A 55,741-nucleotide genomic window follows, 5' to 3' on the forward strand; every position below is an offset into this window, starting at 1 on the left:
ACGGGCTCCCGACACGACCGCGATCAACCCGCACAGAGTGACGCGGTCGGCCACCCCGAACAGCCCATTACGCCAGGCGCGGCATGTCACACATGGTCAGAACATATGACTCTCCGTATCGTTGTGCACCACATCTCTCCCGAAGCCTCACAGGAGCAGAAGATCGGAGCCGGTGTCCGTGAGGAGCCGTGCGGTCTGCCGGGACGGGTGGTGCAGCCGCAGGGATGCGTGGGTCTCGGCGGCGTGTCGCGACGCGTCGAGGAAGATGCGCAGGCCGCTGCCGTCGCAGAGGCCGACGGTGGTCAGGTCGACGTCGATGGTGGTGATGCCGTCATGCAGGCACCGCTCCAGAGCGGCGCGCACCTGGGGCGCGGTGGCCGGGCCGATCTCACCGGCCAGGGTGATCAGTGCTCGCCTGCCCCGGTCGTGCCGGTAGATGTTCAGCTGCGGACGAGTCATGACGCCTCGGTTCAGATGCCTCGGTTCATGAGTCCCGGCCGCTCCTCGCGCGGTCCATGGCCCGGGTGTATGTTCCCGGGCGCACGCGTCGGTACGGGCCGAGTCGATGGTCCGTGCGGGGAGCCGGTGGCGGAAACTGGCTGGTCACCTGTGGTGAGTGGTACGGCTGCGGCGGCGGCGCGGCGGGAAGCGGCCGCGGCCCCCGTCGCGGTGGTCCCGTCGTTCGCCGGTGGCCGGCGACTCGGACCGGTTCGGTCCCACCGGGGGCTGCGGTGTGCCGCGGCTGCGGCGGCCGGGGAGGGGAGCGCTGTACCGGTGCACGGCGATTCTGTCGGCGTGCTGGATGTTGAGCCGGTGGATCACGTATGCCGCCGCTGCGACGAGAACCACGAAGGCGGCGGCTGTCAGGAAAGCGTTCATGCGCTACCTCACATAACGATGAGCAGGTGGCTGGCCCGACCGGGCGGACCGGTCTGTTCCGGAACGGCTGCGGACACCGCGGAGGCGCCGCCCTCGTACTCCCATGACTCGTCCGGGTCCAGTGGCTCGTCGGTCGCGGAGACGCCGTGCCGGGCCTCGTCCGCGGCGATGAGCGCGCTCGCGGTCAGTGGCGGGCCGTCGTAGTCGGACGCGGCAGCCATCAGACGGGCCGCCGACTCCGCCCCGGTCTCGGGCGGGACGATCAGCAGGTCCCAGCGGCCGGTGCCGTAGGAGAGCAGCCGCAACTTGTGCGGGTCGATTTCCGGGGTGAACCAGCCGACCTTGACGATGTGGCCGTCCACGGAAACCTTGCGGGGGATGACCGGCCAGTACTTCGGGTTGACGGCGATGCGGGTGATGCGACCCCACAAGGGGTCCAACACGTCGGTCAGTGCCGGCAGTTCGCTCAGCAGATCCCGGGAGCGGGGCCACCAGGCACCGTCCAGGAGTCCGCGGGACGTGCCGTCGGTCTTCAGTGTGAGACGCGCGGCCGGGGCTGCGACGGACTCGTGGTGTGGCGGGGATGGGTGCAAGGTCGCCGACATGATGCGGACCCGTCTCCGGGCCGTCTCTGCGGCGGCCCGGGTTTCATCTTTCGCCGAGAACGACCCGGCGTGGAAGCCGGTGTGCGAAATGCCCTCGGTAACGTCCACACTACTCCGCGCTCCGCCGCAGCGCGGAGTAGTGGCCGCCTAGATGTGGAGCAGTCGTTGGGTGATCTCCCGGTACTGCCTCAGCGCGTGCCGGAGTTCGTCGGATTGTGTTCCGGGGGTCTGCTCCTGCCACCCGGCGCGGAGGAGACGCCGCCGTTCCGCGAGGGCGCTCACGAGCTGGGCGGTGGCTTCGTCGTAGGCGCTCTCGGCCTCTTCCAGCGCCTCGCGCGGAGTGTCGGCGAAGGCGTTGAGGGCGTGCCGGAGGCGCAGGACGATCTTGTCCCTTTCGGCCGACGGGAGCAGCGGCTCCGGGCCCGGGGTACGGCGTTCGGCGGGGCCCCGGGTTTGGCCCGCGGGCTGCTGGGCGCGTGACTGGTCGTACATCATCAAGTGCCGCTTCCGTTCCGCCCGAAGGCGTCCTTGGTCTTCTCGACTGCCTGTTTCAGGTTTCCGGCGACCCGGTCGATCCTGCCTCGGCACTGCAGTCGCCTGTTGCGGGTGACCCGGCCGAGACCTTCCGTGATCCTGCCCTTCAGCGTTTGCGCCTTGTTCCTGATGGTCCGTGCAATGGTCATGGCCGGCTCGCTGTTGTAGAGCACCTGCTGGTCGTGCCTCCGGATATGACCGCGGAGGCCGCCGAACCGCTCATGGCAGCCGCCGTGAGCGGTCACGTCCGAGTCCTGCCCTCCACGGACTGCCCAGCGAATCACCAGGGCACCGACGGCCAGGGCGACGAACGTCACATCCCTACCACCAGCCGGCCGGGCCGGCCGGCTGGTGGTCTCATACGACGAGGAAGTGTCGATGGCCTGTTCCGCCGTGATGAGCGCGGTCGCGGTCATCGGCGGGCCGGTGCTCGCGCTGGCGGCGGCCATCAGCCGGGCGGCCGAGGGGGCACTGGTCTCCGGGGGTATCACCAGGAGGTCCCAGCGGCCCGCCGTGTAGGACAGCAGCAGGGTTCTTGTGCGGATCCAGCTCCGAGGTGAACCAACCGACCTTCACCAGATGGCCGTTGACGAAGAACTTGCGCGGGAGGATCGGCCAGCAGCGGGGGTTGACGGCGATACGGGTGCCCACAGCGGGTCCAGTACGTCCGCCAGCGCGGCGAGTTCGTGTGTCAGGTCACGTGAGCGGGGCCACCACGCGCCGTCCAGCTCGACACGTCCTGGTAAAGGACTCACGGGTTTGAGGGCGAGGCGCGCGGTCGGGGCCCTGAAGGGCACGGCCCGTAGCGGAGGACGGTGGGTGGTCGCGGACATCGCGCGAACCTGTCTCCGGACCTCTGCGTGTGGGCAGTTGCCCGGTGTCGTTGCTCACCGGGAACGACACCGGCATCGGGGCCGGCGTGCGAAATGCTCCTGATGAGCTCACTCTACTCCCCGAAGAGGCCGAAGGGACCGCTCATGGACATCGGCTCGCTCCCGTCGGCGGCCGTCCCCCGAAGAGCGGCTGGTCTCCAGCCACGACCGCGCTTGTTCTGCCGCGCGGATGGTGTCCACGGTGAACTGGAGGCGCGTCCGTCCCCCGGCGCCCGCGGGATGATTGCGCTGCTCGGTCGCGGCGAAGCAGTGGCGGAGAACCTCCGCGACGCGACGGGCGACCTCGGGGAGGAGGCGACGATGCGCATTTCGGCGTGCCCGTCCGAGGGTGTTGCCGTTGCCTGCATGGCGACCTCGTTGTTTGTACTCCGGCGTGCCTCGTGATCCCCTCGTGTGACCACCGAGCTTCCCGGCCGCCGTGAGCCGCGGAGTACCGCGAAACGAGGAATCCACTCTGTGTTTCTCGCTGGCAGGCAGGCAGGCGAGTGCGATGCCCGACTCCGACTCCCCGCGGGTGATCCGGCTCCTCCCGGACGCCGTCACCAGGATGTGAAACCCGGGACGGCCGTCGTACGGCTGGAGACGGCACACAACCGGCAGGGAGTTCTCGACGGAGCACGGTGGCCCCGCTCCCGCAACATCGCCGCCGAGCTTCCCGCCCTGATCACCGCACTCACCGAGCATGTCGGGCCGGTCACCCGCGTCGGCCTGGACGTCGGCGCCTGGGAAGTACTGCCGACGCGGCTGGTCATCGACGACCGCGGCGTGCACCTCGACTCCCTCCCGGACGGCGACGACACCGTCCTGGTCACCCGGGGCGATCAGGACCACCTCCCTCCTCGTGGTCCCGCCGCACGCGACGCCCGACGCGGCACCCGCCGCGATGGCCGAGGCCGTCCGCACCGACAGCGTGACGCAGGCCGAACAGATCCTCGTCGACACCGGCACCGACCGGGCACACCCGACCGCCGGGAAAGACCGTTGCACGGCAGTGCATAGTCCGAGAGGGAGCGGCCGGTCGCCCGTCTCCAGGTAGCCATGGGGGCGGAGGCCAATGTTGCCCATCTGACGTTCACTCACCGAGACGAAAGCCGAACGCCCACGCGTGGGGAGCCCGGGAGCCGTTTTCCGAGTCCGGCTCCCAAAACGTCCCCACAACCACTCAGGGGCCCGACCCGCTAGCGGATCAGGCCCCTGACCTGGTACTTCTCTGTCGGGGTGGCGGGATTTGAACCCACGACCTCTTCGTCCCGAACGAAGCGCGCTGCCAAGCTGCGCCACACCCCGAAGCAACGAGGAATACTCTAGCCCACCGCTGGGCCCATGCGAAATCCGGTTATCGCTGGCCGGGACGGTCGGGCCGCTCGGTCAGGGTGAGCAGTGTGGCCTCGGGGGGGCAGGCGAAGCGGACGGGGGTGTAGCGGTTGGTGCCGCAGCCGGCGGAGACGTGTAGGTAGGAGCGGTGGCCGCTGGCCTGGTGGGTGGAGAGGCCCTTGACTCGGCGGGTGTCGAGGTCGCAGTTGGTGACCAGGGCGCCGTAGAAGGGGATGCAGAGCTGGCCGCCGTGGGTGTGACCGGCGAGGATCAGGGGGTAGCGGTCGGCGGTGAAGGCGTCCAGTACGCGGAGGTACGGGGCGTGGACGACGGCCAGGGTGAGGTCGGCGTCCGGGTTGGGGCCGCCCGCTACCTCGGCGTAGCGGTCGCGCTTGATGTGCGGGTCGTCCAGGCCGGTGAGGGCGATGTCGGCGCTCTCCAGTTTGAGGCGGCCCCGGGTGTTGCTCAGGCCGGCCCAGCCCGCCGCTTCGAAGGCGTCCCGCAGGGGCTCCCAGGGGTTGTGGACGGCGCCGACGACCGGGGGGTTGCCGTTGAGGCCGTGGCGGCCGCTCGCCTTTTCCAGGAGGTAGCGGGCGGGGTTGCGCAGCTTCGGACCGTAGTAGTCGTTGGAGCCGAAGACGTACGCGCCGGGGTACTCGAGCAGGGGGCCCAGGGCGTCGAGGACCTCGGGGACGGCTTCCGGGTCGGAGAGGTTGTCGCCGGTGTTGATGACGAAGTCGGGGCGCAGTCCGGCGAGGGACTGGAGCCAGCGCTGTTTCTTGCGCTGGCCGCTGACCATATGGATGTCGGAGATCTGGAGTACGCGGAGGGGGCGCATCCCGCGCGGCAGTACGGGGACGGCGATCCGGCGCAGGCGGAAGGAGCGGACTTCGATACCCGCCGCGTAGCCGACGCAGGCCGCGCCGAGTGCTGTGATGCCGAGGGGGACTCCATATCGCGCACGCATCGGTCCATCGTCGCAGATCTGCCGGGTCGGGGCGAAAGTCCCCCGGGGTGAGGACCGTTGGCGGGTGATGCCGGTACGGGTGATATAGGCGCGCGTTCCCCTGCGGGGGGTGGCAGACTGACGGGCATGACACCGCTCAAGTCCAGGCTGCAGGACGATCTGACCGCAGCGATCAAGGCGCGCGATGAGCTGCGCTCCAGCACCCTCCGGCTCACGCTGACCGCGATCCACAAGGAGGAGGTCGCGGGCACGGAGGCCCGTGAGCTCTCCGATGACGAGGTCGAGAAGATCATCGCGCGGGAGGCGAAGAAGCGCCGTGAGGCGGCCGACGCCTTCGAGAAGGGCGGCCGGACCGAGCAGGCCGAGCGGGAGCGTGCCGAGGGCGAGCTGCTGGGCGACTATCTGCCGAAGCAGCTCACGGATGAGGAGCTGGACGCGCTGGTCGCTGAGGCGGTGACGGAAGCCAGGGCCGCCGGGGCCGAGGGGCCCAGGGCGATGGGCGCCGTGATGAAGATCGTGAACCCGAAGGTGGCAGGCCGTGCCGAGGGCGGCCGGGTGGCCGCAGCGGTGAAGAAGGCGCTGGCGGGCTGAGCGTCCTGCGGTCGTAACGGGTTACGGGGATGGGCGTCCCATCCCCGTAACCCCAGGTCAGCGGGGCGGCGGCCAGCCGGGGCCACCGTTGCCGTTACCGCTGTTGCCCCCGCCGCCGTCCCAGCCGCCGTCCGAACCGCCCCAGTCACCACCACCGCCCGAGTCACCACCGGAGTCACCGCCCCAGTCACCGCCTCCGCCGTTGTCACCGCCACCGCCGGAGCCGCCGTTGTCACCGCCGCCCAGCACATCCGGCCAGGGGAAGTCCGGGGTGTCGGGCTGCTCCGGGGGCTTGGGGCGCTCGCCGGGCTTGTTGTCCCGGTCCTTCTTGTCGCCCTTGGTCTTGGCACGCGGGACATCGACCTTGTTGAAGGCCGTCGGCGGAACACCGTCGAGCGCTCCGGTCATCGCGATCCGCCAGATCGGGCCGGGCAGACAGCCACCGCAGACCTTGTCGTAGTACTGGCCGCCAATGGTGATCCCGGTCATGCTGATCTTCTCTCTGCCGTCCGAGCCGGTCCATACGGCGGTGGAGACATCCGGGGTGTAGCCCACGAACCAGGCGTCCTTGCGCCCGTCCGTCGTACCGGTCTTGCCCGCGTTGTCCCGGCCGGAGAGCCCCGCCTTCGTACCGGTGCCGTCCTCGATGACGCCCTTGAGCATCTGGTTGATCATGTCAGCGGTGCGCTGGGACATCGCCCGCTCGCATTCCGTCCGCGGGACGGGCAGCGCCTTGCCCTCGGAGTCGGTCACCGCCTCGATCGCGACCGGCGAGCAGTAAACACCACGGTTGGCGAAGGCGGCGTAGGCGTTGGCCATGGCGAGCGGGGTGCTCTCCATGCCGCCCAGGCCCATGGCGGGCATCACCGCCAGCGGCTTTCCGGTGCCGCTCTTGATCCCCAGCTTCGCGGCCATGGTCGCGGTCTCGCAGAGCCCGGCCTTCTGGAGCAGCCTGACGGAGTAGGTATTGATCGACTTGCCGAGGGCACTGGTCATGTCCCAGGTGCCCTTCTCGGAGCGCAGCTCGTTCTGTACGGACCAGGAGCCGACGCCGTAGGGCTTGTTGTCACAGGTACGGAAGTCGGACTTCTCAAACTCGGTCTTCCAGCCGCTGCTGAATGTCGTCGCCGGACTGATGCCCTTTTCGATAGCCGTGGCGGCGGTGACCGGCTTGAAGGTCGAGCCGACCTGGAAGCCCAGATAGGTGCCGCCCATGGGCTTGTCGACCGCGAGGTTGATGACGCTCTCGTGCCTGCTCAGGTCGGTGCCGTACGGCCGGGACTGGGCCATCGACAGAATCTTGCCGGTACCGGGCTGGACCGATACCACCGAGGCGGCGATCTTGTCGGTCTTGTCGACCTTGCTGGTCGCGGCCTGGGCCGCGGCCTCCTGCGCCTTCGGGGAGAGCGTGGTCTTGATCGTCAGACCGCCCTGCCGCCAGCGCGCGGCACGCTCCTTGTCGGTCTTGCCGAAGGCCTCGTTGGTCAGGAATTCCTGCCGTACGTAGTCACAGAAGAAGCCCGCTTCCGCGGTGGCCGTGATGCAGCCGTTCCGCGGTTTGCTGACGTTCAGCCCGAGCGGTGTCTTCTTGGCCTCAGCGGCTTCCGACTGGCTGATGTACTCCACCTGGGCCATCCGCTGCAGGACCACATTGCGCCGTTTGGTGGCCTCGTGCTCGTCGTTGATGGGGTCGTAGCGGCTCGGTGACTGGACGATCCCGGCGAGCAGCGCGGACTCCTGCAGGTTCAGTTCCTTGGCCGGTTTGGAGAAGTACCGCTGGGCGGCGGCCTCGACACCGTAGGTCTGCTGGCCGAAGAAGGTGATGTTGAGGTAGTTCTCCAGGATCTGTTTCTTGCTCAGCTCCTGTTCGAGCTGTATCGCGTACTTCAGCTCTTTGATCTTGCGGCCGACGGTCTGCTGGGTGGCCTGGGCGACCAAGGTGGCGTCGTCACCCGCCTCCTCGACAAAGACGTTCTTGACGTACTGCTGGGTGAGGGTCGAGGCGCCCTCGGAGACCTCGCCCTCCTGGGCGTTCCTGTTGAGCGCTCTGAGCACACTCTTGAGGTCGATCGCGCCATGCTGGTAGAAGCGCGAGTCCTCGATGGCGACGATCGCCTCCCGCATCCGCGGCGAGATGTCGTCCAGCGGGACGACCGTGCGGTTACGGGAGTAGACGTCGGCGATCAGGTCGCCCTCGGCGTCCAGGATTCTGGTCTTCTGGCTCAGCGGTGGCCGCTTGAGGTTGGTGGGAATGTGGTCGAATCCCTCGACGGTCCCCTTGGCGGCCAGGCCGAACACTCCGGCGGCGGGGAGTGCGAGACCCGCCATGACGGCTCCAGCGAGCACACTGACACCGATGAACCTGGCGGCCTGCTGGGTCGCGGACAGACCACCGCCCGAGCGCTTGTTTGCCATGCGGGCCAGCCTACGTTCTCAATCGCCGGACAGGGGTCCATCTGTTCGCTTACGATGTCTCTGCCTTCCTCGGTAGGACCCCTTCGTAGTACCTCTCCCCTCACTCCTGTGGGTGATGAGAGGCGCCCCGAATTGGTGTCATATGCCAGAAGAATCCTCTTGCGCCCCCTGCACATCCCGTCTGAACTGCCCCGATCCGTCTGGAAAGTGACACTTGTCGCGCGCTCACTCCGTTGGGTGATCTGCCGCGTACGCATAGTCCGATCGGGCCATTCAAGATTGGGCCCGACGGGGGTGTTGCCTCATGCCCGCCTTCCGTAACGTCCTCAACTGGCGACGGTGCATATGCCGTTTGTCGCCGTGGGGGAGCCTCGATTCGGGAGAGGACGGCACCAGCATGAGTAGCTGGGTAACCGACTGGAGTACGCAGGCTGCCTGTCGTACGACGGATCCGGATGAACTATTCGTACAAGGGGCGGCCCAGAACCGCGCCAAGGCGGTCTGCACCGGATGTCCGGTGCGCACGGAGTGCCTGGCCGACGCCCTCGACAACCGGGTGGAATTCGGTGTGTGGGGCGGGATGACCGAGCGGGAGCGGCGGGCGCTGCTGCGTCGGCGTCCCACGGTCACTTCCTGGCGCCGCCTACTGGAGACCGCGCGGGCGGAATACGAGAACTACGACAGCCTCGACGAAGTCTCAGTCGCGGCGAGCTGACCTCGCTGCGTTCCGAGCCGTTCGCCAATGGTGCGCAGACCCACCAGGTCGTGCACATCGCCGGGCAGGGCGGCCACTTCCGCCACGGGCACCTCGGGGTGCAGCGCGGCGAAGCGGTCGCGTGTGCGCCGCTCGCGGGCGAGCACCCTCATCCGCTCGGCGTGCAGCCGTAGCAGCCCCGCGGCAGACGCAGCCGAGTGCGTGTCCTCCCCTGGGCCCGACCCTGAGTCCGACCCTGGGTCCTCCCCCGGGCCTGCGGCGGCGTCCTCAAGGACCTCCGCGGCGGCCAGTGCCCGTTCCGCACTGAGCTGGTCCGCCTCGCTGCCGTGCACCCGGTTGAGGATCAGCCCGGCCAGCGGCATCCGGTCCGCTGCCAGCCGCTCGACGAAGTACGCCGCCTCGCGCAGCGCATCCCGCTCCGGGGCGGCGACCACGAGAAAGGCCGTGCCGGGTGCCTGGAGCAGCCGGTAGGTGGCGTCCGCGCGGGTGCGGAAGCCGCCGAACATGGTGTCCATCGCCGCCACAAAGGTCTGTACGTCCCGCAGCAGCCCGGTGCCCAGCACCTTCCCCAAGGTTCCGGTGACCATGGATAGCCCGGTCATACCCAGGCTGACGAACTTCATCCCCGCCCGGCCGCCCGCCTTCGCCGGGGCCATCAGCAGCCGGATGAACCGGCCGTCGAGGAACGAGCCGAGCCGTTTGGGCGCGTCCAGGAAGTCCAGCGCGGAACGGCTCGGCGGGGTGTCCACGATGATCAGGTCCCACTCATCGCGGGCGCGGAGCTGGCCGAGCTTCTCCATCGCCATGTACTCCTGGGTCCCCGCGAATCCCGCGGACAGCGACTCGTAGAAGGGGTTGTCCAGGATGGCGCGGGCCCGCTCGGGGTCTGCGTGCGCTTCGACGATCTCGTCGAAGGTCCGCTTCATATCGAGCATCATGGCGTGCAGTTCGCCGCCCTTGGACCCATCCACATCCGTCACTCTGCGCGGGGTGTTGTCCAGCTCGGTCAGCCCCATCGACTGGGCCAGCCGCCGGGCCGGGTCGATGGTCAGCACGACCACCTTCCGGCCGCGCTCGGCGGCCCGTACCCCCAGCGCCGCCGCGCTGGTCGTCTTGCCCACCCCGCCCGCCCCGCAGCAGACCACGATGCGGGTCTCCGGGTCGTCGATCAGCGCATCGGTCTCCAGTACAGGTGCGGCTTCCAGGCTCACTCGGCGACTCCTTGCTTCCGCAGTTCCCCGGCCAGGTCGTAGAGACCGGCCAAGTCCACCCCGTCCCAGAGCAGTTCCAGCTCGTATGTAGGCAGCTCCAGATCCGCGATCTCCGCCCGCCGGTCCCGCTCCATGGCGACCCGCTGTGCGTGCTCCCGTGCCTGGCTGAGCAGCGGTCCCACCAGCCGCTCCGCCCGGCCGCCGCGCCGCGCGCCCCCCAGCCCCGCGGCGGCGAACGCCTTGGCCAGCTCGGCGCGGGAGCCGTCGGCGGCCTCGAAGGCAGCCGGACCGAGCAGCGTGGGGCGCACCATGTTGACCACCACCCCGCCGACCGGCAGCCCGGCCGCCCGCAGTTCGGCGACACCGTCGACAGTCTCCTGGACCGGCATCTCCTCCAGCAGCGTCACCAAGTGCACCGCGGTCTCGCCGGACTTGAGCACCCGCATCACCGCCTGCGCCTGGTTGTACACCGGGCCGATCCGGGCCAGGCCCGCAACCTCGTCATTGACGTTGAGGAAGCGGGTGATACGGCCGGTGGGCGGGGCGTCCATGACGACCGCGTCGTAGACATACGCGCCGTCCTTGGCCCGGCGGCGCACCGCTTCACACGCCTTGCCGGTGAGCAGCACATCGCGCAGCCCGGGGGCGATGGTAGTGGCGAAGTCGATGGCACCGAGCCGTCTGAGGGCACGGCCCGCGCCACCCAGCTTGTAGAACATCTGGAGGTAGTCCAGCAGCGCGCGCTCGGCATCTATGGCGAGGGCGTAGACCTCACCCCGGCCCGGCGCGACGGCTATCTTGCGCTCCTCATAGGGCAGCGCCTCGGTTTCAAAGAGCTGGGCGATTCCCTGACGGCCCTCCACTTCGATAAGGAGCGTTCGCCGTCCGGCCTCAGCCAGGGCGAGCGCGAGTGCGGCGGCAACCGTCGTCTTACCGGTGCCACCCTTGCCGGTGACCACATGGAGCCTGCTCACCCTGCGAGCCTAACCAGCGGGGCACAACCATTACCCTCGGCACCATGACGAAGTGGGAATACGCGACCGTGCCGCTCCTCGTGCACGCGACAAAGCAGATTCTGGACACCTGGGGCGAGGACGGCTGGGAGCTCATCCAGGTCATCCCGGGCCCGAACAACCCTGAGCAGCTGGTGGCCTACCTCAAGCGGGAAAGGGAGTGAGCGCGGTGAGCGGGGTGGAGGCCAGGCTCGCCGAGCTCGGGCTGAAGCTTCCGGAGGTCGCCGCTCCGCTGGCCTCTTATGTCCCCGCGGTGCTGTCGGGCAGGTATGTCTACACCGCGGGGCAGCTGCCGCTGGTGGACGGCAAGCTGCCGGTGACCGGCAAGGTCGGCAGTGAGGTGTCGCCGGAGCGGGCGAAGGAGCTGGCGGCTACGTGTGCGCTGAACGCGCTGGCGGCTGTGAAGTCGGTCACCGGTGATCTGGACCGTATTGCCCGGGTCGTCAGGGTCGTCGGGTTTGTCGCCTCGGTCCCGCACTTCACTGGGCAGCCTGGGGTGGTCAACGGGGCGAGCGAGCTGCTGGGTGAGGTGTTCGGCGCGAAGGGTGTGCACGCGCGCAGTGCGGTTGGCGTGGCCGTGCTGCCGATTGACGCGCCGGTGGAGCTTGAGCTGCAGGTCGAGCTGGCCGACTGAGTTTTCCCCAGCCCCTCCCTCAGCTACCGCTGGGGGAGGGATTCGGGAAGCCCGACACAATGGGGCGTATGACTGAGCACATGCCGGAGTGGGAGAAGCGGTTCCGGGCGCCGCGCGTCGGGCTGCCGGAGTGGGCGGAGGACGCGCCCGCCCGGTCGCTGTTCGTATCGAACGCGACCGGGACCTTTGAGCTGTACGCCTGGGACCGGGAGACCGGGGAACAACGCCAGGCGACCGACCGGCCGAACGGCACCACCGATGGGGTGCTGACGCCGGACGGCGAATGGATCTGGTGGTTTTCGGACACCGACGGGGACGAGTTCGGAATCTGGATGCGGCAGCCCTTCGGCGGTGGGCCGGACGAGCCCGCCGTGCCAGGGCTCGCCGCGTCGTATCCGGGCGGGCTGGCACTTGGCCGGGACGGTACCGCGGTGGTCGGGCGGTCCACCGATGAGGACGGCTCGACGATTCATGTCGTACGGCCCGGCCGGGAGCCGGTGGAGATCTACCGGCACCGGGAGTCGGCCGGGGTCGGTGATCTCTCGTACGACGGTCGGCTGATCGTGATCGAGCACACCGAGCACGGCGACGCCATGCACTCCGCGCTGCGTGTCGTACGCCCGGACAGCGGGACCGTCGCGGAGCTGGATGACACCAGGGGCGGCACCGAGGAGCTGGGCCTGTCCGTGCTGGGCTTCGCACCCGTCGCGGGCGACACCCGGCTGTTGATCGGGCACCAGCGGCGCGGGCGCTGGGAGCCGATGGTGTGGGACCCCGTCAGCGGGGAGATGACCGAGCTGGCGATCGAGCTGCCGGGCGATGTCAGCGCCGAGTGGTATCCGGACGGCAGCGCGCTGCTGGTGGCGCACAGCTACCAGGCACGCAGTGAGCTGTGGCGCTATGAGCTGGGCACGGGTGAGCTCGTACGGGTGGAGACCCCGGCCGGGACGGTGTCGGGGGCGACGGCACGCCCGGACGGGACGATTGAGTATCTGTGGTCATCGGCCGCCCAGCCGCCCGCCGTACGGTCGACGACCGGTGCGGTGGTGCTGGATCCACCGGGTATGAAGGCACCGGGCTCGGTGCCCGTCACGGACGCCTGGGTGGACGGTCCGGGCGGGAGGGTGCACGCGCTGGTGCAGAAGCCCGCGGGGGAGGGCCCGTTCCCCACCGTCTTCGATATCCATGGCGGGCCCACCTGGCATGACAGCGACGCCTTCGCCGCTCAGCCCGCCGCCTGGGTGGATCACGGCTTCGCCGTCGTACGGGTCAACTACCGGGGCTCCACGGGTTACGGGCGAGCGTGGACGGACGCCCTCAAGCACCGGGTCGGCCTGATCGAGCTGGAGGACATCGCGGCGGTCCGGGAGTGGGCGGTGTCCTCGGGGCTCGCGGACCCGGAGCGGCTTGTGCTGACCGGTGGCTCCTGGGGCGGCTATCTGACACTGCTGGGTCTGGGCGTCCAGCCCGGGGCGTGGGCACTGGGGATCGCGGCGGTGCCGGTCGCCGACTATGTCACGGCGTACCACGATGAGATGGAAGCGCTGAAGTCCATGGACCGCACCCTGCTGGGCGGCACCCCGGAAGAGGTTCCGGAACGCTTTGAGGCGTCGTCCCCCATCACCTATGTGGAACAGGTGCGGGCGCCGGTCTATATCTCGGCGGGGGTGAACGATCCGCGATGCCCGATCCGGCAGGTGGAGAACTATGTCGACCGGCTGAAGGGCCGCGGCCACCCGCACGAGGTGTACCGCTATGACGCGGGCCACGGCTCGCTGGTGATGGAGGAGCGGATCAAGCAGGTGGGGCTGGAGCTGGAGTTCGCCCTGCGGTGGCTGGCCCCCCTGAGTCCTCCGGAGTGAGGCCCAGTTCCGCGTCTTTCACCAGCTCCACCTCCCGACGGAAGAGCCGGAACCACATAAAGAGCACAAAGCCCGCAAAGACAAACCACTCGGCCGTGTAGCCAAGGTTCTGGAAGGCCTTCATATCCAGCCCGCTGCCCTTCGGGGCGGCGGGCGGGACGGGCTTCAGCGGGGCGGTGGTGTCCTGCACGGTGATCCAGGCGTCGTAGACGTCGTACGGAACCAGGTTCACCAGCGCCGCCGCGCTGATCGTGCCGAGCTGGCCGGTGGGCAGCCCGGTGGTGCCGCCGGACTCGGAGGCCTGAAGGGCGCCGGTCACCGTGACCTCGCCGGTGGGCGGGGGCGGGACGGCGGCGGGGTCGGGGGTGCCGGGCAGCCAGCCGCGTACGACGGGCAGGGCGTCGGAGGGGCCCGCGGTCCGCAGCGGGGTCAGCACATAGAAGCCGCGCTTGCCGTCGAGTTCCCGGTCGGGCACCAGCAGCTGGTTCCCGGGGTCGTAGCGGCCGGTCGCGGAGGCCATCCGGCCGGAGGTCTCCTTGTCAACGGGCAGCAAACCGGCCAGCGGTACGGCGTCCTCATACGCGGCCTGATCCGCCAGGTCCTGCTGTGCCGTGTGGGAGTCCACCCGGTCTTCAAAGCGGCTGAGCTGCCAGCTGCCCATGAAGAGGCAGACGGGAACCGCCAGGGCGACAAAGACATTGATCGCCCACCAGCGCGGAGTCAGCAGAAACCGGTACACGCGTCAACGGTACGGGGGTGGACCCAGCACGCTGGATCCACCCCCGTCCATCTCCTCCCCCACCGAGGTCACGGGGCCGGCAGCGCTCCGGTGCGGTAGATCGTTCCGGCACAGACCCCGTTCAGGAAGGCGCGGGGCGCCCGAGGCTCACCAGCGGCGGGCGTGTAGCGCAGCACCACAGCGGTCCCGGCGCTGTCGCCGCTGTCCCCGTCGTCGCCGCCGCTGCCCGTACCGGTGTCCGCGAGGGTGCTCATTCCGCTCCCGCTCTCCTCGCTGCTCTGGGCTGTGGTGCCCTGGGTCTCGTTCTCCGCTTCGCTGCCGCTCACACCGGTGCCGTCCGGTTCGTCGCCGCCGCCACCGTCGCCACCATCGCCGCCATCAGAGCCGTTGCCGCCGTCAGATCCGTCGCCGCTACCGTCGGGCTCATCGCTGGGGCCGGGGTCCGGGCTCGGGTCGGGGCGGCAGCCGCCGGGCCCCCGGTTCTTGTCCGGGAGCCAGGCGAAGCGCACCTGGTAGGCCTCGCCCGGCCGCAGGATGAGGTCGTCGCGGGCCTCGCCCGGGCTCGGCAGCCGCTCGGCCTTGCCGCCCTCGGTGTGGTCGAGGATCTGGATGGCCGTGGCATCCGCCTCGCCCCGTGCCGTGGCGGTGAGCTCATCAGTGCCCTTGATCCGGCAGGGGTCCGCGTAGACATTGACGAACCGGAAGGAGCCGTAGATATGGCCCCGGTCATCGGGGTCATCGACCTGGACGGTGGCCTGCCCCAGCTGGTCGCGCTCACAACGCGGTGAGGTGACGGCGAGATCGTCGTTGGCCCCCGGTGACTCGGCGCTGCCCTGGGACGGGGCGGTGGAGGCCTCGCCCTGGCGTCTGCCGTCGGGGCTGGCGCCCGTTCGGGGGTCCTTACCCATGGGATCGCCGATGCCCGCGTTCCCCTGGTCCCCGCCGCCGTTCTCCTGGGCCTGCTGCCCGTTGGCCGTATTGGCCCGCCGGTCATCGCCCAGCGGTCCCGGCACCACCCCCGTGTGCATCAGCGTGGGGACGGTGACGCCGACCAGCAGTACGGCGGTGGCGACGCCGATCAGCGCCTGCCTGCGGCGGGCGCGGCGCGCGGGCACGGCACGGCGAATGTGCTCAAGCGAGTCGGGCGCGGGCTCGATATCGCTCACCACATCGCGCATCAGGCGCCGCAGCGCCTCATCCGCCGACGCTGTGTGCGCTGGATCCGTGTGCGCTGGCCCTGCGTTCTCCGGCCTTGCGTTCTCCGGCTCTTCACCGGGTCCGGGACGGTCGTCTTTGCCCGTGGTCATGCCGGTGTCTCCATAGCCGCCCGCAAGGCGGCTATACCGCGGGACCCGTACGCCTTGACCGAGCCTCGCGCTATGCCCAGCGTGTCGGCGATCTGCTCTTCGGTCATATCCGCGAAGTATCGCAGAACCAGCACCTCACGCTGACGGCGCTGCAGTCCGCGCAGGGCCTGTTTGAGTTCATCGCGCTCCATCCGCTCATAGGCGCCCTCCTCCGCACTCGCCATGTCCGGCATCGGCTTGGAGAGCAGCTTCAGGCTGAGGATGCGGCGACGGAGCGTGGAGCGGGAGAGGTTGACCACGGTCTGCCGGAGGTACGCGAGTGTCTTCTCCGGATCCTTGACACGTCTACGCGCAGAGTGGACACGGATGAACGCCTCCTGCACGACGTCCTCGCAGGAGGCGGTGTCGTCCAGCAGGAGCGCCGCCAGGCCGAGCAGAGAGCGGTAGTGGGCGCGATAGGTCTCGGTGAGGTGATCGACAGTGGTTCCCGCTGCCATCGCGTCGTCAGAGTCCTTGCGGTGCACGGGAAACGTCGTGGAACGGGACGGGGACGAGGACGGGGAGGACGGGGAGGCGGACCAAGGCGCGATCACGGGCATACCCCCGGCCGCCGCCACACCACCGTGCACGGCCAGTAGGGGCGCTGCTGCGATTTCGAGTACCTCTGCCACGCCTGTTGGACACATGTCCCCCCGTCAGGGTTGTACGCGAAAGGCATCGTTTTTGACGATGCACTAAATGCCCCCATGCGTACCACCTAATTCCCCAATGCCCCGTCTTCACCGACGCCTTCGGCTATGAAGCGGCGGCAAAGACGCGCTCCGCCCGGCTGCCGGTTGCAGCCAGGCGGAACTAGCATCGTCGTTCAGACTGTTATTCCAGATCAAGCCGCAGTCTCACAACTCGATCACAACTACTGCATAACGTGCTCTAGATCGCTCCGGTCGCACTGAACGGGACGCCAGCCATGGGCGTCCCGTTCAGCTCACACGACTGGAGTCCGGTCAGCGACCGGTGCCACCGTAGACAACCGCCTCGTCGGAGTCGCTGTCCAGGCCGAAGGCGGTGTGCACGGCGCGGACCGCGTCGTTCACATCGTCCTGGCGGGTGACGACCGAGATCCGGATCTCCGAGGTGGAGATCAGCTCGATATTGACCCCACAGTCGGACAGCGCCTCGAAGAAGGTCGCGGTGACGCCCGGGTTGGTCTTCATGCCCGCGCCGACCAGGGAAATCTTGGCGACCCGGTCGTCGTAGCGCAGCGACTCGAAGCCAATCGTGCTCCGCTGCTTCTCCAGCGCCTCGATGGCCTTCTTGCCGTCGGTCTTCGGCAGCGTGAAGGAGATATCGGTGAGCCCGGTGGTCGCGGCGGAGACATTCTGCACGACCATGTCGATATTGAGCTCAGCGTCCGCGATCGTACGGAAGATCGCGGCGGCCTCGCCCGGCTTGTCCGGGACCCCGACAATTGTGACCTTGGCCTCGGATGTGTCGTGAGCGACCCCCGAGATGAGCGCCTGCTCCATCGGCTCGTCCCCTTGCGGTTCGTTGCTGACCCAGGTACCCGGAAGGCCGGAGAAGGACGACCGGACGTGGATCGGGATGTTGTAACGGCGTGCGTACTCGACGCAGCGGTGCAGCAGCACCTTGGAGCCGGAGCTGGCCAGCTCCAGCATGTCCCCGAAGGAGATCCAGTCGATCTTCTTCGCCTTCTTTACGACCCGGGGGTCGGCGGTGAAGACGCCATCGACATCGGTGTAGATCTCGCAGACCTCGGCGTCCAGCGCGGCGGCCAGCGCGACGGCTGTGGTGTCGGAGCCACCACGGCCCAGTGTGGTGATGTCCTTGCTGTCCTGGGACACGCCCTGGAACCCGGCGACGATGGCGATGTTGCCCTCGTCGACCGAGTCCTTGATCCGGCCCGGCGTGACATCGATGATCCGCGCCTTGTTGTGGACGGCGTCGGTGATGACACCCGCCTGGCTGCCGGTGAACGACTGTGCCTCATGGCCGAGGGATTTGATCGCCATCGCCAGCAGGGCCATGGAGATCCGCTCTCCAGCGGTCAGCAGCATGTCGAACTCGCGCCCCGAAGCGATCGGGGACACCTCACCCGCGAGATCGATCAGCTCGTCCGTCGTGTCACCCATCGCCGACACCACGACAACCACCTGGCTGCCATTCTTCTTGGCTTCGACGACTCGCTTGGCAACGCGCTTGATGCCCTCGGCATCGGCAACGGAGGAGCCGCCGTACTTCTGCACGACAAGGCTCACGTGCGCTCCTCGTATCTCTGTCTTACCGGACCCTTTGGCCGGGGCCCTCGGTCGGCTCAGTTTAGCGAGCGGGGCAGATTCGCCCCGTCGGTGCCGCATCCTGAGACACCGGGCTCGCTCAGCGAACACCCCTGCCCGCTTCCCGGCGAGGCACACGGGAACGTAAGACAGGTCACACCCAGGTTACGAGCCTGTCTCCCCCTGCGGTACCCGGCTGCGACGAAGAGGAGCCGGACGGTTACTGACATGCGACACCCGATCCGGGAGCGTAACCGGGTCACTACCGAACGTATACGGACCTTTTCCACCATCACCGTGCGTGCACGGTGGTCATCTGCGGCTCTTTTCAGGTACGCGGGCGGCGGCGCGGAGGCGTTCGACGCGTTCGTGGATGTCGGCGGCCGTGGGGCCTTGTGGTGAGCAGGGTGGGGTGTCGCCTCGGCAGGGTCCGCAGATGCCGCCGGGTAGGGCTTCAGGGCGGCCGGGGGTCTGGCAGACGGTGCATTCCAGGATGCGCAGGGGCGTGGGGGCGGGGCTGGGGCTGGGGCGGGGGCGGGCTCCGGTGGCATTTTGGTGGTGAGGCGGGTGCGGGCGAGGGCGGCTGGGTGGTGGATGTGGGGCGGCAGGCCACTGGTGAGGGCGTTGGTGAGCTGGGCCGGGGTCGCGTGCCGGGTGAGCCACTGGGTGGCCAGGGGTTCGAGGTCGGCGCAGTCGGCGGCCGACAGGGTCATGCGGGGCTCGGTGCGGCCGAGGGCGGCCAGGGTGTCGTACGCCCGGGAGCGGGGTGGGGGCGTCGGGTCCGGCTGCTGTCCGGCTTGGAAGGCCGCCCACCAGGCGTCATCCCGGGCGGTGCGGGTGAAGTAGGTGCGGGTCACCCAACGGAGGCTGCCCTCGTCGCTGGTGAGATGTTCCTTTACGCGGCGCAGGTGTCCGGCCTCGGAGAGCCGCCGTAGTGCGGTGCGCAGTGCGCACTGCCCGTACGGGAGGTGTTTGGCCAAGGTCTTGACGGAGATGTCCGCGCCTTCGGGGAGCTGGTCGAGGTAGGCGGCGATGGACGCCTCGCGGGCGGTCAGATGGGCGAAGTCACCCTTACGGGCGGGTGGTTGGTCGGACGCGTTCCGCTTGCCGTAGCCCGGATTGGCCATCGGGTGTGCATCGGCATGTGGGGCAGCGCTAAAGTCGTGCTCAGCCACGGATCGTGCTCCTGACGATCTTGTAGGTCAGACCCCGGCATGGTGCTCCTACACACCTGTCGGGGTCGTTCGTTATGCGGGCACGCTAGACCGCCACGACACCCCGTCGCAACCTGATCACCGAAAGTCACCCGCGCTCGTTTGCACGGGAGTTGGGGAGGGCGGGCGGGTTAAACCCCTCCGCCCATTCCTTGCATAAAGGGCTCGGATCTCGCGGCTTGAGCCCCGGGTGCGGAAAACAACGGCGCGAAGTCACCTGAAGGAGTGAGTCCGTTCCGAGGTGAGGGTGCCAAGGTAATAGGACCCTCTACCGTCTGGAGTTTCGGCGCACCAGCAGGGAGAACCATGAGGCAACGGGCCAACAATTACCCCAGCTGCCCGAGATGCCACATGGTCATGTGGAAGGACACAACCTGCTCTAACCAAAAGAACTCTGACGGCACAAGAAACCCCGACGCGTTTCAGTGGACCTGCGCGAGCTGCCGTATGACGTACCAGCCAACAGCACAGCAGGTTGCGGAGGTTCTGCATGCCGAGCATGCATATCGACGCGGTTCCGTGCCCTAACGAAGAGCCGCCCGGGGATTCATGGAGCGGTACCTCCGGACCTCCGAGCCTCCGGCCCCGGGTCACTCAAGGGCGGTGATGAGCCGCATCAGGTCCCCCGTGCTGACCCCGCAGTGCTTTGCGCGGTGAATGGCGGACAGCACCAGGTGCGCGGTCACCTGCTGGGCGTGCTCGTCGCCCAGCCACTCGTCCGGCTTCTCAATTCCTCCGTCATTGAACACGATGCCGTAGCGAGCTTTGACCTGCGCGGCGACTTCGGCGATGGCCGCGAACTTGGACTCGGCCTCCACCCAGCCGGTGAGCACGGGAACGCCGTACCTCACTTCGTACGTCAGCCCATGGGGCGGATCAGCGGCCAACGGCGCGAACCGCTCGGCCAGCTCCTCATCCGGGATGCTCGGAAAGTTGTCGTAGGCCAGCGTGACGCGCTGCTTGGGCACGCCTCTCTCCTTCTGTGGTGGACCCCGGGCTAACGACGGCGCTCGATGGCGGTCAGGTCGATCTCGACCGGGAATGGCACGGACGTCTTCAGCACGTCGTGGTGGACGCCGGTCACGGCGTACGTGCGGGTGGCGGGCTCCAACTCGAAGACGTAGAGCACCGGGCGCCCGTTGTCGTTCTCCACCCGCCAGAAGTGCGGGATACCCGCCGCCGCGTATTTGCTGGGCTTGGTGTCCCGGCCCCGAGCTTCGGAGTCCGGAGAGACGACCTCAATCGCGAGGATGACATCCGCTGGCTGGTAGCTCGTCTGGCCAAGGCCAGTGTCCGCTTCAGCCCGCGCCACCATGATGTCAGGCTCCGGGCGGTTGCGTAGCCCAAGCCTGACGGTCATCTCCCGGATGACCTCCAGCTCCGGCGGCGCTGCCTGGAGGAGACAGGTCTCCAGCACGCGCATGGCGCGCATGTGGAACTTGTCCTGCGGGCTTACGAAGACGAGGCTCCCGTCAAGCAGCTCCGTATGCGGGGGCAGATTGGGAAGCCGGTCCAGGTCATTGGCGGTGTACCCGCCGACCGGGGGGCGTGGCCGCCTCGGTGCGCTTGGGGTTGGATTCACCCCAGTCCCACCCCTTCCCGAAAACTGGGGGCTTCGCCCCCAAACCCCCGGGGTCCGGGGCAAAGCCCCGGAGTCTGGGGAAGGTAGCTGGGGGCGGGATTGAGGAAAGACCACCCGGAACGGGGATGACACCGGTGAAGTCATCGGCCGCCGCCGGGCGGCACTACTGGGGCTTCGCCCCCAAACCTCCGGGGTCCGGGGCGAAGCCCCGGTTTCGGGAAGGGGCGGGATTGGGGAAAGACCACCCAGGACAGGGATGACACCGGTGAAGTCATCGGCCGCCACCGGGCGCTCCGGTCAGGCTTCCCCGTCATATCCACCGCGCTTTACATCACTGATGAACGCCACCCACGCCTCGGCGGGGAAGGCGAGCGCCGGGCCATGGATGTTCTTGGAGTCCCGGACAGGGACTATGCCGGGGAAGTCCTCGGCCACCTCCAGGCAGTCGCCATTGCTGCCCCCGCTGTAGCTGGACTTACGCCAGAGCGCGGCGCCCGGGAAATCCTCGGCCACCTCCAGGCATTCGCCATTGCTGCCCCCGCTGTAGCTGGACTTACGCCACCGGGCGGCGCCGAACTCGTACTTAGGGTGCATCCTCGTATTCCTTCACCAACGACTTGACCATGGCCAGGGACGCCTCTGGTGACAGCGCGGCGGCCCGGACAAGATCGTAGGCCGCCTGACAGCGGGCCACGGTCGCTGGATCATCCTGCAACCGACCCGTCCACACACCCTCGGTGTAGGCCACAGGGGGCTCCTCCTCGAAGGTCATCAGGGTCACATGCCCCTCCATGAGCGCGTGTGCTCCGAAGGAGAAGGGCAGCACCTGGACCAGCACCCGGTGCTTCTCCGCCACCTCGGCGATGTGCCGCAGCTGCTTCGCCATCGCGGCGCTGGCGCCCACTTGGCGACGCAGCACGGCCTCATCCAGGATCGCCCACATCTGTGGGACCGTCGACCCCTCCAGGACCCCCTGCCCACGCTCGATCCGGTTCTGTACCAGCTCCTCGATTTCCTCATCGGACTCAAAGGGACGGCACGACCGGAAGATCTCCCGCGCGTACTCCTCGGTCTGGAGCGGGCCAGGGACGAGCTGAGGCGCGTACCAACTGAGGGTTTCCGCCCGCTTCGTCAGCTCCGCCGCCTCGCGGTAGTGCTCCGCAACAGGCTCCTTGTTGATCAGCTCACGCCACATCCGTTCGAAGAGGCCCCCCGCCCCCAGCACTTCGTCGAACCGCTGTGCCAAGTCGAGCTGCGGCTTGCGGATCGCTGACTCGAACTGGCCGATATACGAGCCCGAGCAGAAAGCTCGGTTACCCAGATCCTGCTGGGTCAGCCCGGCGTCCTCCCTGCGGCGCTTCAGCTCCGCGCCGAAGAACTCCCAGCCGAACTTGGAATGCCCCAGCCGCTTACCACCCTTGGTCATGGCTTAACTCTCCTTGTGTGCAAGCCCGTTGTAGTCGGCTTTCCCGTTGCCGAGCGTAGGGGCACAAGTTCACGATGTGACCGCATTCCGTGAAACACACAGGACAGTGAGGACCCATGGCGACCATGAAGCGCATCGCAAAGATCCGGAACGCCGAGGAGGTGGCGGATGAACTCCGCAACGCGCTCGCGAAGGTGGGGATCACGCTGCCGTCCCTGCGCATCGACCCCGTCACCTGCGCCCGGGAGGAGCCCATGCCGCTCGTGGATCTGGGCTGCTGCAACCTGGACACGGCCCGGCGCCTCACTGCCGCCATCCGGGCGGGCGAGCAGTGACACCCGGCTCCGGCAGGGCGCACACCGTGCCGGACGCGCACACGGGCCGTGCCTGGATGGGATGAACTACAGAAGGGCCCGGCTCAGTGAGCCGGGCGTATCTGCGGAACCGTTCCACCGTCCGCATGGGCTTGACCAGCCACTTGTCACCCTTGGCCATGAGCTAACTCCCCTGCTGTACATCTGGCTTGTCGCGGTCAACCCCTTGCCAAGCGTAGGGGACTCAGGGTCACCATGTGATTGCAATGAGTGAAATACGCAGACCAGGGAGCCCTCATGATGACTACTAAGCGTGCTGAGGCAGCTGAGCGAATCCGTTCTGCGGAGGACGCGACGAGCGAGCTGCGTGACGCGCTCGCCGGGGTCGGCATCACGTTGCCGTCGCTGCGAATCGACCCCGTGACCTGCGCACGGGAGGTGCCCGCCCCGCTGGTGGACCTGGGGTGCTGCAACATCGAAACGGCCCGCCGCCTGGCGGCCGTCATCAAGGGGTGTAAGCGGTGATCCCGAGTATCGGGGCGTACGCCGTGGACACCCGTACCGACCGGGTCGGCCAGGTCATGGGGCACGAAGGGCCGTATGTGCAGCTCCGTCCGCCGGGAGGTGGGCGGGAGTGGGACTGCCCACCCGACAGACTCCGGCGCGCCGCGCCCCGCGACGAGCTACGCGCCCGCGTGATGGAACTCAACCGCGTCAGCAGGCTCCCATGACCCCCCGCTCAGTGATTCGATTTGAGCGCTGGACCCTCCAGCCCGACCGCGAACCCGATGCCGAACCCATCACCTACGCCATACAGTGCGTCGTGTGCGGCGAACGATCCCTGGCCGCCGTCGACTTCGCCGATGTGCAGACGTGGACCTTCGACCATGTGGGGCACAACCCCTCCCACCACACCTACCGCGAGCTCATCACCCGCCCCTGGCGCGCCTGGATGCTGTGACGATTCGTCAATCACCATGGCGCCGCCCCAACCCGTAGCGAGAGGTCAACATTGAGACAGGCTCCCAGGTTCATATGGCCGCGCAGGGGCGCGTGAGAGAGCGCACGCATCGGCAGCCGGATTCCAGGCGTCACGCTTGAACGCCTCAGTCGCTCACGTAGCCACGCTGGACGCTTGGCCGGTAGCCGTCGACGGTGATGCTGAGCGGCAGTACGGCGCGTACGCGGAAGCCGCCGTCGGGCTCAGGGCCGCTGTGCAGGGCGCCGCCCAGTTCCGTAACGCGTTCGCGGAGGCCGTTCAGGCCGTGGCCACCGGAAGGCAGGGCTGTCGCGGGGGCGGTGGGCGGACCGCTGTGGACCGTCGTGTGGAGGGTTTCCGTATCGGGGCCGGGTGCCAGCGTTATCCGGACTTGCCCGCCTGGGGCGTGTTTCCGGGCGTTGGTCAGTGCCTCTTGGACCACTCGGTAGACCGTCTGCTGTACGGGGAGCGGACACTGACCGGCATCGGGCAGGTCCATGTGCAGGTGCGCCTGGGGGCCCGCCGTCTTGACGAGGGCGGGCAGCGCGGAGAGGCCGGGGGCGCGCAGGGCGCTGACCGTGCGGCGCAGCTCGGTGAGGGCGTCCTCGGCATGCTGGCGCGCTGGGTCGCCGGTGGTGCCCTTGAGGGCGATCAGGCTGAGGTGATGGGCGACGCTGTCGTGCATCTCGCGGGCGATACGGGCCCGTTCCGCCGTGGTCGCCCGTTCGGCGGCCAGGGCGCGTTCCCGCTCCCGGCTGAGCGCCAGCTCCGCCGCCTTGGCGGCCAGTTCCCGGCGGGACGCGGACAGCAGGCCCAGCCCAAGGGGTGCCAGGGCGAGCATCGCGGCGAGGAGGAAGGCCAGGGTGACATCTTCCCAGGCCCAGCTCAGCGGGCCCAGATGCGGCCACGGGTAGAAGCCGACGCCGCACACCACGGCCGCCCAGGCCCAGGGCTCCGCCCGGTGCCGGGGTGTGGCGGCCACCGTGTAGAGGGCAAAAATCGTGGGCAGCCAGATATAGCTGGTGGCCAGTCCGGGGAGGCTGAGGACCAGGACCGTACGGGGGAAGCGGCGTCGCAGCACAAGTGCGGTGGCGGCCAGCAGCGCTACGGCGAACATCCAGCCGGGGCCCCAGTCACGGGTGGCGACGGCCTCCAGCAGACCGAGTCCGATGACGCTGGCGTCGGTCAGCAGTCTCCGAGGCGGGGTGTTCATGTCATCCCCGCTCGCTGCGCCAGTGTGGCCAGGGCGACGCGGTTCCGTGCGCGCAGCTTGCGCTTGAGTACGGCGATATGGGTCTTCACGGTGGTGACGCCGATCCTCAATTGGTCGGCTATGTCGGCGTTCGGCAATCCAATGGCAAGCAAGGTGAGCACTTCGCGTTCGCGCTGGGTGAGTCGGGCGAGGGACAGCTCGCCGGAGTCGAGATCAGGGTGGGTGTCGAGGCCGGGGGCGGGCTGGGTCGTGAGGTGGCGGCTGATGACGGCCTGGCTGCCGGGCGGGGTGCAGACGACGCCACCGGCGGCCAGAACCCGTACAGCCTGGCTGAGCAGCGCGGACGCGCTGTTCTTGAGCAGAAACCCGGACGCGCCGCCGCGCAGGGCGAGCTCCAGCTGGTCATGGACGTCAAAGGTGGTGAGCATGGCTACTGCGGGCGGCTCTGGGAGATCACGTATCGCGGCCAGCAGGGTGAGGCCGTCGGGCTCGGGCATCACGATGTCGAGGAGGACGACATCGGGTGCCGTGTGCCGTACGGCCGCCAGCGCCCCGGGGCTGTCGCAGACGGAGACGCTGATTCCGTCCTCAGCCGCCAGGATGTGCCGTAGGGCTTCCCGCACCAACTCCTCGTCATCCACGACGAGTACACGGATCACTCTGCCTCCTCCCCGATGAACAATCCGGCCTCGAGTAGGAGGGGAAAGTTCCTCCTCAGGTCCGATATCACGGCCCGTGTTGCCTGTGATGATGGCCCCTGATAGTAAGCGCGGCCGTAAGAAGTGCGTCCGCCTGGTGTCCCACATCTCAGGTCGTGGGCGGGGAACGGGCAGCGCGCGCAATTCATCGGGCCGATGCGATGAAGGACAAGTGACCTGGTGACCATGCGTATGCGCCGATTGCGCCGTCTGCGGCGTATGCACCATATGAGCCATATGAGCGAGCCCGGGTCCAAGCAGGTGCCGGGCGCGGATGCCCATCCCCCGCGGCCCGCGTCCGGCACCGCGGCCTCAAGTAGGAGCCGGGAACTCCTCCCCAGGCCCCATACGACGGCCCTCACCACCTGCGACGATGAGTTCGGCGACCGCAGGAGCTACCAGCTGTCCGGGGGGCAGCTGCGTCGCCTCGGGATCACGGATCCTCCTGCTTGACGGACACACCGCTGGCCTCGACCTGGCTCAGCGGCCGGTGTCGCGGCACTTCGTCGCCCGCTAGAAGCGCCAGCGGGTCTGGCTGTACGCGTCCCGCCCTTGCCGAAGCCGAAGGCTGTCATGGGCGGGACCTTGTACAGCAAGGCCCGGTGGCCCGCACCGTAGAAGGCGTAGAAGGCGTAGAAGGCGTAGAAGGCGCCGTCGCTCGCGAGCCCGCGTCCCTCATGAACGCGTCGGCTTGAGACCCAGCGGAGCGGCGATCTCGGCCGCCATCACGGCGCCCGCCTCGCGCTCCAGCTCCTTGTCGTCGTTCTCGGCGTTGCTGTCCGTGTCCAGCCCGTCCAGCTCATCGAGCGGGGTATCCAGCCGGACATGCGCGACCAGCGACTGCAGCGCGCGGAGCGCGGCGGAGGCGGTCGGGCCCCAGTTGGAGAGATACGAGAACTGCCACCACCACAGCGCCTCGGAGACCCGGCCCGCGCTGTAGTGCGCCATGCCGTGCCGCAGATCGGTCAGCACATCGGCGAGATCGTCCGAGATCCGGCACGCGACCGGCGCACTGCGCGGCACATAAGGGTCGAATACCTCGGAGTAGACATCAACCGGGTCCAGCAGCGTGGCCAGCTTCTCGCGGAGCTCGTCAACATCCGGCTCCGGGCCGGTGTCCGCCTCGTACCGCTCCTCCGGGACGATGTCCTCGTGCGCGCCCAGTCGGCCGCCCGCGAGGAGGAGTTGTGACACCTCCAGCAGGAGGTAGGGCACAGCGCTGTCGGGGTCATCGCCCTTGGCGACCTCGGTGACCGCGAGAATGAAGCTCTCGACCTGGTCGGAGATCTGCACGGCGAAGTCGTCTGGGTTGGACACGCTGGTGTGCTCCGGGGTGTCAGACATCGAACAACCTGCTCCCTTCGAAGGTCCGCCCGAGCGTTACCTCGTCGGCGTATTCCACGGCAGATCGGATGTGCCCTGGCGCGAGCTCAGACATCGAGCAGCCGCCTCCCTTCGAAGGCCCGCCCCAGGGTGACCTCGTCGGCGTACTCCAAGTCTCCCCCGACAGGGAGCCCGCTGGCCAGTCGTGTGACCTTCAGGCCCATGGACGACACCATGCGCGCGAGGTACGTGGCGGTGGCTTCCCCCTCAAGATTGGGGTCGGTGGCCAGGATCAGCTCGGTGACGGCGCCGTCGGCGAGCCGGGCCAGCAGCTCCCGTATCCGCAGGTCATCGGGGCCGACACCCTCGATCGGGCTGATGGCGCCGCCCAGGACGTGGTACCGGCCGCGGAACTCGCGGGTCCGCTCGATCGCGACAACGTCCTTCGGCTCCTCGACAACGCAGATCACCGAACGGTCGCGGCGTGGATCGAGGCAGACCCGGCACTGCTCGTCCTGTGCGATGTTGCCGCACACCGCGCAGAACCGGACCTTCGCCTTGACCTCGGTCAGCGCGTGTGCGAGTCGGCGCACATCGGCCGGCTCGGCCTGCAGGATGTGGAAGGCGATCCGCTGCGCGCTCTTGGGCCCGACGCCGGGCAGCCTGCCCAGTTCGTCGATGAGATCCTGAACCACGCCTTCGTACACGGTCGCTGACTCCTCCTCCTGCGTATGGCCGACAGCCTAGAAGGGCATACCGGGCATGCCGCCCAGCCCCTGGGCGAGCGGGCCGAGCTTGGACTGCTGGAGCTGCTGCGCGGCGCTGTTCGCGTCCCGGACGGCCGCGAGGACGAGATCGGCGAGCGTCTCGGTGTCCTCCGGGTCCACCGACTTGGGGTCGATGACCAGGCTCTGGAGCTCACCGGCCCCAGTCACCGTGGCCTTGACCAGACCACCGCCCGCAGACCCCTCTACGGGCGTCTCGGCCAGCTCCTGCTGGGCCGCGGCGAGGTCCTGCTGCATCTTCTGGGCCTGCTGCAGCAGCTGCTGCATATCGGGCTGGCCACCACCGGGAATCACGGCTTCGCTCCTGCACGTCGACTGTCTTGCTGTGTGCCGAGCCTACGTGGTCACCGGGCATCCCGTGGGGTCACTCGTGATGGAACTCTTCTACGACTGTCGCACCCAGCTGCTGAATGAACAGATCATGGCCGGACAGCGCCGACTCGTCGAGGTCCGGGTCGTCCTCTTCGGGGATGTCGTCCTCGGCCGATACGGGCGGCGGCGGTGGCGGCTCGGGTGCCGCCTGGGGCGGCGGAACCAGGGCGGGCCCTGGCCCCGGGGCCGCCGGTGCGGGGGCGGGGGCGGGCGTGGCTGCCGGTGGGGGCGGCGGGGCGGGTGCGGCGGACTGCGGCGGCCGGGGCGCCGGCGGAGTGGCGGGGCCTGCTCCGCCGACGCCGCCGTTTCCCTCGCTGCCGCCGCTTCCGCCGTTTCCGCCGCTGCCGCCCGAGGGGTCGACGATGGATTCGACCTTCCACTGCACGCCGAACTGCTCGCTCAGCACCGTGCGCAGCACGTCCTCGCTGCCACCCCCGACGAACCTGTCCCGGGCGCCCGTGCTGGAGAAGCCAAGCTGCAACGTCGTACCGTCAAAGCCGGTGACCTGCGCGTTCTGGCTGAGCAAGATCCAAGTGAACCGTCGACGGCTCTTCACGGCCTCCAGGATGTCCGGCCACATCTGCCGTACCTGAGCGGCGCCCTGTCCGGGCGGAGGACCAGCCGCCGGAGCGGCGGGCGCCACCGGCCCGGGCGCCTGGGGCTGAGCCTGGGGCTCCGCCGGACCGGGGGCTGCGGCTGCGCCACCGGACTGGCCGCCCGTACCGCCCGTACCGCCCGTCGGCCAGGCCCCGGGCCGCTGCCCGGCCCCCGCACCCGTCGGCCAGGCGCCCGGGCGCTTGCCCGGTGACTGCTGTACGGGCTCACCAGTGGCTTCCGGGACCGCCGGCTCCGTCGCAGGAGCAGCGGGAGCGGGGGCGGGAGCGGGCGGCTGAGCCGCAGCCGGGGCAGCCGGGGCCGGGGTAGCCGCAGCCGCCCCAGCCGCCGGGGCCGTCAGACCACCGGCCATCGCCCCCCGCTCCAGCCGGTCCATCCGCGCCTGAAGCGACCGCTCATCGGCGTACGCCGCGGGCAGCAGCACCCGGGCACAGATCAACTCCAGCTGCAACCGGGGCGAGGTCGCCCCGCGCATCTCCGTCAGCCCGGAGTTCACCAGATCCGCCGCACGACTCAGCTCAGCCGCACCGAGGACCGACGCCTGGGCCTGCATCCGCTCCACCACATCAACCGGGGCGTCGATCAGCGACTTCTCCGCCGCATCCGGCACCGCCGCCAAGATCACCAGATCTCGCAGCCGCTCCAGCAGATCGGTGACAAAGCGCCGCGGATCATGGCCGCCCTCGATTACCCGCTCAACGACCTCGAAGGCCGCCGCCCCGTCCCCCGCCGCGAAGGCGTCCACGATGGAGTCGAGCAGCGCACCATCCGTATAGCCGAGCAACGCCGTCGCCATCGCATACGTGACGCCGTCCTCCCCGGCCCCGGCCAGGAGCTGGTCCATGACCGACATCGAGTCCCGTACGGACCCCGCCCCGGCCCGTACGACCAACGGCAACACCGATTCCTCGACCGGGATCGCCTCGTGCTCACAGACCTCGGCCAGATAGTCACGCAACGTGCCCGGCGGCACCAGCCGGAACGGATAGTGATGTGTACGCGACCGGATCGTCCCGATGACCTTCTCCGGCTCGGTCGTCGCGAAGATGAACTTCAGATGCTCCGGGGGCTCTTCGACCACCTTCAGCAGGGCGTTGAAGCCCGCCGAGGTGACCATGTGCGCCTCGTCGATGATGTAGATCTTGTACCGGCTGGCGGCCGGGCCGAAGAACGCCTTCTCACGGAGCTCACGCGCGTCATCCACACCACCATGCGAAGCGGCGTCGATCTCGATCACATCGATCGACCCACTACCGTTCCGCGCGAGATCGCGGCACGACTGACACTGGCCGCACGGTGTGGGCGTGGGGCCCTGCTCACAGTTGAGACAGCGGGCGAGAATCCGCGCGCTGGTCGTCTTACCGCAGCCGCGCGGGCCACTGAAGAGATACGCGTGATTGACCCGGTTGTTCCGCAGCGCCTGCTGCAGCGGGTCGGTTACATGCTCCTGCCCGATGACCTCGGCGTAGGTCTCGGGGCGGTAGCGGCGGTACAGCGCGAGGGACGACACGGTTACGACGATATCGGCCGCCGCTGACAAGTGGCGCCGGTCTCACGCTGCGCGAACGACAACGCCCCTCACGCACCCGCCAGAGCCGACCTACCCTTGCTGCCTTCCGGCCCTGGGGGAGTTCAGTCAGATAGCGCCACGTGAGGGGCTGCGCCCACCCTACCCGATCCCCCGACCAGGGATCGAGTTCGCAACCACTCCCCTACGTCTTGTATTGTTTGCGGCGGAGGATTCGCCTAGTGGCCTAGGGCGCACGCTTGGAAAGCGTGTTGGGGGCAACCCCTCACGAGTTCGAATCTCGTATCCTCCGCCGTGCTCTCACCGGGCACAACGTCGAAGGGCCCCACCGTTCACGGTGGGGCCCTTCGACGTGCGTGGTCTCATTTTCGAATCAGCTGCTCTTCGGCGGCTCCCAGATCTTGGGACTAGGCCGTTTCCTTCGGATCATCTGATCGTTGGTTGATGTGTGTCGTTGACTGATGCCCAGTGGGCACGGATCGAGCCGTTGTTGCCGGACCGGACTCCGAAGCGGGGCGGACGGTGGCGTGATCACCGCCAGGTGATCGACGCGATCGCGTTCAAGTACCGCACCGGGACACCGTGGATGGACCTGCCCGAGCACTTCGGGTCGTGGAAGGGCGCCCACAACCGCCTGCGGAAGTGGGCCGCCGACGGCACCTGGGAGAAGGTCTTCACCGCCCTGCTCGCCCAGGCCGACGCCGAAGGCGACCTCGACTGGGTCGTCGCGGTCGACTCCACCATCGTCCGAGCCCACCAGCACGCCGCCGGGGCCCGTCAAAAGGGGCCCCGGCCGGCGAGCCGGACGACCATGCCCTCGGACGCTCCCGCGGCGGACTGACCACCAAGATCCACCTCGCCGCGGACAGCCACTGCCGGCCCCTGGCCTTCGTCATCACGCCTGGCCAGGCAGGTGACGCACCCGCATTCCCCGAGGTCATGGCCCGCTTACGGGTGCCCCGGCCAATCGGCCGGCCCAGGATCACGCCGGACGTGATCCTGGCCGACAAGGCCTACTCATCCCGCGCGATCCGGACCCATCTCCGTCGGCGCGGGATCCGGGCCGTGATCCCGCAGCCCGCCGACCAGGCCGCCAACCGCAAACGCCGCGGCAGCCGCGGCGGCAGACCACCAGCCTTCGACCGCGACGCCTACAAGCGGCGCAACACGGTCGAGCGCTGCATCAACAGACTCAAGCAATGGCGCGGCCTGGCCACCCGCTACGACAAGACCGCCACCATCTACCTCGCCGGACTCCACCTCGCCGCCATCTTCATCTGGTCAGCGAGATGATCCAAAAGAAACGGCCTAGCCCTTGGCCGCCACCCGGCGCAGTGCCGCGAGGGCCGTGGGCCAGGCGTGGGCGAAGTCCTGGCGGTAACCCGCCCCGAGGTCGCCGTGCCGTTCCCAGCCGTGATGGTGGACCTCCACCAGAGTGCCGACTGCCTGCGCCGTGAACGTCACGGCGACCTCAGTGGCCTGTTCCACGCGAGGGATGGGCACGCGGTCGGGGCCAATCTGCCAGCTGAAGACCAGACCGCTCGGCGGGCTCCAGTCCAATACGCGGCCCCAGTCCCAGCGCAGCCCATGGGGGCCGATCTCGTACAGAGCACCGTCGCTTCGGCCCTCGATGCCGATGCTGGTCAGACCGTCCGGCCCCGACCAGGAGAACTCTCTCGGCCACCAGCGGTCGAAGCCGGAGGTGAACAGTTCGAACGAGGCGGGCTGGTCCAGGAGGAGCTCAACCGCCGCGTGCACAGATTCGTGTCCCATGCGTGGACCGTAGGCCACGGCACTGACATGCGGCGGGGACCGGCTGATCAGCCGCTGCGGCCGGCGAAGGACACGCGGTACGCGCTGGGAGAGGTCCCCAGCACCCGGCGGAAGTGGAGGCGGAGGTTGGACGGGCTGCCGAGGCCGCACCGCTCGGCGATCCGGTCGACGCTCCAGTCGGTGTCCTCCAGCAGCTCCCGGGCCCGGTTGAGGCGGGCGGTGAGCAGCCACTGGAACGGCGTGACGCCGGTTTCGTCGACGAACCTGCGGGCGAACGTACGCGGCGACATGCACGCGTGCTCGGCCAGGAGCGCGACGGGCAACGGCCGGTGCAGGTGCTCCAGGGCCCAGGCCCGGGTGGCGGCGAGCGACCCGCCGCCGGTCCTCGCCGGAAGCGGGTGCTCCACATACTGTGCCTGGCCGCCCTCGCGATGGGGTGCGGCGACGAGGCCGCGCGCCACCCGGTTGGCCACCTTCACACCCAGGTCACGCCGCACCAAATGCAGGCACAGGTCGATGCCCGCCGCCACGCCCGCCGACGTGAGTACTTGGCCCTCGTCCACGTACAGCGCTTTCCGGTCCACCTGTACCTCCGGGTAACCGGCCGCGAGCTCCCCGGCGTGCCGCCAGTGCGTGGCCACCGTACGGCCGTCGAGCACCCCGGCCGCGGCCAGGGCGAAGGCGCCGGTGCAGATCGAGACCATCCGCGCGCCCCGGGCATGTGCGGTGGCCAGGGCATCGAGGATGGCCGGCTCCGACGTGCGCAGGTGCGGGGCGAAGCCGGGGACCACGACGGTGTCGGCGCTCCGCAGCGCCTCCAGCCCGGCATCGACGGTGACGGCGAACCCGTTGGTCGACGGGACGAGCCCCGGCACGCGGGCGCACAGCGTCGGGCGGTAGGGCGTGGGCACGTCGGGCGGGGCGAAGACCTGAGCCGGGATGCCCAGGTCCAGCGGTACGACCGCGTCGAGGACGAGGATCGCCACTCGGTGCGGTGCGGGCATGGCAGGATCCTCTCGGTACTCGGCATTGCTGCCACTGTAGCCTCGGGCCGCACGGAACGAGCATGGGCGCTATGAACACCGAAACGCCCGGCATCCCAGCCCCGCCGGACACCCCGCTCGCCCGCCGCACTCTCGACTTCGTCACCCGCGAGGAGTCGCCCGCCGTCGCGCACCACAGCATCCGCAGCGCGCTGTTCGCCCGGATGCTCGCCGACCACCGCGGCGCAGAGCCGGTCCGGGACTACGACCCGTTGCCGCTCTTCCTCGCGTGCGTGCTGCACGACATCGGGCTGAGCGACATCGGCAACCGGCACCAGCGGTTCGAGGTGGATGGCGCGGACACCGCCGCGGAGTTCCTGACCCGGCAGAATCTGCCCGGGGCGGAGGTGGACGCCGTGTGGGAGGCGATCGCGCTGCACACCTCACCGGGCGTCGCCGAACGCCGCGGCGCGCTGTGCGAGCTGGTCCGGGCGGGCGTGGGGGTGGATATCGGCATCGGCGGGGAGTTCGTCACCGAGGCGGCCGCCGCGGCCATGCACGCCGCGTATCCACGGCTGTCGATGGCCACAGCCCTGACCGACGAGATCGTCGCCCAGGCGCGTTCCTGTCCCGAGAAGGCCCCGCCCTACTCCCTCCCCGCCGAGCTGCTGCGCGAGCGTTCCACGCCACCGCACCGGTCGCTGCTGGAGGAGGCCGAGGCGGCCCGATGGGGACGCTGACTCGGCGGGTCCGGCACTTCGCTGTCACCGTCTCTGTCACAGTCGCCGACGCCGCTGTCTCTCAGCTGTGTGAGGCCGCCGACCGGGCCGCCTCGCACAGCTGAGACGGAAGGTGCAAACGCGAATCGCCTCTGCCGTCGGTGTCGGGCAGTGTCGGGCTCGCGTGTCCTGGCGTGTCACCGGTCATCCCACCCGCGCCTTTCGTACAAGACGAGACGCCCGTCCCGGGGTTGTCAGGCACTTCCATGTCTGGCAACCCCGGGACGGCACGGGTCAGCGGATCTGCCCGTCGAGGGTATCGAGCCAGCGGGACAGGGCGGCACCGATCTCGTCCGGTGAGTCTTCCTGGACGGAGTGCAGGCCGGACACGGTGACCTCGGACTGGTTCTTGAAGGTACGTGCGAACTCCCGATCGTCGCCGGTGAGCGCCATGCCGGGTTCGGCGTTGACGAAGAGCTTCGGGATGTCCGTACCGGGCAAGAACGCGCTGTACTCCTCGACGATGGCGTGCACATCGGCGGGTTCTCCGTCGATCGGCACCTCGCGGGGCCAGGTGAGGGTGGGGCGCCGGTCCTCGCCTGGAGTGCGGTAGGGCCGTTGGTACTCGGTGAGTTCGGTATCGGTCAGGGCGCGCAGAATGCCGGCGGGCAGGAAGCCCTCCACGAAGGCGTTCTGCTCGAGAACGAGTTCCTCGCCGGCGGCCGAGCGCCAAGCGCGGAAATACTCGCCTACCTCACCGAAGCCGGCCCAGGTGTACGGCCGGACGATGGCTTCCATGTAAGCGATACCGGCGACCGCGTCAGGGTGACGGCGGGCCCAGTCGAAGCCCAGCGCGGATCCCCAGTCATGCACCACGAACACGACGTTGTCGGCCACGCCGAGCTGGTCGAGCAGCGCGTCGAGGTGGCGGCGGTGCTCGACGAAGCGGTACCGGGCATCGCCGGTGCCAGGCAGCTTGGCCGAGTCGCCCATGCCGATGAGGTCCGGGGCGATGGCCCGCCGCACGCCGGCCACGTGCGGGATGATGTTGCGCCACACGTAGGACGAGGTCGGGTTGCCGTGCAGGAACACGATCGGGTCGCCTTCACCGGCCTCCAGGTAGGCCATGGTGGTTCCCAGTACCGTCGCGGTCTTCTTCTCGTACATTCTGGTCCTTTTCGGGTGGTGGGCAGGCGCGGAGGCGCCATGGGGACACGCGGGAGCGCGCCGTCCGGCAGGGGGATCGAGAACGTGCCGGACGAACCGGCGTGGGTGTGTCAGGCGGGGAACAGGCTGTCGACGAAGCCGCCCAGGTCGACGTGGGAGCGTGCCTCCGGGTGCGAGCGGTAGATCGCGCCGGCGCGTTCGGCGTGCTCCAGGCGGCGGATCTCAGTGAGTACTTCGGGAAACTCCCGGGCCTGCCGCGCCGAGGTGGCGAACACGAGGTCGTGGGGATCCACGCAGCCGCGGCCGACCGCTGTGGCCACCCACTTCCGGCAGCGGCAGGCGTTGGCCTTGTCGAACAGCCCGCACCGGGCGCGCATCAGGTTGGTGATCCGCTCCCGGGCACGCTGCAGACGCTTGCGGTACGCGGCCGAGGTGATGTCGAGAATCTCCGCCGCGGTCGCATGGTCCAGTTCCATGATCTCGCCGAGAATGTAGGTCATCCGGTGCTCACGGTCCAGACAGAGCAGCATCGCGAGCGTGCAGCCGACCTTGACCTCCTCGATCAGCAGCCGCTCCTCGACGTCAGGATGTGGTGTCGCCAGCGGGGACTGTGGCAGGCGGGACAGCTCGGCTTCGAAATCGGTGAAGCTCAGTGCCTGCCGCTCGCCCCGGGTGCGGGCGATGGACAGAAACTTGTTGGTCGCCACCCGGTACACCCAGGTGGCGAAGGCGCTTTCGGCCCGGAACCGGTCCAGCCGGGTGACCACCTGGATCAGCGCCTCCTGAGCCGCGTCCTCGGCATCACGGGGATCGCCGAAGAACCGCACGGCCAGCCGGAACACTTCCGGCTGCACCGCGCGCGCCACCCGCTCCAGAGCCGCCCGGTCTCCGCCCACAGCCGCCGCCACATCCTCGGCCGTCCCGCCCATTCTCGTGTGTTCCATGACCGGTCGTTCCCTTCCTCACCCGGGCCGGCGTCTGCCGTGCCCGATCCTTCCGTGGAATTAGACGCTCGTGAGCGGGAAGGTGTGACCGGCGCGCTGACGCCGGAGTGACGAGAGAACGCCGGGTGCATCGGATCCGTGATGCCGTTGTCGACAGGAAACGTGCTGCCCAGCCTGCGAGTGCCGGGACTGTGGGCCGGGTCGAGGGTGAGTTCGCGACCCGCACGTGATCGAGACTGGTCCCGCGATCCTGACACCCGGGAACCGCGGAAGCACGCCCAGGTCTGCCTGACCAGGCAGAACATGCTCCTCCGCGGTTGCAGTTTTGGTTGCGTTCATCGGCGTACAGCACCATTCAGAGGCGCCACCAGCCCCTGCATCACCGCAGGTCAGGACGGTCCCGTACGCCCCCGAGCCCCCAGACGAAGACTTGGAAAGCGCGTTGGGGGCAACCCCTCATGAGTTCGAATTCTCGTATCCTCCGCCCAGCCTCACCGGGCTGAACGAAGACCCCGACCGCTCAGCGGCCGGGGCCTTCGTCGTGTGACTCCCGGTCCGGAAACCAACGGTGCTCGTCCACGGTCCAGCGGGTCAACACTGGCCGTGTGGCTGAGCGGTGCCCTGTCCCTCATAGATGCCGTGCGAAGCGGTCGGCCTGGAGCTGGAGCCGGCGGAGACCGGACAGCTCTCGGCCGTGCGGAGGCAGCGGGATCCGCGGATGCGGGAGCAGGTGCTGACGGCCTACGAGTACCAGTGCGCTTTCTGCGGCTACGACGGCAGGATCGGCGCCGTGCCGGTCGGCCTGGAGGCCGCGCACGTGCGCTGGTGGGCGTTCGACGGCCCCGACGACGTCGACAACGGACTGTGCCTGTGCTCGCTGCACCACAAGCTCTTCGACAAGGGCGTCCTCGGCATCGGTGACAGCCACCGCATCCTGGTCTCGCAGCGCTTCATCGGCCGCAGCTCCGCCGCCCGCGAACACGTCATAGCGCTCGCCGGCCGCCCGCTCATCGGACCTCAACCGGGTGCCTGCCCCGTCGCGGCGACCCACCGCTCCTGGCACACAGACCAGGTCTTCCACGGCAGCCCACGCCCCGCCACGGCAGCATGATCGCCGAATCGTCGGCGACCGACTGGTAAGCAGCGCGACACCAAGAGTATGGTCTCTTGTATGGCGACCAAGAAGGTAACGGTGACGATTCCCGAGGATCTCCTGGACGAGATCCGTGCGGAGGCGGCAGAGCGGGGCCTGTCGGCGTACGTCGCCGAGGCGCTGCGCTTCAAGCGCGACCGGGACCGGCTGCGAGAACTGGTCGACTGGCTGCAGGAGGAACACGGCCCCGTCACCGAGGACGAGCGCGCGGCAGCGTTTGTGGAGCTGGAGGACCTCGACGCCGAGCACGAGCGCCGCCGTGCCACCGGAAAGCAGAACGCCGGAAAGGCCGCGTGAAGAAGCGGGCCGGTGAGCACGGGCAGAGGCCGCTCCGTATCTTCGTGCTCGATTGCGAAGCCCTGTCCCTGGCGGTGCGCGGCGACCGGAAGATGATCGCCTGGCTCGATCTCGCGGCCCGGGGCGAGGCCGAGGTGGTGACGTCTCCGATGACGCTGGTCGAGGCGTACGACGGCAGAACCACCGAGCGACGCTGGGACTGGGTGCTGTCCCGGCTCAAGGTCACTGACATTGGCAAGGACGAGGCACGCCAGGCCCGTCGGCTCCTGGCCGACACCAAGTTGCACGGCCACAAGTACGCGATCGACGCCGTGCTCGCCGTCATCGCGCGACAGCAGAAGGGACAGGTCACCGTCTTCACATCGGACGTGGACGACCTGGAGAAGCTGGTTCCGGACACCATCGTCGTCAAGAAGGTATGACCCGGCACTCTGGTCTCAGTTCTGGTTTCGTTCGGCCATGCTCATCGTGTCTCCATCTGTTGGGCGGGGCCGCACCGACCACCCAGACATCGATGTCGTGGGTGAGCCGATGCTCGGTGTCGCGACGCTGCGCGAGGGAGCGGGGTCTGTGCAGGTCATGGCTGTGATCGCCGGACGGCTCAGCGCAGCTCCTGGATGCGGATCAGGTTGCCCGCGGGATCGCGGACAGCGCAGTCGCGAATCCCGTACGGCTGCTCGGTCGGCTCCTGGACGACCTCGGCGTCGCTGGCCTGCAGCCGCTCGAAGGTGCCGTCGAGGTCCCTGGTGGCCAGCAGGATCCAGCCGTAGGTGCCCTTGGCCATCATCTCGACGATGGTGCGGCGCTCATCGTCGGTGATGCCGGGGTCGGCGGCCGGCGGCGCCAGGAGGATGGACGTGCCGGGCTGGTCGGCGGGGCCGACCGTGATCCAGCGCATCTTGCCGTTTCCGACGTCGTTGCGGACCTCGAAGCCGAGCGTGTCGCGGTAGAAGGCCAGGGATGCGTCCGGGTCGTCGTGCGGTAGGAAGCTCGCGTGAATGGTGATGTCCATGGTGGTCAGGCTAGTTACGGCGCCCTGACCCGCGCTTCTCGATTCCTGATCGGTCTGGTCACCTGTTTCGCCACGCACGACGGCATCCCCGCCGTCGCACGCGCCGCGTGGCGCCGGTAGGTGCTGGGCGGCACACCGACCAACTCGGTGAAGCGAGTGCTGAAGGTGCCCAGCGACGCGCAGCCGACCGCGAAACAGACCTCGGTGACGCTGAGGTCGCCACGACGCAGCAGTGCCATCGCGCGCTCGATGCGCCGCGTCATCAGATAGGCGTACGGCGACTCGCCGTAGGCGCGCCGGAACTCGCGGCTGAGGTGCCCGGCCGACATGTGCGCGCCCCGGGCGAGCGCCTCGACGTCCAGCGGCTGCGCGTACTCCCGGTCGATCCGGTCGCGGACGCGGCGCAGCCGCGCGAGGTCGCGCAAGTGCTGCGCTGCTGGGGGCACCTCCCGCGGCCGCGAGGCCGTGGGGGAGGGTCTGCTGCTCACCTGCGCAATCGTGCCACGTCGCACCGGGGTACGCAGCATTCAGCGTCCCGATATCGCCGTCGGGACAAGGTCTCCGCGCAGCCTCACCGGGCTGAACGAAGGCCCCGACCGCTGGAACCTGAGCTCAGCGGTCGGGGCCTTCGTCATTCCGTGGTTGCGGGCGTCAGGCCTGGCCGTCCAGGTAGGAGGCCACCCACGCCAGCGGGGCGTTCCAGTTGATGGTGATCTCGTTTGTGGACCAGGACTCGATGTCGTCCACGTAGCACTTCGCCGGGGCGCAGCCCTTGAGCTTGGTCTGGGCGACCGGGTCGTCGATCGACGAGTTCGGACCGCCCGCCACGGAGCCGGGGGCCGGCTGCGGCAGCTTGGCGTCCTCCTGCTTGGCCCAGAAGCGGTGGTGCTGGTTGTGCGCGTACCGCTCGCCGTGGCCGGTGACGTACGACAGGCCCATCGGGTTGCGGCCCAGGATGTAGTCCATGCCGCTCGTCACCGCGTCGCGGTACTTGGCGTCGCCGGTGATGTCGTGGGCGGTGCCGAGGACGACCATGTTGTTCAGCACCTGGCCGTTGGAGCCCCAGTCGTAGCCGCTTCCGCCGGGGGCGTACGGGACGCCGTACGCGGCCTTGCGGGCATCGGCGGCGTAGCGGTCGGCGGCCTGGGTGACGGTCTTCTGGACGGCCTTGACCTCGGCGTCGCCCAGCTTGTTCGGCACGGTGGCCAGGTTCAGGGCGCCGAGCCCGCCGACCGACTGCCAGGAGATGCCGCTGCTCGGGAAGAGCGCCTTGCTGTCGTTGTGCAGCGGGGACTTCAGCACCGCCTGGCGGTACTCCTTGTCACCGGTGGTGGTGAACAGCTCGGCCGCGGCCCAGTAGAACTCGTCCTTGACGTCGTAGTCGCTGTAGGCGCCGCCGCCGGTGGTGTCGCCGGGGTCGGCGTACATCTCCGGGTTCTTCTGCGCGGCGTCCCAGGCGGCGCGCGCGGCCTTCAGGGACTTGGCAGCGAACTCCGCGTCATACGGCTCGAAGAGGCGGGCGGCCTGGGCGGCGGTGGCGGCCAGGTTCAGGGTGGCGGCGGTGGACGGCGCGTGCAGCTCGCGCTTGCCCTCGCTCTCGTGGGCCATCAGCGGCAGGGCGGCCCACTCGCTGTCGTGGACCTTGTGGTGGGCCATGCCGGCGAGCTTCTCGCCCTGGGGCACCTGCATGCTCAGCAGGAAGTCCATCTCCCAGCGGGCCTCGTCCAGGATGTCGGGGGTGCCGTTGCCCTGCTCGGGCACGACGAGCCGGCCGTCGCCGAGCGCGTCGCCGTCGGCGCCCTCGGCGTGCTGGGTGCGCTCATAGCCGGACATCAGCTGGGCAACGGAGATACCGCCGTTGACCACGTACTTTCCGTAGTCACCCGCGTCGTACCAGCCACCGCTGACATCGAGGGTGTAGTCACACACCTTGGGCTGGCAGGGCACCTTCTCGTCGCTGGCCCCCTTGGCGCCGTCGACGTGGCCGGCGGGGCGGGCGTACTCCTCGCCGACGAGGTCGGCGTCGATCTCGATACCACTGCGGTTGTGGTAGAAGTACGCGAGGGAATCGGTGCGCAGCTGCGAGTAGAGGTCGTCGGCGATGGTGAACGGCTCGCTCTTCTGGCCGTCGACGGTGACGGTGTAGCCCTCACCGCTCTCGGTGACCTTGCTGAAGTCGAAGGTGTGGACCTTCTCGCCGGAGGACCGGTCCGCACCGGCGGGCGTGGTCATCCCCTCGGCCAGCTTCTTGCCGTCCGCGTCGTTGAGGGACCAGGCCAGCGGCTTCTTGGCCTTGGTCACGAACGTGCCCTTCTTGGGGCTCTCGGTCTGGTACCCAACCTGGTTCACCCGGACGGTCGGGGCGGGGCCGGTCTTGGAGGCGGCCGGCTTGGAGATCTGCGGCTTGGCCGCCGGTGCGGCGGGGCCGAGCTCGGGGCCGAACTCCGTAAAGGCGAGGGTGGGGACGGCGATACCGCCGGCCAGTACACCGGCCACGGTCGCGACAGCCAGCCTGCGGCGTCCGCTGCGGTTCAGCCGGTCAAGCACACGGGCCATACGGGGGAGCGGGCGAGGCACCAGGAGGGTCCTTCCGAGGTGGGGTGTGAGAGTTCCGCGGCTTTCCAACCGCCTCACCGACAGTAGGAGGGGGACCTGGTCACAATCGCCGTACGCGCGAGCGAAGTTGTGAACCTTCGATCGAACGAAAGGCGTGTACCTCAATTGAGGTACACGCCTTGCGGGCGCCCGGTGGGAAGGGTGCTGAGCGATCTTCAAAGAGCCGAAAAGTCACTCTTTGCAATCGCGTAATGACACAGGCCCATCGGATCTGGACACCGTCCGCGCCACCGTCGCTGTCATTGACGCGGCCTCGCACAGTGCGGCGACCGGAAGGGCGGCCACCGAGTGATCGCCAAGACCACCAGTGGCAAGGACACCGGCAAACTGATCGTTTATCTCTACGGCTGCGGCCGGGCCAACGAGCACACCGACCCGCACCTGGTCGCCTCCCGGGACGGCTTCGCCCGCGCGTCGCCGCCACCCGGCATCCCGCCCAACGGCAACCCGGACGGCTGCCGCTGGGTCGCCGTACGCGTCTGCTTCGCCACCAAGCCAGCGCCGACCAGCGCAATCGAGGCAAGGGCGCCGTTTTCGCTGGGTGACCGCGATGAGGTAGACGGCGGCGACCCCTCGCTGCGCGGCTGGCTCGCCGAGCCCGTGCTGCTGGCCAGGGATCTGGCCGAGCCCCACCGAGGGCCCCGACCGCTCAGGGCGGATTCAAGGGGCCCTCGTCGTGCCGCAGTCTCAGCTGTCTCGGCCGACCAGGCTCACATGGTCTCGCTGAGGTCTCTGGAGTACTGCTCGATGGGTCGCCGGTACTGCTGCACGTGAGGGTCCTGGCTGGTGGTGGCGAGCAGTCTCAGCAAGATCTGCATGGCTTCGTGATGGTCTTCGGTGTTGAACAGGGCCATGGCGAGGAATGTCTGAAGAGCCCCGTCGTCGGGGTACTGCGATACGCCGAGACGGAGAGTGTCGACGGCGTCCGTGTACCGACCGAGCACCCGGTAGGTACTTCCGAGGCCTAGTAATGCGCCACGGCGGACCTCGTCCGACAGCCCGGTCCCGCTCAGACAGCGTTCGTAATAGGGAACAGCCTCGGATTCCAGCCCCAGCCGGTCGTGGACCGCAGCTGTGTCATACGCCACTTCAGCATCTTCGGGGAATCTCGTAGCCAGAGCCAACAGGTGTTCTCTGGCTTCTTCAAGGCACCCCTGTTCGCGCAGCCGGACGGCTTCGGCCAGCAGTTCTTCCTTGCTCTGTGCACTCATGCGCACATCGTCGCAGGTCCGGTGGTTTTCGCCCTCTCCGGAAGGCGGGGGGAACGAAACGGGAAGCGGCGCCGCAACACTCCCCCAGTCGATGCAGTCGAGTGAGGAGAGCCCGTGACGGACACCCTGTCCGCAAACCGCGTCCTGATGGTGCTGCCCTCGCACCGGCTGGTCCGTAAGGCCGCCGAGGCCGGCTGCCGGGTCTGGTCGGTGTGGGATCCCGCGCTGCGGGACCGCACCTATCTGGACAAGGTGGCCCAGTACTCGGAGCAGCTGCTGCTGGCCGACATGGACGACGAGACGGCCCTGCGCGCCCTCATCGCCCGCACAGCCCGCGAGCACCAGGTCACCCAGGTGATGCACCTGGGCGGTGTGAGGGCGATGGGTCCCGTGCTCGCGGAGGCCGAAGCACTGGGGCTCGGAGCCAATCCCGCGCACGCCGTCCGGCTGCTCAGCGACCGGGGCGCGTTGCGCGAGCTGCTGCGCACCCACCCCCGTCTGCGAGTACATGCCAGGCGGGCCGCCGATGCCGCCGGGGTCCGGGAGGCGATGGCGCATTTCGCAGGCGCTCCCTTCGTCGTCAAGTCCGCAGTGGCCTCCGGCGGTTGCGATGCGGCGTTCATCCGGGACACGCATGAACTCGGCCGCTGGGAGCGGCGGGCGGCGGCGCTGGGCAGCTGTGGCCCCTTCGTCATCGAGGAGTACCTGACCGGCCCTCAGTACGCCGTAGAGACGCTCAGCGTCGACGGAATGCACCAGGTCGTCGGCATCACGGCCGCCCGGACCACCGGCCCGCCCCGCTTCGTGACGACCTCCCATGTCCACCCGGCGCCCCTCGGCGTACGCGACGAGGCAGCAATCCGCTCCGCGGTCTGCGCGCTGCTGGATCTGGTGGCTTTCGAGTGCGGCCCAGCGCATACCGAGGTGGTGCAGACCCCCGGCGGCCCCCGCATCCTGGCGTCGCGGGCCGGGCTCGGCGGGGGGCATATCCCGTTGCTGGTAGAGCTGGCCAGCGGGACCGACCTGGAGGAGGAGACCTTCCGGGCACTCACGGGACGTGTCCCGATGCTGGCCTCCGCCCGCCGGACCGCCATGATCGGCTTCTTCCCGTTCTCCGAGGACCGGTCAGCCCCTCTCTCTGACCTCGGCGGTTTGCGGGCCCTGCCCTATGTGCGCGCCGTGGAGTTCCCGACGCGGCCGGGCGGGCCCGTACCCCGTACCACCGGGCACACGTCTCACCGCGGCTTCGTCGTGGTCATCGGTGCCGGGCCGGAGGAGGCCGCCGAACACCTGGCGGCCGCCTGCAGCCTGCTGCGCGTCGAATCCGAGACGGAGGCCGAAAGCGAGCCATGGCCGTGAACCGAAACACATCCTTGAACCCGGACAACTTCGACCAGGGAAGACAGCCGAACGCCAAGACCCGGAGGACAGAGGACAGGTGGACATTCGCCAGCTCACGACGTTCCAGAAGGCCGCCACGCTGCTCAGCTTCAGCCGTGCGGCGGCCGAACTCAACTACGCGCAGTCCAGCGTCACCGGACAGATCAGAGGGCTGGAGAACTCGCTCGGGGTGCAGCTGTTCGAACGACTCTCCGGCAGGAAGGTCCGGCTCACGCCGGCGGGGCAGCGGTTACTGCCGTACGCCGAGCGTCTGCTGTCCCTGGCCGGGGAGGCACGCGGTGTGACAGCCGGTCTCCCGGAGCCCTCGGGGCAGTTGGTCATCGGCACCATGGAAACGCTCGCCACCTACCGCATGCCGCCCGTACTGGAGTACTTCCATCACCGCTACCCGCAACTCCAGTTGGTGCTCCGGCCCGGCTCCGGCGCCGAAACCCTGCATGCCCTGAGGCAGGGCACCGTCGACCTCGGGCTGATCATGTCAGCCGAGAACCGGCACAGCGGCGTGGAGAGCGAAGTGCTCAGTCCCGAGCCCCTGGTGGCTGTCGTCGGCCCTGATCATGAGCTGGCGACCCGGACGCGGGTAACCGCAGCGGATCTACGCAGCGTGCCCATCCTCGCGCCGGAGTCCGGGCGCGGCTACCGCCGACTGCTGGAGGCGGAGTTGCGCAGCGGCCCGGGCACGCCCGTACCGCTGCTGAAGTCCGGCACCGTGGAATCGACCAAGCGCTGGGCGGCATCAGGCCTCGGCATCGGGCTGCTGCCCATGGTGGCGGTTGAGGAGGACACCGCGACAGGGGCGCTGGCACCACTGGCCTGGCGTCCCCCCTTCGAGGTGTACACCCAGCTCATCCGGCGCCGCCGGACGCCGCTCAGCCGGGAAATGCAACTGTTCATCGACCGGGTCAGGGCCTTTATGGCCCAGGAGCACGGTGCGGTCGCCGCCTGATCCGCCAGGCACTCTTCAGAGCAGCGATTACCGAGCCTTCGGAATGTCCGAATGCAGTGATTCCCGTAAACCGATAAGCAGTTCATTGACCGACCACCTGCCGGATGCTGAAATTAAATCACCAACACGGGCCGCCCCGAAAAGCGGAAAACCGTGACCGTGCTCGGCGAAAAGGAGTCGACTATGAACAGCAACGTGACCACGACCACCGAGGCCCACCAGATGCTGGACAGTCTGTACGCCGTCGGCGCCCAGTTCGACGCCGACTGGAGCGGCGTGGGCGACGAGACCCTCGCGGGCCTGCGTGAGGCAGCCGCTTCCGGCGACGAGGCCCTGCAGAAACTCCTTACGAACCTGGCGTTCACCAAGTTCGAGGGCGCCGACCAGGCTGCTCGCCTCTCCGCCTCGCTGGCCGGCATCAAGCAGGCGGCCGTCGCGGAGATCTTCGAGGAGCTGCCGACCACCTCCATCGAGGACCTGCGCGTCGCCGCCGAGGCAGCCGGCTACGAGGTCGAGATTCTCGCCTGACGGGCAGGGGCGGTACGGCTCGGTCCCGGACCCCTGCGTCCGGGACCGAGCCGCCCCTGGGCCATATTCCGCCCCTCCCCCTCACCGGCCGACACCACGGAAGAAAGAGGACTGTTGTGAACGAGTCGTTCTCCATCGAGGGACTTTGTTGGCGGGAAAACTGGCGGATTGATAATGGGAACGATTCCTATGTCGTCCCCTTTCCAACTCTGCGACCCGCCACCCTGGTTTTCCACGGCGAGACAAAATTCAGCTACGGACATTACGGAATTCACCTGGGGCAGGCCGATGTACTGACCTTCCTCGGCCCCAGCACCGGTACGGTCACCGGCCACTTCATCGACTGCAGGCAGGGGTCGCCCACCGCGGGCGTCCGCGAGCAGCACACCTGGGCTCCGGGTTCAGCCCGGGCTCTCTACATCCCGCCAGGCGTGGCCCACACCTTCGACGGCCTGGAGTTCGTGAACACGATTAACTCCTACGAGCTTTTCCTTCCCGACCCCGGGGAGTGGGTGCACGGCACCCTCGACTGGCAGCCCGACGCGGACATCATCAACCTACCGCTCGATGTCGCCGATGGGGATCTGCCGCTCTACAAGCCCAACTCCCAACCGGCGAGCGAGCTCTGGTACGACATGGTGGCCGCCCAGCAGCGCGCCATGATCCCCAAGGTATCGTACGAATACCCCATCACCCGCGATGTACGGCTCGCAGACGGCACCGTCCGTCGGGTCGAGCTGCGCAGGCGGCTCCCGCAGAACCAGAACAAGAACTGGGAGCCCCTGGACATAGTTTTCGGCGTCGGCTGGGTGCGCCACCCGGTGATCTCCAGCGGCCCGGAGTCCGGCTTCTCGGCCCTCCTCGACCGGCACCCGCTGTACTTCATCGACCACGGTGAGACCGGTTACACCCACGATGCGTACGGCATCCACCTCGGCCAAGAGGATCGGCTGACCTTCGCCGGACCCCGCGATCAGGAGGTCACCCTCCACCTCATCGACACCCGGGTGGACTCGCCGACCTACGGCGCCGACGTCACCCTCACCTTCTTCCCCGACCCGGAGCGCTATCTACTGATTCCGCCGGGAGTCGGCCACGCCTTCGAGCACCTAGAGAACGTCTACACGGTCAACCGGCCCCGCACGCTTCTCCCAGAGGACGGCAGCGAATACCAGCCGGGCAACGACGTCATCGACTGGCAGGTCGCCAAGCGCCCGATCCCGTCGCTTCGGGCCAACGCCATCCCAGCGAGCCGCGATTACTACGAGGCCCGGGTCGCCGACCAGAAGCAGCTCCGGGACATGCCCGTCATGCACTCCACGCCGTCCGTAATGATGCTCAAGGGACAGGATGGCAAGGAGATTCGCGTCGCGCTCCGGAGGAAAGTGCCGACCGCCTCCTGACCCCAAGATTCTTCCGGAACTGAAGCGCCTTCACCCCGCTGTCTGTCCTCGGCCCCCGTGGGCGCGGCCGCCGCGACAAGTCGGCCGCGCCCACGGCATCCCCGCTGTCCGCACCATCCGTGCCGTCACTCGGAGTTGGGAATTTCGATGCTGTCGCTTTCTAAGTCACTGGCCCCTTTACGGCACAGGAATTACCGCCTGCTGTTCATCTCCTTCATCATCAGCATGCTGGGGGACGGTGTCTGGCTGGTCGCCCTGCCCTGGGTCGCCATGGAACTGGGAGGCAACAGCTCCGATCTGGCGATGGTGGTGGGCGCGGAGTCGGTGGGTCTGATCTCCTGTGTCCTGGTCGGCGGCGCTCTCGCCGACCGCTATCCGCGCAAGGCCGTCATCGGCTGGTCCCTCACGGCGGCTCTGGGCGCCCTTTCGGCGCTTACCATCATCCACATATCCGGTCACCTGGAGATATGGCACCTGGTCGGGGCGGCGCTTGTTCTAGGTGCCGCCGCGGCGATCAGCGGACCGGCAACCGACGCCTTCACCCCGGACCTAGTGCCGGAGGACGATCTGCACGCCGCCAACGCGCTGGAGTCCATCGTGCGATCGCTGGCCGTCAGGATGGTCGGCCCGGCCGTCGGCGGCCTGCTCATCTCGCTAGTCGACTCGCTCATCATCATCGTCATGAACGCGGTCAGCTTCGGCATCGCCGCCGTCTGCGTCGCCATGATCAAGCCACTGCCCTCCGCGGTCGGCCGGGCCGACGACGGTGCTGCGGACGCCGACGGAGCCCCGGTCCCATACCGGCAGGCGCTGCGCTATCTCTTCAGCGAGCGCTGGCTGTGGGTACTGATCGTCTGGTCCGGTCTGGTGCTGCTGCTCCAGTCGGGACCGCGGCAGGTCCTGCTGCCCTTCGTAATCCACAACGATCTGGGCGGCGATGCCCGCAACTACGGCACGCTCATCGCCGTCACGGGCATAGCGGCGGTGGTGGGATCGTTCGTGGTGGCCTCGCGCAAGCCACCACGGGACTACCCCCGCCTGATGCTGCTCGCCTGGACGGCAGGGGCTGCCCCGCTGGCACTGATGGTCTTCGTACCGTCCTTCTGGATGCTGCTGCCACTGGGCGTCATGTACGGGTTCTTCTCGACCGTGGGCAACGTGTACTGGTCCACCCTGGTGCAGACCTCGGTGCCGAGCGCGGTTAGGGGCCGGGTCATCAGCATCGACTGGCTGGGGTCGCTGGCCCTGGTGCCGCTGTCGGCGGCGCTGGCCGGCCTGAGTCCGAACCGCGGCTTCGTCATCTGGCTGTTCGTGCTCGGCGGCGCGCTCCCTGTCCTGCTGACGCTGTTCACCCTGAGATGGGTCGATCTGCAGGCTCTGCGCACCGCACCGGCCGACGAGTCGAAGGCGAGCACGGCGGAGGCAGACACGGCGAAGGGGTCGACGGGAACGGCCGACGTGCCCGGTCCGTCCTCGGCAGCTGACTCGGCCCCGGTTCCGCTGTCCTGACGGTGCATCTGCCTCCCCTGTAGCGTCCCCGGCAGGTTCGTGACGTGCGAAGTCCCGGGCCGAGGAAGGGAAGGGGAGCGGTTCGGGAACGGCCATGACCAGTATCAGGAATGTCGAAAGCGACCGGACAGACCGATACCAAGGGGTGGGAGATGCACAGCAAGGTGGCCATAGTTACCGGGGCGATCGCCATGGCGATCGCGCTCGCGACCGGGGGTGTTGTCCAGACGGTCCACGCCGGGAACACGGCATGGGTAGTGGCAGGCGACGAGGGGCCGTCGGTCGGCACTCCCGCGCCGCCGGGCCGGGACGGTGCCACAGCCCCTGGCTTCTGATCCAGACGACCCAGGCCTCTCAGAGCCCTCAGGCCCAGCTACGGTGGGATGCCGCCAGGCCCATGGCCTCGAAGAGGCCATGGGCCTGGCGGAAGTACTCCGCAGCCTCTTGGTGGTCACCCACGTCCTCGGCGGCGCGCGCCAGACCGACCAGTGCACAGGCTGTCTCAACGCGGTAGCCGAGGACAGTTGAGCGCTCGAAGGCGCTCTTGTGCAGCTGCAGGGCCCGGGCCGGGTCGCCGCTCCCGCGGTGGACCCGGCCCACGATGTTCTCAACCTCCGAGGACCGCAGCCTTGCTCCCGAGCGGCCGACCAGCTCCAGGGCACGATCGGCGTCGTGGAGGGCGTTCTCCCGCTCGCCGAGGAGCTGCCGGGCCTCCGCCATGAAGGCCAGGGCGAGGGCGTGGTTCTCCGACCTGCGGGTCTCGTCACCGAGCGCCAGGGCCTGTTCGAGGATGTCCAGCGCCTGGCGCACGTCCCCGGTGCCGAGCCGGGTCGCCGCGAGTTCGATCAGGGCCATTTTTTCATTGTCGTACGAGCCGATCCGCTGATTGATGCGCACGGCGCGCTCGACGGCCCCTGCGGCCTCCGGAAAGCGTCCCAGCCAGCGGTAAACAGTGCTGAGATTGGTCCAGCTCTCGGCCGCGCCGACCTCGTCCCCGCTCTCCCGCCGGAGGACCACCGCCTGTTCCAGAAACGAAAGTGCTTCGGCAATGTGGCCGAGCGCGCTGTGCAGCAGCCCGAGCCGACCGACGCTGATGGCCTCGTGCTGACGGTCGCCGGACCGGCGGCTGATCTCCAGCGCCTCCGAAGCTGCCTCGACACCCTCCGGGAAGTGACCCAGCCTCCAGTGCGACACCGCTAGGTTGTTCAGGCTCAGGCTCAGCAACCGGGGCTCGCCCAGCCGCCGGGCGGCCCGGACGGCGGCGACCCCCTGCGTTGCCTGTTCCTCCACCCGGCTGCGCGTGTAGAAGTAGAAGGCCAGGTTCCGGGACAGGTGGAGCACACACCGCTGATCCGCCGCATCGCCCTCGCGGTTCAGGGCGAGCTGGATTGCGTGGTGCTCCCGATCGAACCAGGCCAACGCGTCCTCTGGGGTAGGGAACGACGGCAGCCCCGCGTCAGGCACAGGGAAGCCAGTCTCAATGCGCAGCCTGTCGGGGAACAGCGCCGCACACGCGGCTTCCGTCGCCCCCAGGTAGTACGGAAGAAGCCGTCGGGCCACCACGCCGTCGGCCTCGTCCCCGTCGGCGGTGCCCGCCCATAGGGACCGGGCGAAGCTGCGCACCAGGTCGTGGAAGCTGTAGAGCGTCTCCGTATGCTGCTGCAGCAGATGTACGTCGAGCAGGTGCTCGAGCACGTCCTCGGCCTCGCGGGCCGACGTGCCCGCCAGCGCCGCAGCGGACCAGACGTCAATCTCCACACCCGGGTGCTGGCCAAGCAGGCAGAACACAGCCCGTTGCCGGGCTCCCAGTGCCTGGTACGACAGTTCCAGGGCCGCCGTGACACTGCGTTGTCCCACGCTGAGCTCATCGAGCCGCCGCGTCTCGTGGCTGAGCCGTTCGACAAGGTGGCGCACAGTCCATCGCGGCCGGTTGCGCAGCCGGGCAGCCACGATGCGCAGAGCGAGCGGCAGTCGGCCACACAGCTCGGCGAGCTCGGCCACCGCTTCCGGCTCGGCGGCCGCACGCTCGGCCCCGAGCATCTCCGCCAGCAGTGCGGTGCTGTCCTCGGGCACCAGCATGCCGATGGAGAACCACTCGGCACCGTCCAGATCCACCAGCCTGGCCCGGCTAGTGACCAGCACCAAGCAGCCGGGGGAGGCCGGCAGCAGTGGTAGCACCTGAGCCGTGTCGGCGGCATTGTCCAGCAGGATCAGCACTCTCTTGCGCGCCAGCGCGGCCCGCCACACACGAGCGCGCTCCTCCGCGCTGCCCGGGAGAGGCTGGTGCGGCATCCCCAGAGCCCGCAGCAAGCTCTCCAGCGCGGCACCCGGCCGGAACGGGCTCTCGCCCGGGGTAAATCCACGCAGGTCGATATGGAGCTGGCCGTCCGGGTAGTGGGGGGCGAGCCGGTGGGCGGCATGCACGGCCAAGGCCGTTTTCCCCGCGCCGCCCATGCCGTCAATGGCGATGACATGGGTTCCCTCACCCCCGGGTCTGCGGACATGGTCGAGCAGCAGTTCCAGTTCCTCGTTCCGTCCGGTGAAGTCAGGAGGGTCGTACGGCAGGGCGCGGATCCCCTGTGCCGGGCCGGGCGAACCGTCCGGCCCGGCGCTGGCGGGCCGGTGCGGCGGGGCGAGATCCGGGTCCTCCCGCAATATGGCCTCGTGCAACCCGGCAAGCCGGGCGCCCGGGTCGATACCCAGCTCCTCCGCGAGAAGAGCACGCACCGCACCGTACTCCTCCAGTGCCTCGACTCCTCGGCCCGCTCGATAGAGGGCCAGCATCAGGTGCCCGCGCGGGGCCTCCCGCAGCGGATGCTGCGACACAAGCGCTCGCAGATCACCTACTAGCTCACCTGCCTCTCCCAGCGCGAGGCGCAGCTCGAAGCACTGCTCGCTGGCGGCCAGTCGTCGCTCCTCCCATACGATCGCGGCCGCCTCGATCACCCTGCCGCCCCGGCCGACCATGACCGGGCCTCGCCACAGCGCCAGCGCTTCGCGCAACGCGACGACGGCGTCGGACCGGCGCTCCTCCGCGACGGCTTCCCGCGCCAAGCGCAGCCCCCGGGCGAACTCACTCAGATCCAGTCCGAATTCCGCCGACTCAGCGCGGTAGCCGGGGCCATCGGTGACGATGACCCCTGCGCCGCCCGGTATACGTCGGCGCAGGTCTGAAATCGCCTTGCGCACCTGGTGCTCGGCACTCAACGGCGGCAGCTCGTCCCAGGCCGCTTCGACGAGCCGCGCGACCGGGACTAACCTGCCGTACTCCAGCAGCAGGGTGACGAGTATGCGTTCCTGGATCACGCCGCCGAGGCGCAACCGCGCGTCCCCGGCCCAGCCCTCCACCGCCCCAAGGACGTGAAAACGAAGACCTTGCTCAGAACCCACCCGCGCATCCCCCCTCTTTGCTGCCTGGCCCCAGGCGAGGGCCCGTGGTCATCGGCCCCTGCCCCGTTCCGTCGGACACCGTGCGGGCGTCGGTGCGGACTTCCTTCCCCCTCGGTTCACAGATCCTAGCCCCGTGCCTCTCACGAGGCGATTACTCCGGCAGGTGATCGGCGAGACGGAAGGCACCTCTGAACAGCGAGACTAGAGCCGATGCCCTTCATCCTGCACCAGGTGGAGGCATGCCTGGACCGAGCGATAAGGCTGGGTCCGGCTGTTCGGGAAAGGCCGCGTGAAAAAGCGCGGCGGCAGTGCCAGGCCTCCGCACGTCTTCGTGCTCGACTGCGAGGCACTCGCTCTCGTGGTGCGCGGCGACCTACAAGATGATCCCCGGCTCGGCCTCGCACCCGCGGAGTAACCGAGGTAATGACCTCCCCTACGACATTCATCGAGGCATACGACAGCAGGACCACCGAACAGCGCGCTGGGGCTGGGTGATCTCCCGCGTCCGGGTTGCCGACATCGGCAAGGACGAGGCCCGCGCAGCCCTTCACCTGCTGACCGACGTCACACTGCACGGCCACAAGCACGCCATCGTCGTCAAGGGCGTATAAGCGAGCAGCAATCGACCACATGGTCTCAGTTCTTGTCTCATTCAGGCACGCCCAGCACCGTCCGGAAGCCAGGAGACCACCGACTCCGCCGCAGATCAGGACAACCTTGATCACCTCAGGACGCCCTGTCGAACAGTTGGAAAGTGTGGGGGGCAACCCCCCACGAGTTTCGAATTTCGCATCCTCCACCCAGCCTTACCGGGCTGAGCAAGAGCCCCGACAGCTCAGCGGCTGGGGACCTCGTCGTGCCGTGGTTGCAGTTGCCGCCCGGGGACCCGTGCGAACCTCAGCGAACTCGCTTCGCGAGCGGTGCTGCGGGTGCCCTGGGAATAATCGGCGCCTAGCTCGGCCTTCGTCGCCAGAAGATGTCCGATAAGTGGTCGGAAACGCGAGGAGTGACTCCTGACCTGCAACGATAGGGCCTGGGTGTCCGAGTATCGAGGGCGGTGGCCATTGGGAAGTCTCGGAGCGTGTTGCTGGTCGAAACGGTCCCCAAGTCCGGTGTCGATACGGCGATGTCGCGGGCGCTGGTGTGGTGGCGCAAGCCCCCGTGGCGCTTCGGTTGCCGGGTCCGGCTTGTCCCGCTCTGACCGGCGCCGCTGGGGGCTGGTGAGCAGTGACACTCCCCATGGACCGGCTGGGCTGGCTATGTTGTCCGTGCCGCGGTTACGGGAAACCGGTGTGGATCCGGTGCGGTCCCGCCACTGTGACCAGGGAGCTCCCCTGCATCTGTGCCACTGCGCCCGAGGGCGTGGGAAGGCGTGGGGGAGCGGTGAGCTGGAAGCCAGGAGACCGGCCGTGGTGCAAGCCCAGTGGTTCCACGAGGATGGAGACGGGTCCACCATGGTCGGTCCTGCCCGGGCGCGCCTTGCGCTGCCCAGTTCTGTACGTTCCCCCGCACATCAGGTCAACCGGCGCGCGTTTCTGCGTGGGCTGGCGGTCGCCTCGTCCGGTCTCGCCCTCGGCGGTGGCCTGACCGCGTGCGCCTCCGGGCAGACCTCGCCCACCGGCGCGGGGGAGCCCCGGCGCGGGGGCCGGCTGCGTGCGGTGGTCTCGGGGGCCAGCTCCAGCGATGACACGCTGCACCCCTTCGTCGCCGGATCGTGGGGCGCGGGCATCGTGATGAAGAACCTCTTCGACAAGCTGTGCGCGTACGACGACGATCTCACGGTCACCAACCGGCTTGCGGAGTCCATCGAACCGAACTCCGACGGCTCGCGGTGGACCATCAGGCTCCGGGACGGCGTCGAGTGGCACGACGGCAAGCCGCTGTCGGCCGACGACCTGATGTACTCCATCAGGTATCTGCTCGACCCCAAGTCCTCCTTCACGGGTGCCAAGGACCTCGCGATGGTGGATGCCGAGGGGCTGCGCAAGGTGGACCGGCGTACCGTGGCGGTCCCGATGCGCCAGCCCATCGCCGACCTGCCGTCGCTGCTCGCGGGCTGGTACGTCTACGTCATCCAGGACGGCACGACCGCGTTCGACAACGACCATCCGCCGGTCGGCACCGGGCCGTTCCGGTTCGGCCGGTGGAGCCCGGGGGACCGGGTGCGGCTGACCCGGAACGACTCCTACTGGGAGAGCGGTCGCCCCTACCTCGACGAGCTGGAGATCATCTTCATCACCAAGCCCGACACCCGGCTCAACGCGCTGCTCGGCGGCGACGCCGATGTCGCGCACGAGCTGGCCTGGGCGCAGGCCGCGGCGCAGGAGCGGGCGGGCCGGGTCCAGGTCGTGACGTCGCCGGTCGGCCGTATGCAGAGCTTCAACATGATGGTCGACCGGAAGCCGTTCAGCGATCCGGATGTGCGCGAGGCCCTGAAGCTGGCGGTGGACCGCCAGGAGATCGTGGACACGGTGTACTCCGGCTACGCCGAAGTGGGCAACGACCTGTACGGGTTGGGTGCTCCGCTGTACCACGACGACCTGCCGCAGCGCGGCTACGATCCGGACAAGGCGAAGTCGCTGCTGCGCAAGGCGGGTCAGGAGGGGCTGACCGTCACCCTCCACACCTCAGATGTCTCCCCCGGCATGCTGGAGGCCGCGACCCTCTACGCCGAGCAGGCCAGGCGTGCGGGGATCGCCATCAAGCTGGACAAGTCACCGGCCGACTCGTACTGGTCGCAGGTGTGGGCCAAGAAGCCCTTCGCGCAGGGCGGCTGGGGCAACTACGCGCTCGACTGGTTCTACGGACAGACGATGCTGTCCACCTCGGACCGGAATGAGACCGGCTGGCGCCGTCCGGACTGGGACAAGCGGTTCTTCGCCGCGCGCGCCACCATGGACCCCGGCCTGCGGGAGCGGCGCTACGCCGATCTGCAGCAGGAGCTCTGGCAGGACGGCGGGCACATCATCCACTCGTTCATGCAGTGGATCGACGGCGCACAGCACAAGGTCGGCGGCGTCCGCGGCGCCCCGCCGGCTTCCGACGGCTGGGGCAGCTACCGCGATGTCTGGATCGGCGGCGCGTGACCTGCCATGCGCACCCGTTGCTCACCGCGTGCGGGCGGCGGCTGCTGGCCGCGGCAGGGGTGACGGGCGCCGCCACGGTGCTGGTGTTCGCCGGGACGGAGCTGCTCCCGGGTGACGCGGCCGAGGTGATTCTGTCCCGGTCGGCGGGCGGGGCGGGCGGTACGCCGGAGCAGATCGCCGCGCTGCGCGCGGAGCTGGGCCTGGACCGGCCCTGGGCCCTGCGGTACGTCGACTGGCTGGCCGGGACCGTCGACGGCGACCTGGGGCGCTCCCTGGTCAGCGGCCGCCCGGTGACCGACATCGTCGGCCAGCGGCTGGGCAACACGCTGCTGCTGGCCGGGCTGGCGGCGGCGCTGCTGGTGCCGGTCGCGATCGGGCTCGGGGTGTGGTCGGGCCTGCAGCAGGGCCGGTTCGCGGACCGCGTCACCTCGGCGGTGGCGATCGGGCTGCAGTCGCTGCCCGAGTTCGTTGCGGCGACCGGCCTGATCGCGGTGTTCGCCCTCGGTCTGCGGCTGCTGCCGCCGGTGTCCCTGATACCGGACGGCACCAGCCCGCTCGCCCGCCCGGAGACCCTCGTCCTGCCGGTGGCCAGCCTGCTCACGGTGATGGCGGGGCAGTCGGTCCGGATGGTCCGCGCCCGTACCGGCGAGGTGGTGCGGGCCGAGTATGTGCGCATGGCCAGGCTGCACGGCATCCCCGAACGGCGCCTGGTGTGGCGGTACGTGATACCGAACGCGGTCACCCCCGCGCTGCAGCTGCTGGCCGGCAGCGTCTCCTGGCTGATCGGCGGAGTGGTCGTCGTGGAGCAGGTCTTCGCCTACCCCGGCATCAGCCATGAACTGGTCGCGGCGGTCGCCAGCCGGGATGTGCCCGTCGTACAGGCGTTGGCCGCGACGATGGCGGCATGCGGCATTCTCGTCTACACGGCTGCGGACCTGCTGGCGATCGTCCTGGTGCCGAAGCTGCGGACCAGTGGGCACTGATGCGGTCGGCCCTGCGAAGTCTGCGGTCTCTGCGAAGACAGCGGACTCCGCGCAGTCTTGGTCCGGCGGGCGTCATCGGCGCGCTGGCGACCTGCACGGTGCTGGCAGTCGCCGTAGTGGGGCCGCTGCTGGCCCCGTACGGCGGTACCGAGCCGGTGGGCGCCGCGTACGCCGCGCCACAGGCCGGTATGTGGCTGGGGACGGACCACCTCGGGCGGGATGTGCTCAGCCGGGTGCTGACCGGCGGCACGAGCATGCTGCTGCTGTCGGCGGCGGCGCTGAGCCTGGCGTATCTGATCGGTGGCGGCCTGGGGCTGATCGCCGCGCTGGGCCGGGGCGTGCTGGACGCGGTGCTGATCCGCCCGCTGGATGTGCTGCTCGCGCTGCCGCCGTTCCTGGTGCTCGCCGTGTTGGCCACGGGGACGGGACGCGGCACGCTGGTCGTGATCGTCGCCGCCACCGTGGCCAACATCCCCAGCGTCGCGCGCGTTGTGCGGGCAGCGGCCTGGGAGGTGTCGGTACGCGGCTGGGTGGAGGCGGCCGTCGCGCGCGGGGAACGCCGGGTCACGATCGCCCGGCGTGAGGTGCTGCCCCACAT

The 55,741-nt window shown here is 68.9% G+C and carries 58 protein-coding genes, 2 tRNA genes, 1 other RNA gene, 3 pseudogenes and 1 riboswitch (1 of these 65 running past the window's edge); of the genes and pseudogenes, 28 read left to right on the top strand and 36 right to left on the bottom strand.

From position 1 onward, the window contains the following. Nucleotides 1-147: 147 nt before the first annotated feature. The 5 genes from test1122_RS11870 to test1122_RS11890 all read right to left on the bottom strand — a co-directional run bounded on the left by test1122_RS11870 (nt 148) and on the right by test1122_RS11890 (nt 2,335). A complete protein-coding gene (locus test1122_RS11870; RefSeq protein ID WP_232269146.1) occupies nt 148-459 on the bottom strand; it encodes an STAS domain-containing protein in 312 nt (103 codons plus the stop codon). 144 nt (nt 460-603) lie between these two features. Next, nucleotides 604-879, bottom strand: coding sequence for a hypothetical protein (locus test1122_RS11875; protein ID WP_232269147.1), 276 nt, complete (start codon nt 877-879; stop codon nt 604-606). Nucleotides 880-887: 8 nt separating this feature from the next. Then, nucleotides 888-1,592 carry a DUF5994 family protein gene (locus tag test1122_RS11880; protein WP_232269148.1) on the bottom strand — a complete coding sequence of 235 codons (705 nt, stop codon included), beginning with the start codon at nt 1,590-1,592 and terminating at the stop codon, nt 888-890. A gap of 39 nt (nt 1,593-1,631) precedes the next feature. After that, a complete protein-coding gene (locus test1122_RS11885; protein WP_232269149.1) occupies nt 1,632-1,979 on the bottom strand; it encodes a hypothetical protein in 348 nt (115 codons plus the stop codon). Further along, complete coding sequence (locus test1122_RS11890; protein ID WP_232272086.1) at nt 1,979-2,335, bottom strand: CsbD family protein; 357 nt, start codon at nt 2,333-2,335, stop codon at nt 1,979-1,981. Before test1122_RS11890 ends, test1122_RS11885 begins: the two co-directional genes overlap by 1 nt. Nucleotides 2,336-2,396: 61 nt before the next feature. Here test1122_RS11890 and test1122_RS26805 point away from each other — a divergent pair, with 61 nt between their 5' ends. Next, nucleotides 2,397-2,537 (top strand): hypothetical protein, encoded by a 141-nt coding sequence (locus tag test1122_RS26805; RefSeq protein ID WP_422396966.1) that lies wholly within the window; start codon nt 2,397-2,399, stop codon nt 2,535-2,537. A 53-nt stretch (nt 2,538-2,590) separates the two neighbouring features. Here the strand turns inward: test1122_RS26805 and test1122_RS26810 are convergent, their stop codons facing one another. Beyond that, entirely contained in the window at nt 2,591-2,851 is a 261-nt protein-coding gene (locus test1122_RS26810) for a DUF5994 family protein (protein WP_422396967.1), read from the bottom strand. A 550-nt stretch (nt 2,852-3,401) separates the two neighbouring features. On the opposite strand from test1122_RS26810, the pseudogene test1122_RS11900 reads away from it, so the two are divergent. Next, nucleotides 3,402-3,947: pseudogene (locus tag test1122_RS11900) on the top strand (DUF5994 family protein). A 177-nt stretch (nt 3,948-4,124) separates the two neighbouring features. On the opposite strand, the gene test1122_RS11905 reads toward test1122_RS11900, so the two are convergent. Beyond that, nucleotides 4,125-4,198 (bottom strand) — tRNA-Pro (locus test1122_RS11905). A gap of 49 nt (nt 4,199-4,247) precedes the next feature. Continuing rightward, nucleotides 4,248-5,192, bottom strand: a complete 945-nt coding sequence (locus tag test1122_RS11910; RefSeq protein WP_232269150.1) for a metallophosphoesterase — start codon at nt 5,190-5,192, stop codon at nt 4,248-4,250. Between the two features lie 126 nt (nt 5,193-5,318). On the opposite strand from test1122_RS11910, the gene test1122_RS11915 reads away from it, so the two are divergent. Beyond that, a complete protein-coding gene (locus test1122_RS11915; RefSeq protein ID WP_232269151.1) occupies nt 5,319-5,783 on the top strand; it encodes a GatB/YqeY domain-containing protein in 465 nt (154 codons plus the stop codon). 57 nt (nt 5,784-5,840) lie between these two features. On the opposite strand, the gene test1122_RS11920 is transcribed toward test1122_RS11915, so the two are convergent. Further along, a complete protein-coding gene (locus tag test1122_RS11920; protein ID WP_232269152.1) occupies nt 5,841-8,198 on the bottom strand; it encodes a transglycosylase domain-containing protein in 2,358 nt (785 codons plus the stop codon). A 397-nt stretch (nt 8,199-8,595) separates the two neighbouring features. Between test1122_RS11920 and test1122_RS11925 the strand changes: the two genes are divergently transcribed. Continuing rightward, nucleotides 8,596-8,913 carry a WhiB family transcriptional regulator gene (locus test1122_RS11925; RefSeq protein WP_232269153.1) on the top strand — a complete coding sequence of 106 codons (318 nt, stop codon included), beginning with the start codon at nt 8,596-8,598 and terminating at the stop codon, nt 8,911-8,913. Here test1122_RS11925 and bagB read toward each other — a convergent pair. Next, complete coding sequence (gene bagB, locus test1122_RS11930; RefSeq protein WP_232269154.1) at nt 8,874-10,124, bottom strand: ATPase BagB; 1,251 nt, start codon at nt 10,122-10,124, stop codon at nt 8,874-8,876. The two genes, test1122_RS11925 and bagB, sit on opposite strands and share 40 nt — an antisense overlap. Beyond that, a complete protein-coding gene (bagA, locus tag test1122_RS11935) occupies nt 10,121-11,098 on the bottom strand; it encodes an ATPase BagA (protein WP_232269155.1) in 978 nt (325 codons plus the stop codon). The genes bagB and bagA overlap by 4 nt, the downstream gene beginning before the upstream one ends. A 44-nt stretch (nt 11,099-11,142) precedes the next feature. On the opposite strand from bagA, the gene test1122_RS11940 reads away from it, so the two are divergent. The 3 genes from test1122_RS11940 to test1122_RS11950 all read left to right on the top strand — a co-directional run bounded on the left by test1122_RS11940 (nt 11,143) and on the right by test1122_RS11950 (nt 13,633). Next, nucleotides 11,143-11,301 carry a Sp36 family protein gene (locus tag test1122_RS11940; protein WP_232269156.1) on the top strand — a complete coding sequence of 53 codons (159 nt, stop codon included), beginning with the start codon at nt 11,143-11,145 and terminating at the stop codon, nt 11,299-11,301. Nucleotides 11,302-11,306: 5 nt separating this feature from the next. Beyond that, nucleotides 11,307-11,771: a RidA family protein gene (locus test1122_RS11945; RefSeq protein WP_232271875.1), complete on the top strand. Its 465-nt coding sequence runs from the start codon at nt 11,307-11,309 to the stop codon at nt 11,769-11,771. 80 nt (nt 11,772-11,851) lie between these two features. Then, on the top strand, nt 11,852-13,633 hold the full coding sequence (locus test1122_RS11950) for a S9 family peptidase (RefSeq protein WP_232271876.1): 1,782 nt from the start codon (nt 11,852-11,854) through the stop codon (nt 13,631-13,633). On the opposite strand, the gene test1122_RS11955 is transcribed toward test1122_RS11950, so the two are convergent. From test1122_RS11955 to test1122_RS11995, 9 genes are all read right to left on the bottom strand, one after another. Next, complete coding sequence (locus test1122_RS11955; RefSeq protein WP_232269157.1) at nt 13,566-14,372, bottom strand: SURF1 family protein; 807 nt, start codon at nt 14,370-14,372, stop codon at nt 13,566-13,568. The two genes, test1122_RS11950 and test1122_RS11955, sit on opposite strands and share 68 nt — an antisense overlap. A 68-nt stretch (nt 14,373-14,440) precedes the next feature. Beyond that, entirely contained in the window at nt 14,441-15,679 is a 1,239-nt protein-coding gene (locus tag test1122_RS11960) for a hypothetical protein (RefSeq protein WP_232269158.1), read from the bottom strand. Beyond that, nucleotides 15,676-16,350, bottom strand: a complete 675-nt coding sequence (locus tag test1122_RS11965) for a SigE family RNA polymerase sigma factor (RefSeq protein ID WP_422396968.1) — start codon at nt 16,348-16,350, stop codon at nt 15,676-15,678. Before test1122_RS11965 ends, test1122_RS11960 begins: the two co-directional genes overlap by 4 nt. Before the next feature lie 333 nt (nt 16,351-16,683). After that, the gene (locus tag test1122_RS11970) at nt 16,684-17,955 is read right to left on the bottom strand and encodes an aspartate kinase (protein ID WP_232269159.1); all 1,272 of its coding nucleotides are present in this window, start codon (nt 17,953-17,955) and stop codon (nt 16,684-16,686) included. 56 nt (nt 17,956-18,011) lie between these two features. Continuing rightward, nucleotides 18,012-19,148, bottom strand: a complete 1,137-nt coding sequence (locus test1122_RS11975; protein ID WP_338423533.1) for a hypothetical protein — start codon at nt 19,146-19,148, stop codon at nt 18,012-18,014. Between the two features lie 629 nt (nt 19,149-19,777). Next, a complete protein-coding gene (locus tag test1122_RS11980) occupies nt 19,778-20,155 on the bottom strand; it encodes a hypothetical protein (protein ID WP_232269160.1) in 378 nt (125 codons plus the stop codon). Between the two features lie 29 nt (nt 20,156-20,184). Further along, nucleotides 20,185-20,769, bottom strand: coding sequence for a Uma2 family endonuclease (locus test1122_RS11985; protein WP_232269161.1), 585 nt, complete (start codon nt 20,767-20,769; stop codon nt 20,185-20,187). Between the two features lie 297 nt (nt 20,770-21,066). Next, complete coding sequence (locus test1122_RS11990; protein ID WP_232269162.1) at nt 21,067-21,363, bottom strand: DUF397 domain-containing protein; 297 nt, start codon at nt 21,361-21,363, stop codon at nt 21,067-21,069. Then, nucleotides 21,353-22,195: a helix-turn-helix domain-containing protein gene (locus test1122_RS11995; protein ID WP_232269163.1), complete on the bottom strand. Its 843-nt coding sequence runs from the start codon at nt 22,193-22,195 to the stop codon at nt 21,353-21,355. Before test1122_RS11995 ends, test1122_RS11990 begins: the two co-directional genes overlap by 11 nt. 125 nt (nt 22,196-22,320) lie before the next feature. Between test1122_RS11995 and test1122_RS12000 the strand changes: the two genes are divergently transcribed. From test1122_RS12000 to test1122_RS12015, 4 genes are all read left to right on the top strand, one after another. Further along, nucleotides 22,321-22,530, top strand: coding sequence for a hypothetical protein (locus test1122_RS12000; RefSeq protein WP_232269164.1), 210 nt, complete (start codon nt 22,321-22,323; stop codon nt 22,528-22,530). A 276-nt stretch (nt 22,531-22,806) separates the two neighbouring features. Further along, nucleotides 22,807-23,034 (top strand): hypothetical protein, encoded by a 228-nt coding sequence (locus test1122_RS12005; protein ID WP_232269165.1) that lies wholly within the window; start codon nt 22,807-22,809, stop codon nt 23,032-23,034. Then, nucleotides 23,031-23,240 (top strand): hypothetical protein, encoded by a 210-nt coding sequence (locus tag test1122_RS12010; protein WP_232272087.1) that lies wholly within the window; start codon nt 23,031-23,033, stop codon nt 23,238-23,240. The genes test1122_RS12005 and test1122_RS12010 overlap by 4 nt, the downstream gene beginning before the upstream one ends. Continuing rightward, nucleotides 23,237-23,470 (top strand): DUF7848 domain-containing protein, encoded by a 234-nt coding sequence (locus tag test1122_RS12015; RefSeq protein WP_232269166.1) that lies wholly within the window; start codon nt 23,237-23,239, stop codon nt 23,468-23,470. Before test1122_RS12010 ends, test1122_RS12015 begins: the two co-directional genes overlap by 4 nt. Nucleotides 23,471-23,615: 145 nt before the next feature. Here the strand turns inward: test1122_RS12015 and test1122_RS12020 are convergent, their stop codons facing one another. After that, the gene (locus test1122_RS12020; protein ID WP_232269167.1) at nt 23,616-24,701 is read right to left on the bottom strand and encodes a sensor histidine kinase; all 1,086 of its coding nucleotides are present in this window, start codon (nt 24,699-24,701) and stop codon (nt 23,616-23,618) included. After that, nucleotides 24,698-25,360 (bottom strand): response regulator, encoded by a 663-nt coding sequence (locus test1122_RS12025; RefSeq protein WP_232269168.1) that lies wholly within the window; start codon nt 25,358-25,360, stop codon nt 24,698-24,700. The genes test1122_RS12020 and test1122_RS12025 overlap by 4 nt, the downstream gene beginning before the upstream one ends. A gap of 219 nt (nt 25,361-25,579) precedes the next feature. On the opposite strand from test1122_RS12025, the gene test1122_RS12030 reads away from it, so the two are divergent. Continuing rightward, nucleotides 25,580-25,852, top strand: coding sequence for a hypothetical protein (locus test1122_RS12030; RefSeq protein ID WP_232269169.1), 273 nt, complete (start codon nt 25,580-25,582; stop codon nt 25,850-25,852). A 222-nt stretch (nt 25,853-26,074) separates the two neighbouring features. Here the strand turns inward: test1122_RS12030 and test1122_RS12035 are convergent, their stop codons facing one another. The 5 genes from test1122_RS12035 to ffs form a co-directional block, all read right to left on the bottom strand. After that, the gene (locus test1122_RS12035; protein ID WP_232269170.1) at nt 26,075-26,743 is read right to left on the bottom strand and encodes a DUF5063 domain-containing protein; all 669 of its coding nucleotides are present in this window, start codon (nt 26,741-26,743) and stop codon (nt 26,075-26,077) included. An 86-nt stretch (nt 26,744-26,829) separates the two neighbouring features. Then, the gene (recR, locus tag test1122_RS12040; RefSeq protein ID WP_232269171.1) at nt 26,830-27,429 is read right to left on the bottom strand and encodes a recombination mediator RecR; all 600 of its coding nucleotides are present in this window, start codon (nt 27,427-27,429) and stop codon (nt 26,830-26,832) included. A gap of 36 nt (nt 27,430-27,465) precedes the next feature. After that, entirely contained in the window at nt 27,466-27,801 is a 336-nt protein-coding gene (locus test1122_RS12045; RefSeq protein WP_422396969.1) for a YbaB/EbfC family nucleoid-associated protein, read from the bottom strand. 70 nt (nt 27,802-27,871) lie between these two features. Continuing rightward, nucleotides 27,872-30,004, bottom strand: coding sequence for a DNA polymerase III subunit gamma and tau (locus test1122_RS12050; RefSeq protein ID WP_232269172.1), 2,133 nt, complete (start codon nt 30,002-30,004; stop codon nt 27,872-27,874). A gap of 54 nt (nt 30,005-30,058) precedes the next feature. Continuing rightward, nucleotides 30,059-30,157: signal recognition particle sRNA small type (gene ffs / locus test1122_RS12055), an RNA gene on the bottom strand. A gap of 72 nt (nt 30,158-30,229) precedes the next feature. Between ffs and test1122_RS12060 the strand changes: the two genes are divergently transcribed. After that, nucleotides 30,230-30,314, top strand: a tRNA-Ser gene (locus test1122_RS12060). 156 nt (nt 30,315-30,470) lie between these two features. Further along, a protein-coding gene (locus tag test1122_RS12065; protein ID WP_422396910.1) for an IS5 family transposase occupies nt 30,471-31,315 on the top strand; the annotation gives its coding sequence in 2 pieces (ribosomal slippage) (nt 30,471-30,801 and nt 30,801-31,315; 846 coding nt in all). Between the two features lie 15 nt (nt 31,316-31,330). Here the strand turns inward: test1122_RS12065 and test1122_RS12070 are convergent. Further along, nucleotides 31,331-31,795: an SRPBCC domain-containing protein gene (locus test1122_RS12070; RefSeq protein WP_232269173.1), complete on the bottom strand. Its 465-nt coding sequence runs from the start codon at nt 31,793-31,795 to the stop codon at nt 31,331-31,333. Between the two features lie 47 nt (nt 31,796-31,842). Continuing rightward, nucleotides 31,843-32,799: a GlxA family transcriptional regulator gene (locus tag test1122_RS12075; RefSeq protein ID WP_232269174.1), complete on the bottom strand. Its 957-nt coding sequence runs from the start codon at nt 32,797-32,799 to the stop codon at nt 31,843-31,845. A gap of 71 nt (nt 32,800-32,870) precedes the next feature. Between test1122_RS12075 and test1122_RS12080 the strand changes: the two genes are divergently transcribed. Beyond that, a complete protein-coding gene (locus test1122_RS12080) occupies nt 32,871-33,518 on the top strand; it encodes an HD domain-containing protein (RefSeq protein ID WP_232269175.1) in 648 nt (215 codons plus the stop codon). Nucleotides 33,519-33,791: 273 nt separating this feature from the next. Here test1122_RS12080 and test1122_RS12085 read toward each other — a convergent pair whose 3' ends face one another. Together test1122_RS12085 and test1122_RS12090 are read right to left on the bottom strand one after the other, a co-directional pair. Then, a complete protein-coding gene (locus test1122_RS12085; protein WP_232269176.1) occupies nt 33,792-34,664 on the bottom strand; it encodes a haloalkane dehalogenase in 873 nt (290 codons plus the stop codon). A 110-nt stretch (nt 34,665-34,774) separates the two neighbouring features. Further along, nucleotides 34,775-35,608, bottom strand: a complete 834-nt coding sequence (locus test1122_RS12090; RefSeq protein WP_232269177.1) for an RNA polymerase sigma factor — start codon at nt 35,606-35,608, stop codon at nt 34,775-34,777. A 640-nt stretch (nt 35,609-36,248) separates the two neighbouring features. On the opposite strand from test1122_RS12090, the pseudogene test1122_RS12095 reads away from it, so the two are divergent. The 3 genes and pseudogenes from test1122_RS12095 to test1122_RS12105 all read left to right on the top strand — a co-directional run. After that, a pseudogene (locus tag test1122_RS12095) lies at nt 36,249-36,719 on the top strand (phosphorothioated DNA-binding restriction endonuclease); the annotation flags it as partial. Nucleotides 36,720-36,779: 60 nt separating this feature from the next. Next, complete coding sequence (locus test1122_RS12100) at nt 36,780-37,058, top strand: ribbon-helix-helix domain-containing protein (RefSeq protein ID WP_232269178.1); 279 nt, start codon at nt 36,780-36,782, stop codon at nt 37,056-37,058. Beyond that, entirely contained in the window at nt 37,055-37,480 is a 426-nt protein-coding gene (locus tag test1122_RS12105; protein WP_232269179.1) for a PIN domain-containing protein, read from the top strand. The genes test1122_RS12100 and test1122_RS12105 overlap by 4 nt, the downstream gene beginning before the upstream one ends. 179 nt (nt 37,481-37,659) lie before the next feature. Here test1122_RS12105 and test1122_RS12110 read toward each other — a convergent pair whose 3' ends face one another. The 3 genes from test1122_RS12110 to test1122_RS12120 form a co-directional block, all read right to left on the bottom strand. Then, nucleotides 37,660-38,070: a VOC family protein gene (locus test1122_RS12110; RefSeq protein ID WP_232269180.1), complete on the bottom strand. Its 411-nt coding sequence runs from the start codon at nt 38,068-38,070 to the stop codon at nt 37,660-37,662. Between the two features lie 14 nt (nt 38,071-38,084). Next, nucleotides 38,085-38,558, bottom strand: coding sequence for a helix-turn-helix transcriptional regulator (locus tag test1122_RS12115; protein ID WP_422396970.1), 474 nt, complete (start codon nt 38,556-38,558; stop codon nt 38,085-38,087). Between the two features lie 163 nt (nt 38,559-38,721). Further along, nucleotides 38,722-40,626, bottom strand: a complete 1,905-nt coding sequence (locus test1122_RS12120; protein WP_422396971.1) for a glycoside hydrolase family 9 protein — start codon at nt 40,624-40,626, stop codon at nt 38,722-38,724. A gap of 348 nt (nt 40,627-40,974) precedes the next feature. Here test1122_RS12120 and test1122_RS12125 point away from each other — a divergent pair. After that, nucleotides 40,975-41,163: pseudogene (locus test1122_RS12125) on the top strand (hypothetical protein); the annotation flags it as partial. Between the two features lie 233 nt (nt 41,164-41,396). Here test1122_RS12125 and test1122_RS12130 read toward each other — a convergent pair. Further along, nucleotides 41,397-41,897, bottom strand: a complete 501-nt coding sequence (locus test1122_RS12130) for a tetratricopeptide repeat protein (RefSeq protein WP_232269181.1) — start codon at nt 41,895-41,897, stop codon at nt 41,397-41,399. Between the two features lie 114 nt (nt 41,898-42,011). Here test1122_RS12130 and test1122_RS12135 point away from each other — a divergent pair, with 114 nt between their 5' ends. The 6 genes from test1122_RS12135 (at nt 42,012) to test1122_RS12160 (ending at nt 48,019) form a co-directional block, all read left to right on the top strand. Next, nucleotides 42,012-43,256: an ATP-grasp domain-containing protein gene (locus tag test1122_RS12135; protein WP_232269182.1), complete on the top strand. Its 1,245-nt coding sequence runs from the start codon at nt 42,012-42,014 to the stop codon at nt 43,254-43,256. A gap of 79 nt (nt 43,257-43,335) precedes the next feature. Continuing rightward, nucleotides 43,336-44,244: a LysR family transcriptional regulator gene (locus test1122_RS12140; RefSeq protein WP_232269183.1), complete on the top strand. Its 909-nt coding sequence runs from the start codon at nt 43,336-43,338 to the stop codon at nt 44,242-44,244. A 183-nt stretch (nt 44,245-44,427) separates the two neighbouring features. Further along, nucleotides 44,428-44,772 (top strand): hypothetical protein, encoded by a 345-nt coding sequence (locus test1122_RS12145; protein WP_232269184.1) that lies wholly within the window; start codon nt 44,428-44,430, stop codon nt 44,770-44,772. 116 nt (nt 44,773-44,888) lie between these two features. Next, nucleotides 44,889-46,175 carry a dTDP-4-dehydrorhamnose 3,5-epimerase family protein gene (locus test1122_RS12150; RefSeq protein ID WP_232269185.1) on the top strand — a complete coding sequence of 429 codons (1,287 nt, stop codon included), beginning with the start codon at nt 44,889-44,891 and terminating at the stop codon, nt 46,173-46,175. 147 nt (nt 46,176-46,322) lie between these two features. Further along, nucleotides 46,323-47,684: an MFS transporter gene (locus test1122_RS12155; protein ID WP_232269186.1), complete on the top strand. Its 1,362-nt coding sequence runs from the start codon at nt 46,323-46,325 to the stop codon at nt 47,682-47,684. Between the two features lie 110 nt (nt 47,685-47,794). Next, the gene (locus test1122_RS12160) at nt 47,795-48,019 is read left to right on the top strand and encodes a hypothetical protein (protein ID WP_232269187.1); all 225 of its coding nucleotides are present in this window, start codon (nt 47,795-47,797) and stop codon (nt 48,017-48,019) included. 28 nt (nt 48,020-48,047) lie between these two features. Here test1122_RS12160 and test1122_RS12165 read toward each other — a convergent pair whose 3' ends face one another. Further along, nucleotides 48,048-51,074, bottom strand: coding sequence for an AfsR/SARP family transcriptional regulator (locus test1122_RS12165; RefSeq protein ID WP_232269188.1), 3,027 nt, complete (start codon nt 51,072-51,074; stop codon nt 48,048-48,050). 1,257 nt (nt 51,075-52,331) lie between these two features. Beyond that, nucleotides 52,332-52,500, top strand: a riboswitch (cobalamin riboswitch). On the opposite strand from test1122_RS12165, the gene test1122_RS12170 reads away from it, so the two are divergent. The 3 genes from test1122_RS12170 to test1122_RS12180 form a co-directional block, all read left to right on the top strand. Next, complete coding sequence (locus test1122_RS12170; protein WP_232269189.1) at nt 52,484-54,160, top strand: ABC transporter substrate-binding protein; 1,677 nt, start codon at nt 52,484-52,486, stop codon at nt 54,158-54,160. (Overlaps the previous riboswitch by 17 nt.) Further along, nucleotides 54,157-55,143: an ABC transporter permease gene (locus test1122_RS12175; protein WP_232269190.1), complete on the top strand. Its 987-nt coding sequence runs from the start codon at nt 54,157-54,159 to the stop codon at nt 55,141-55,143. The genes test1122_RS12170 and test1122_RS12175 overlap by 4 nt, the downstream gene beginning before the upstream one ends. Next, a protein-coding gene (locus tag test1122_RS12180) for an ABC transporter permease (RefSeq protein ID WP_232269191.1) crosses the window boundary here: on the top strand, nt 55,143-55,741 show its 5' portion. Its footprint extends 253 nt past the window's final position; 599 of the gene's 852 nt are visible here — the first part of the coding sequence; its start codon is at nt 55,143-55,145; its stop codon lies beyond the right edge, outside the window. Before test1122_RS12175 ends, test1122_RS12180 begins: the two co-directional genes overlap by 1 nt.

Source organism: Streptomyces gobiensis, from assembly GCF_021216675.1.
Lineage (GTDB): Bacteria > Actinomycetota > Actinomycetes > Streptomycetales > Streptomycetaceae > Streptomyces > Streptomyces gobiensis.

Bases quoted from the DNA above. Each gene is read 5' to 3' on its own strand.
- test1122_RS12005 (WP_232269165.1), top strand. From the start codon at position 22,807: ATGATGACTACTAAGCGTGCTGAGGCAGCTGAGCGAATCCGTTCTGCG.
- test1122_RS12120 (WP_422396971.1), bottom strand. From the start codon at position 40,626: ATGGCCCGTGTGCTTGACCGGCTGAACCGCAGCGGACGCCGCAGGCTG.
- test1122_RS11870 (WP_232269146.1), bottom strand. From the start codon at position 459: ATGACTCGTCCGCAGCTGAACATCTACCGGCACGACCGGGGCAGGCGA.
- test1122_RS12155 (WP_232269186.1), top strand. From the start codon at position 46,323: ATGCTGTCGCTTTCTAAGTCACTGGCCCCTTTACGGCACAGGAATTAC.
- test1122_RS11915 (WP_232269151.1), top strand. From the start codon at position 5,319: ATGACACCGCTCAAGTCCAGGCTGCAGGACGATCTGACCGCAGCGATC.
- test1122_RS11925 (WP_232269153.1), top strand. From the start codon at position 8,596: ATGAGTAGCTGGGTAACCGACTGGAGTACGCAGGCTGCCTGTCGTACG.
- test1122_RS11960 (WP_232269158.1), bottom strand. From the start codon at position 15,679: ATGACCACGGGCAAAGACGACCGTCCCGGACCCGGTGAAGAGCCGGAG.
- test1122_RS12085 (WP_232269176.1), bottom strand. From the start codon at position 34,664: ATGTACGAGAAGAAGACCGCGACGGTACTGGGAACCACCATGGCCTAC.
- test1122_RS11875 (WP_232269147.1), bottom strand. From the start codon at position 879: ATGAACGCTTTCCTGACAGCCGCCGCCTTCGTGGTTCTCGTCGCAGCG.
- test1122_RS12110 (WP_232269180.1), bottom strand. From the start codon at position 38,070: ATGGACATCACCATTCACGCGAGCTTCCTACCGCACGACGACCCGGAC.
- test1122_RS11920 (WP_232269152.1), bottom strand. From the start codon at position 8,198: ATGGCAAACAAGCGCTCGGGCGGTGGTCTGTCCGCGACCCAGCAGGCC.
- test1122_RS26810 (WP_422396967.1), bottom strand. From the start codon at position 2,851: ATGTCCGCGACCACCCACCGTCCTCCGCTACGGGCCGTGCCCTTCAGG.
- test1122_RS12090 (WP_232269177.1), bottom strand. From the start codon at position 35,608: ATGGAACACACGAGAATGGGCGGGACGGCCGAGGATGTGGCGGCGGCT.
- test1122_RS11885 (WP_232269149.1), bottom strand. From the start codon at position 1,979: ATGATGTACGACCAGTCACGCGCCCAGCAGCCCGCGGGCCAAACCCGG.
- test1122_RS12015 (WP_232269166.1), top strand. From the start codon at position 23,237: ATGACCCCCCGCTCAGTGATTCGATTTGAGCGCTGGACCCTCCAGCCC.
- test1122_RS12075 (WP_232269174.1), bottom strand. From the start codon at position 32,799: ATGCCCGCACCGCACCGAGTGGCGATCCTCGTCCTCGACGCGGTCGTA.
- test1122_RS12000 (WP_232269164.1), top strand. From the start codon at position 22,321: ATGAAGCGCATCGCAAAGATCCGGAACGCCGAGGAGGTGGCGGATGAA.
- test1122_RS12145 (WP_232269184.1), top strand. From the start codon at position 44,428: ATGAACAGCAACGTGACCACGACCACCGAGGCCCACCAGATGCTGGAC.
- test1122_RS11995 (WP_232269163.1), bottom strand. From the start codon at position 22,195: ATGACCAAGGGTGGTAAGCGGCTGGGGCATTCCAAGTTCGGCTGGGAG.
- test1122_RS11910 (WP_232269150.1), bottom strand. From the start codon at position 5,192: ATGCGTGCGCGATATGGAGTCCCCCTCGGCATCACAGCACTCGGCGCG.
- test1122_RS12080 (WP_232269175.1), top strand. From the start codon at position 32,871: ATGAACACCGAAACGCCCGGCATCCCAGCCCCGCCGGACACCCCGCTC.
- test1122_RS12100 (WP_232269178.1), top strand. From the start codon at position 36,780: ATGGCGACCAAGAAGGTAACGGTGACGATTCCCGAGGATCTCCTGGAC.
- test1122_RS11950 (WP_232271876.1), top strand. From the start codon at position 11,852: ATGCCGGAGTGGGAGAAGCGGTTCCGGGCGCCGCGCGTCGGGCTGCCG.
- test1122_RS11990 (WP_232269162.1), bottom strand. From the start codon at position 21,363: ATGCACCCTAAGTACGAGTTCGGCGCCGCCCGGTGGCGTAAGTCCAGC.
- test1122_RS12130 (WP_232269181.1), bottom strand. From the start codon at position 41,897: ATGAGTGCACAGAGCAAGGAAGAACTGCTGGCCGAAGCCGTCCGGCTG.
- test1122_RS12035 (WP_232269170.1), bottom strand. From the start codon at position 26,743: ATGTCTGACACCCCGGAGCACACCAGCGTGTCCAACCCAGACGACTTC.
- test1122_RS12160 (WP_232269187.1), top strand. From the start codon at position 47,795: ATGTCGAAAGCGACCGGACAGACCGATACCAAGGGGTGGGAGATGCAC.
- test1122_RS12020 (WP_232269167.1), bottom strand. From the start codon at position 24,701: ATGAACACCCCGCCTCGGAGACTGCTGACCGACGCCAGCGTCATCGGA.
- test1122_RS11940 (WP_232269156.1), top strand. From the start codon at position 11,143: ATGACGAAGTGGGAATACGCGACCGTGCCGCTCCTCGTGCACGCGACA.
- test1122_RS26805 (WP_422396966.1), top strand. From the start codon at position 2,397: ATGGCCTGTTCCGCCGTGATGAGCGCGGTCGCGGTCATCGGCGGGCCG.
- test1122_RS12070 (WP_232269173.1), bottom strand. From the start codon at position 31,795: ATGGGACACGAATCTGTGCACGCGGCGGTTGAGCTCCTCCTGGACCAG.